General features: G+C 38.8%; 51 protein-coding genes, 5 pseudogenes and 2 riboswitches. Of the genes and pseudogenes, 28 read left to right on the top strand and 28 right to left on the bottom strand.

Annotated elements, in window-relative coordinates; all coding sequences use genetic code 11:
• The first annotated feature begins 164 nt into the window (after nt 1-164).
• The 4 genes from iolG to E0H89_RS01920 all read left to right on the top strand — a co-directional run bounded on the left by iolG (nt 165) and on the right by E0H89_RS01920 (nt 4,929).
• Complete coding sequence (gene iolG / locus E0H89_RS01935; RefSeq protein ID WP_131214124.1) at nt 165-1,190, top strand: inositol 2-dehydrogenase; 1,026 nt, start codon at nt 165-167, stop codon at nt 1,188-1,190.
• A 113-nt stretch (nt 1,191-1,303) separates the two neighbouring features.
• Nucleotides 1,304-2,575, top strand: coding sequence for an MFS transporter (locus E0H89_RS01930; RefSeq protein WP_131214122.1), 1,272 nt, complete (start codon nt 1,304-1,306; stop codon nt 2,573-2,575).
• A 31-nt stretch (nt 2,576-2,606) separates the two neighbouring features.
• The gene (locus E0H89_RS01925; protein WP_131214119.1) at nt 2,607-3,470 is read left to right on the top strand and encodes a sugar phosphate isomerase/epimerase family protein; all 864 of its coding nucleotides are present in this window, start codon (nt 2,607-2,609) and stop codon (nt 3,468-3,470) included.
• 268 nt (nt 3,471-3,738) lie between these two features.
• Nucleotides 3,739-4,929, top strand: coding sequence for an MFS transporter (locus E0H89_RS01920; protein WP_131214117.1), 1,191 nt, complete (start codon nt 3,739-3,741; stop codon nt 4,927-4,929).
• 108 nt (nt 4,930-5,037) lie between these two features.
• Here the strand turns inward: E0H89_RS01920 and E0H89_RS01915 are convergent, their stop codons facing one another.
• Both E0H89_RS01915 and E0H89_RS01910 read right to left on the bottom strand, forming a co-directional pair.
• The gene (locus tag E0H89_RS01915; RefSeq protein WP_250697814.1) at nt 5,038-6,111 is read right to left on the bottom strand and encodes a Gfo/Idh/MocA family protein; all 1,074 of its coding nucleotides are present in this window, start codon (nt 6,109-6,111) and stop codon (nt 5,038-5,040) included.
• Nucleotides 6,112-6,288: 177 nt separating this feature from the next.
• The gene (locus E0H89_RS01910) at nt 6,289-7,209 is read right to left on the bottom strand and encodes a LysR family transcriptional regulator (protein ID WP_131214114.1); all 921 of its coding nucleotides are present in this window, start codon (nt 7,207-7,209) and stop codon (nt 6,289-6,291) included.
• A 119-nt stretch (nt 7,210-7,328) separates the two neighbouring features.
• Here E0H89_RS01910 and E0H89_RS01905 point away from each other — a divergent pair, with 119 nt between their 5' ends.
• The 7 genes from E0H89_RS01905 (at nt 7,329) to E0H89_RS01875 (ending at nt 13,846) form a co-directional block, all read left to right on the top strand.
• On the top strand, nt 7,329-8,204 hold the full coding sequence (locus E0H89_RS01905) for a dioxygenase family protein (RefSeq protein WP_131214112.1): 876 nt from the start codon (nt 7,329-7,331) through the stop codon (nt 8,202-8,204).
• Entirely contained in the window at nt 8,204-8,872 is a 669-nt protein-coding gene (locus E0H89_RS01900) for a 3-oxoacid CoA-transferase subunit A (protein ID WP_131214111.1), read from the top strand. The genes E0H89_RS01905 and E0H89_RS01900 overlap by 1 nt, the downstream gene beginning before the upstream one ends.
• A gap of 24 nt (nt 8,873-8,896) precedes the next feature.
• Nucleotides 8,897-9,562 carry a 3-oxoacid CoA-transferase subunit B gene (locus E0H89_RS01895; RefSeq protein ID WP_131214109.1) on the top strand — a complete coding sequence of 222 codons (666 nt, stop codon included), beginning with the start codon at nt 8,897-8,899 and terminating at the stop codon, nt 9,560-9,562.
• A 30-nt stretch (nt 9,563-9,592) separates the two neighbouring features.
• On the top strand, nt 9,593-10,804 hold the full coding sequence (pcaF, locus tag E0H89_RS01890) for a 3-oxoadipyl-CoA thiolase (protein ID WP_131214107.1): 1,212 nt from the start codon (nt 9,593-9,595) through the stop codon (nt 10,802-10,804).
• Between the two features lie 325 nt (nt 10,805-11,129).
• On the top strand, nt 11,130-11,495 hold the full coding sequence (locus E0H89_RS01885) for a nuclear transport factor 2 family protein (RefSeq protein WP_131214105.1): 366 nt from the start codon (nt 11,130-11,132) through the stop codon (nt 11,493-11,495).
• Between the two features lie 11 nt (nt 11,496-11,506).
• Nucleotides 11,507-12,574 (top strand): maleylacetate reductase, encoded by a 1,068-nt coding sequence (locus E0H89_RS01880; protein ID WP_131214103.1) that lies wholly within the window; start codon nt 11,507-11,509, stop codon nt 12,572-12,574.
• Nucleotides 12,575-12,664: 90 nt separating this feature from the next.
• Nucleotides 12,665-13,846, top strand: a complete 1,182-nt coding sequence (locus tag E0H89_RS01875) for a maltoporin (RefSeq protein WP_131214101.1) — start codon at nt 12,665-12,667, stop codon at nt 13,844-13,846.
• A 181-nt stretch (nt 13,847-14,027) separates the two neighbouring features.
• Here E0H89_RS01875 and E0H89_RS16955 read toward each other — a convergent pair.
• The 6 genes and pseudogenes from E0H89_RS16955 to E0H89_RS01850 form a co-directional block, all read right to left on the bottom strand.
• Nucleotides 14,028-14,156: pseudogene (locus E0H89_RS16955) on the bottom strand (Fic family protein); the annotation flags it as partial.
• 123 nt (nt 14,157-14,279) lie between these two features.
• Nucleotides 14,280-14,567, bottom strand: a complete 288-nt coding sequence (locus tag E0H89_RS01870) for a hypothetical protein (protein ID WP_131214099.1) — start codon at nt 14,565-14,567, stop codon at nt 14,280-14,282.
• A pseudogene (locus E0H89_RS01865) lies at nt 14,564-16,112 on the bottom strand (PepSY-associated TM helix domain-containing protein). Before E0H89_RS01865 ends, E0H89_RS01870 begins: the two are co-directional and overlap by 4 nt.
• Before the next feature lie 3 nt (nt 16,113-16,115).
• The gene (locus E0H89_RS16625) at nt 16,116-16,394 is read right to left on the bottom strand and encodes a hypothetical protein (protein WP_131214097.1); all 279 of its coding nucleotides are present in this window, start codon (nt 16,392-16,394) and stop codon (nt 16,116-16,118) included.
• Nucleotides 16,395-16,470: 76 nt separating this feature from the next.
• Nucleotides 16,471-17,082, bottom strand: coding sequence for a DUF4198 domain-containing protein (locus tag E0H89_RS01855; protein WP_131214095.1), 612 nt, complete (start codon nt 17,080-17,082; stop codon nt 16,471-16,473).
• Between the two features lie 83 nt (nt 17,083-17,165).
• On the bottom strand, nt 17,166-19,337 hold the full coding sequence (locus E0H89_RS01850) for a TonB-dependent siderophore receptor (protein WP_165494000.1): 2,172 nt from the start codon (nt 19,335-19,337) through the stop codon (nt 17,166-17,168).
• Between the two features lie 521 nt (nt 19,338-19,858).
• On the opposite strand from E0H89_RS01850, the gene E0H89_RS01845 reads away from it, so the two are divergent.
• From E0H89_RS01845 to E0H89_RS01815, 7 genes are all read left to right on the top strand, one after another.
• Nucleotides 19,859-20,332 carry a tyrosine-type recombinase/integrase gene (locus tag E0H89_RS01845; protein ID WP_250697813.1) on the top strand — a complete coding sequence of 158 codons (474 nt, stop codon included), beginning with the start codon at nt 19,859-19,861 and terminating at the stop codon, nt 20,330-20,332.
• 168 nt (nt 20,333-20,500) lie between these two features.
• Complete coding sequence (locus tag E0H89_RS01840) at nt 20,501-20,911, top strand: cation efflux protein, CzcI-like (protein WP_131214091.1); 411 nt, start codon at nt 20,501-20,503, stop codon at nt 20,909-20,911.
• A 48-nt stretch (nt 20,912-20,959) separates the two neighbouring features.
• Nucleotides 20,960-22,282 carry a TolC family protein gene (locus E0H89_RS01835; RefSeq protein WP_131214089.1) on the top strand — a complete coding sequence of 441 codons (1,323 nt, stop codon included), beginning with the start codon at nt 20,960-20,962 and terminating at the stop codon, nt 22,280-22,282.
• Between the two features lies 1 nt (nt 22,283).
• Nucleotides 22,284-23,498: an efflux RND transporter periplasmic adaptor subunit gene (locus E0H89_RS01830; protein ID WP_131214087.1), complete on the top strand. Its 1,215-nt coding sequence runs from the start codon at nt 22,284-22,286 to the stop codon at nt 23,496-23,498.
• Nucleotides 23,488-26,646 carry an efflux RND transporter permease subunit gene (locus E0H89_RS01825; RefSeq protein WP_131214085.1) on the top strand — a complete coding sequence of 1,053 codons (3,159 nt, stop codon included), beginning with the start codon at nt 23,488-23,490 and terminating at the stop codon, nt 26,644-26,646. Before E0H89_RS01830 ends, E0H89_RS01825 begins: the two co-directional genes overlap by 11 nt.
• A 178-nt stretch (nt 26,647-26,824) precedes the next feature.
• Nucleotides 26,825-26,974, top strand: a riboswitch (cobalamin riboswitch).
• A 323-nt stretch (nt 26,975-27,297) separates the two neighbouring features.
• Complete coding sequence (locus E0H89_RS01820) at nt 27,298-28,434, top strand: 5-methyltetrahydropteroyltriglutamate--homocysteine S-methyltransferase (RefSeq protein WP_131214083.1); 1,137 nt, start codon at nt 27,298-27,300, stop codon at nt 28,432-28,434.
• A 122-nt stretch (nt 28,435-28,556) separates the two neighbouring features.
• Nucleotides 28,557-29,951 carry a methylenetetrahydrofolate reductase C-terminal domain-containing protein gene (locus tag E0H89_RS01815; RefSeq protein ID WP_131214082.1) on the top strand — a complete coding sequence of 465 codons (1,395 nt, stop codon included), beginning with the start codon at nt 28,557-28,559 and terminating at the stop codon, nt 29,949-29,951.
• On the opposite strand, the pseudogene E0H89_RS01810 reads toward E0H89_RS01815, so the two are convergent.
• Together E0H89_RS01810 and crcB are read right to left on the bottom strand one after the other, a co-directional pair.
• A pseudogene (locus E0H89_RS01810) lies at nt 29,948-30,616 on the bottom strand (epoxyqueuosine reductase QueH). The gene E0H89_RS01815 and the pseudogene E0H89_RS01810 sit on opposite strands and share 4 nt — an antisense overlap.
• A gap of 116 nt (nt 30,617-30,732) precedes the next feature.
• Nucleotides 30,733-31,092 carry a fluoride efflux transporter CrcB gene (gene crcB, locus E0H89_RS01805; protein WP_250697817.1) on the bottom strand — a complete coding sequence of 120 codons (360 nt, stop codon included), beginning with the start codon at nt 31,090-31,092 and terminating at the stop codon, nt 30,733-30,735.
• 80 nt (nt 31,093-31,172) lie between these two features.
• Nucleotides 31,173-31,239: riboswitch (Fluoride riboswitch) on the bottom strand.
• A gap of 480 nt (nt 31,240-31,719) precedes the next feature.
• Between crcB and E0H89_RS01800 the strand changes: the two genes are divergently transcribed.
• From E0H89_RS01800 to E0H89_RS01785, 4 genes are all read left to right on the top strand, one after another.
• On the top strand, nt 31,720-32,718 hold the full coding sequence (locus E0H89_RS01800; RefSeq protein ID WP_131214079.1) for a putative oxygenase MesX: 999 nt from the start codon (nt 31,720-31,722) through the stop codon (nt 32,716-32,718).
• Between the two features lie 42 nt (nt 32,719-32,760).
• Nucleotides 32,761-33,804, top strand: a complete 1,044-nt coding sequence (locus E0H89_RS01795; protein WP_131214077.1) for a methionine synthase — start codon at nt 32,761-32,763, stop codon at nt 33,802-33,804.
• Between the two features lie 102 nt (nt 33,805-33,906).
• A complete protein-coding gene (locus E0H89_RS01790) occupies nt 33,907-34,401 on the top strand; it encodes a flavin reductase (RefSeq protein WP_067724392.1) in 495 nt (164 codons plus the stop codon).
• Between the two features lie 44 nt (nt 34,402-34,445).
• Nucleotides 34,446-35,246, top strand: coding sequence for a sulfite exporter TauE/SafE family protein (locus tag E0H89_RS01785; protein WP_131214075.1), 801 nt, complete (start codon nt 34,446-34,448; stop codon nt 35,244-35,246).
• Between the two features lie 265 nt (nt 35,247-35,511).
• On the opposite strand, the pseudogene E0H89_RS16895 reads toward E0H89_RS01785, so the two are convergent.
• The 16 genes and pseudogenes from E0H89_RS16895 to E0H89_RS01705 all read right to left on the bottom strand — a co-directional run.
• Nucleotides 35,512-35,624 (bottom strand): annotated as a pseudogene (locus tag E0H89_RS16895) (Fic family protein); the annotation flags it as partial.
• 171 nt (nt 35,625-35,795) lie between these two features.
• Nucleotides 35,796-36,092, bottom strand: coding sequence for a YciI family protein (locus E0H89_RS01775; RefSeq protein WP_131214073.1), 297 nt, complete (start codon nt 36,090-36,092; stop codon nt 35,796-35,798).
• A gap of 27 nt (nt 36,093-36,119) precedes the next feature.
• A complete protein-coding gene (locus tag E0H89_RS01770) occupies nt 36,120-37,463 on the bottom strand; it encodes an OprD family outer membrane porin (protein ID WP_131214071.1) in 1,344 nt (447 codons plus the stop codon).
• Nucleotides 37,464-37,519: 56 nt separating this feature from the next.
• Nucleotides 37,520-38,422, bottom strand: a complete 903-nt coding sequence (locus tag E0H89_RS01765; protein ID WP_126037357.1) for an MBL fold metallo-hydrolase — start codon at nt 38,420-38,422, stop codon at nt 37,520-37,522.
• A gap of 36 nt (nt 38,423-38,458) precedes the next feature.
• Complete coding sequence (locus tag E0H89_RS01760) at nt 38,459-39,652, bottom strand: acetyl-CoA C-acetyltransferase (RefSeq protein WP_131214069.1); 1,194 nt, start codon at nt 39,650-39,652, stop codon at nt 38,459-38,461.
• A gap of 11 nt (nt 39,653-39,663) precedes the next feature.
• Nucleotides 39,664-40,926, bottom strand: a complete 1,263-nt coding sequence (locus tag E0H89_RS01755; protein ID WP_131214067.1) for an acetyl-CoA hydrolase/transferase family protein — start codon at nt 40,924-40,926, stop codon at nt 39,664-39,666.
• Between the two features lie 34 nt (nt 40,927-40,960).
• Nucleotides 40,961-41,239, bottom strand: coding sequence for a muconolactone Delta-isomerase (catC, locus tag E0H89_RS01750; protein ID WP_131214065.1), 279 nt, complete (start codon nt 41,237-41,239; stop codon nt 40,961-40,963).
• 32 nt (nt 41,240-41,271) lie between these two features.
• Nucleotides 41,272-41,598 (bottom strand): 4-carboxymethyl-4-methylbutenolide mutase MmlI, encoded by a 327-nt coding sequence (mmlI, locus tag E0H89_RS01745; protein WP_250697812.1) that lies wholly within the window; start codon nt 41,596-41,598, stop codon nt 41,272-41,274.
• Nucleotides 41,598-42,863, bottom strand: coding sequence for an MFS transporter (locus tag E0H89_RS01740; RefSeq protein ID WP_131214063.1), 1,266 nt, complete (start codon nt 42,861-42,863; stop codon nt 41,598-41,600). The genes mmlI and E0H89_RS01740 overlap by 1 nt, the downstream gene beginning before the upstream one ends.
• A 31-nt stretch (nt 42,864-42,894) precedes the next feature.
• Nucleotides 42,895-43,539, bottom strand: a complete 645-nt coding sequence (locus E0H89_RS01735) for a 3-oxoacid CoA-transferase subunit B (RefSeq protein ID WP_131214061.1) — start codon at nt 43,537-43,539, stop codon at nt 42,895-42,897.
• A 5-nt stretch (nt 43,540-43,544) separates the two neighbouring features.
• A complete protein-coding gene (locus tag E0H89_RS01730; protein WP_131214059.1) occupies nt 43,545-44,219 on the bottom strand; it encodes a 3-oxoacid CoA-transferase subunit A in 675 nt (224 codons plus the stop codon).
• A gap of 138 nt (nt 44,220-44,357) precedes the next feature.
• Nucleotides 44,358-45,251 carry a LysR family transcriptional regulator gene (locus E0H89_RS01725; RefSeq protein ID WP_131214057.1) on the bottom strand — a complete coding sequence of 298 codons (894 nt, stop codon included), beginning with the start codon at nt 45,249-45,251 and terminating at the stop codon, nt 44,358-44,360.
• Between the two features lie 239 nt (nt 45,252-45,490).
• Complete coding sequence (locus tag E0H89_RS01720) at nt 45,491-46,639, bottom strand: CaiB/BaiF CoA transferase family protein (RefSeq protein WP_131214055.1); 1,149 nt, start codon at nt 46,637-46,639, stop codon at nt 45,491-45,493.
• 4 nt (nt 46,640-46,643) lie between these two features.
• Nucleotides 46,644-47,486: an HTD2 family dehydratase gene (locus E0H89_RS01715; protein WP_131214052.1), complete on the bottom strand. Its 843-nt coding sequence runs from the start codon at nt 47,484-47,486 to the stop codon at nt 46,644-46,646.
• Between the two features lie 23 nt (nt 47,487-47,509).
• Nucleotides 47,510-48,310 (bottom strand): HpcH/HpaI aldolase/citrate lyase family protein, encoded by an 801-nt coding sequence (locus E0H89_RS01710; RefSeq protein WP_131214050.1) that lies wholly within the window; start codon nt 48,308-48,310, stop codon nt 47,510-47,512.
• An 18-nt stretch (nt 48,311-48,328) separates the two neighbouring features.
• Complete coding sequence (locus tag E0H89_RS01705; RefSeq protein ID WP_131214048.1) at nt 48,329-49,489, bottom strand: acyl-CoA dehydrogenase family protein; 1,161 nt, start codon at nt 49,487-49,489, stop codon at nt 48,329-48,331.
• A gap of 106 nt (nt 49,490-49,595) precedes the next feature.
• On the opposite strand from E0H89_RS01705, the gene E0H89_RS01700 reads away from it, so the two are divergent.
• The 6 genes from E0H89_RS01700 (at nt 49,596) to E0H89_RS01680 (ending at nt 55,582) form a co-directional block, all read left to right on the top strand.
• Complete coding sequence (locus E0H89_RS01700; RefSeq protein WP_131214046.1) at nt 49,596-50,531, top strand: LysR family transcriptional regulator; 936 nt, start codon at nt 49,596-49,598, stop codon at nt 50,529-50,531.
• Nucleotides 50,532-51,202: 671 nt separating this feature from the next.
• A complete protein-coding gene (locus tag E0H89_RS01695; protein ID WP_205755850.1) occupies nt 51,203-51,685 on the top strand; it encodes a VOC family protein in 483 nt (160 codons plus the stop codon).
• A gap of 850 nt (nt 51,686-52,535) precedes the next feature.
• On the top strand, nt 52,536-53,126 hold the full coding sequence (locus E0H89_RS01690; protein WP_131214042.1) for a hypothetical protein: 591 nt from the start codon (nt 52,536-52,538) through the stop codon (nt 53,124-53,126).
• 263 nt (nt 53,127-53,389) lie between these two features.
• Nucleotides 53,390-53,515 (top strand): hypothetical protein, encoded by a 126-nt coding sequence (locus E0H89_RS16815; protein WP_284702733.1) that lies wholly within the window; start codon nt 53,390-53,392, stop codon nt 53,513-53,515.
• Between the two features lie 125 nt (nt 53,516-53,640).
• The gene (locus E0H89_RS01685; protein WP_131214040.1) at nt 53,641-53,907 is read left to right on the top strand and encodes a hypothetical protein; all 267 of its coding nucleotides are present in this window, start codon (nt 53,641-53,643) and stop codon (nt 53,905-53,907) included.
• 1,441 nt (nt 53,908-55,348) lie between these two features.
• Nucleotides 55,349-55,582, top strand: a complete 234-nt coding sequence (locus E0H89_RS01680; protein ID WP_131214038.1) for a hypothetical protein — start codon at nt 55,349-55,351, stop codon at nt 55,580-55,582.
• A gap of 468 nt (nt 55,583-56,050) precedes the next feature.
• Here the strand turns inward: E0H89_RS01680 and E0H89_RS16890 are convergent.
• Both E0H89_RS16890 and E0H89_RS16885 read right to left on the bottom strand, forming a co-directional pair.
• Nucleotides 56,051-56,164 (bottom strand): annotated as a pseudogene (locus E0H89_RS16890) (tellurite resistance methyltransferase TehB); the annotation flags it as partial.
• 19 nt (nt 56,165-56,183) lie between these two features.
• The gene (locus tag E0H89_RS16885) at nt 56,184-56,282 is read right to left on the bottom strand and encodes a hypothetical protein (protein ID WP_350416974.1); all 99 of its coding nucleotides are present in this window, start codon (nt 56,280-56,282) and stop codon (nt 56,184-56,186) included.
• Between the last annotated feature and the right edge of the window lie 1,389 nt (nt 56,283-57,671).

The raw sequence follows: 57,671 nt of genomic DNA, 5'->3' as shown, positions 1-57,671 counted from the left end.
TTAATTTATTTATAAAAATGATAAGGCAGCAAGGTTGGTTAATTTCAAAAATGAAAAAGTGTTTTTAGAAATAGTTATTTTTTTTCAAAATCAGCTTGTATAACCTAGGAATCATCAAGAATAAGTAGTTTTTGAAGTTATCGTTATTAAAAGGAAGTATCTGTATGTTAAAAGTAGCAATTCTAGGTGCGGGACGCATCGCTCAAATCCATTCTAAAAGTGCATTTTTAAATACACAATGTGAACTTAAATTAATCGCTGATCCATGGAAAGAGGGCGTTGATAAACTAGCTTCAGAATTAAATTGTGAATCATGCTACGACTATTACGAAGCAATTGATCGTGACGATATCGATGCTATTGTGATTGCAACAGCTACGGATTTACACGTTGATTTAATGATGCATGCTGTGAAAAATAAAAAGCCTGTTTTATGCGAAAAGCCAATCGATTTAGATTTTCAACGTTCAATTGATGCTGTAGAAAAAATTCAACAAAATGGTGGTCAAGTCATGTTGGCGTTTAACCGACGTTTTGATGAAGATACTATTGCATTGAAAGCAGCCCTAGAAAATAATGAAATTGGAAGTGTTCGACAAGTAATCATTACAAGTCGTGATCCTGGTATGCAGCCTGTGGAATATATGAAAACTTCAGGCGGTATCTTTAAAGATATGACAATTCATGACTTTGATACAGCGCGCTTTATTTTAGGTGAAGAACCGGTTGAAATATTTGCCACAGCAAGTCGTTTGGTAGATGAAGAATTAGTTACTATTAATGATTATGATACCTGCAGTATTACTTTGAAAACGGCATCTGGTAAGCAATGCATCATTAATAACTGCCGTGAAGCGGTTTATGGATATGATCAGCGTATTGAAGTACTTGGTTCTCTAGGCTTATTAAAAACGCAAAATCATCGTCCTTCAACGCTGAAAAAATATGCTAAAGACTTTACTGGCTCCCAGCAGCCATTATTGAACTTCTTTTTAGAACGTTATACCAGTTCATATAGAAATGAGTTTGATGCGTTCATCTCTAGTTTAGTATCAAAACAAGCGTTCCCAACAAGCCTATTTGATGGCTTACAAGCTCTATATCTTGCGGTTTGTGCTATGGAATCAGTAGAAAGTGGCAAAGCTATTGCTATTAATCCAGAAGGTCCAGCAAAAAGCCTAGCTGCGTAAATTATCTATACTTATCTCAAAGAAGAGATACTTCAAATTATTTAATAGCTTAAGCAGTGTGTTCAATTACATGCTGCTTAGGAGACTATTATTCGAATATAAGGAAACTAGCAATGGATGCGAGTTTAAGTAATATTGCAGAGGCGCCTGTTAAAAGAAAGGCAATCTCCTTAAAAGCAGCATTGATTTTAGTCATTGTTTTTAATTTTATGTGGGCTTTTTCTCATACTTTACTAGATGTGCTGAATAAACATTTTCAGGATAAGTTTCACATTTCACATGGTGAGTCAGCTTTCATACAAACTGCTTATTTAAGTGCTTACTTTATATCTGCAATTCCTGTTGGCATACTTATGAAACGATATGGTTATAAAAATTCTATTATCGTTGGTTTGCTTCTCTTTGCTATAGGCTGTATGGGCTTTGTTCCAGCTACTCAGGTAGGAACATTTTCTGCTTTTTTAATAGTCATCTTTATTCTTGCATCAGGCTTAGCTTGCTTAGAAATTGTATGTAATTTATATGCAACTAAACTCGGTGATCCTAAGGATGCAACACGTCGTTTGACCTTAGCTCAGGCTTTTGGCGGTATGGGTGGAATGTGTGGTCCATTGGTCGGTGGAGCTGTGTTCTTCATCCCTGCAGGTACAATAGCAGGCTTTCATGTAGAACCTGCTACTTTGACTTATGCAGCACTTTCTATCCTCGTACTATGTGTCGTTGGATATATTTTTATGATCAAACTGCCTGATAATAATCAGCACGATCAAAATGCTATCCAAGTAAATCCTGACGATACTGTCTTTGAAAATATCCCCCTTCATAAAAATAAAAATGTTCGAAAAGCAATGTTGTCACAGTTTTGCTATAACGGTGCGCATTTTAGTATAGGTGCATTCTTTATTAACTTTGTGATTGAACATTGGCAAGGTATTACTCCAAGTAAGGGAGCTTATTTCTTATCAATCGCAATGTTCTGCTATATGACTGGCCGCTTCTTAGGCATCTTCATTATGAAATATATTGATCCAAGAAAACTGCAAATCTTTAATAGTGCTGTCTGTGTTTTAGCTTGTTTATTCGTAATGTTAGGTTATCAATATCTTTCGGTGATTGTATTGATTTGTATGTTCTTATTCAAATCAACACTATACCCAACAATTTTCTCAATGGGCGTGCGAGGTTTAGGAAAAAAATCTCAAATGGCTGCATCTCTCATGGTCACCATGTTTGTTGGTGGCGCAATTTTACCTCTTGTCATGGGTTATCTTTCAGATTTAACGAGTATTTCTACTGCATTTATTGTTCCTGCAATTTGTTATTTATTAATTTGCTGGTGTGCGATTACTCAAGATCTTACTGGATATAAATTCGCGAAATCATGAATTTCGTAACGTAAGTTTAAGGAAAAATTTTATGAACAAACCAGATTTATTAGCTGCTTATTGGACTTTAGCTGGTAACGTATACCCAGGTGCTCCAACAGAAATTAGTCCATTTACCTTACAGCAGCGAGTTGAAGCAGCTTCAAAAGCAGGGTGGAAGGGGATTGGTCTTGTTTTAAGTGATCTTCAAGCCACTCTGGAAAGTAATAGTCTAGCAACCATTCGACAGCTATTTAAAGACAATGATATTAAATATTTCGAGTTGGAAATTTTGTTAGATTGGTATTTAACTGGTGAAGACCGTAAAGTATCTGATTATGAACGATCAAAAATGATTGAACTGGGTGCAGAACTTGGAATGTGTAATTTAAAAATTGGTGCTAAGCCATTTGAAAACTCACCGAATAGTCTGGAAAACATGGCTGAGGAGTTTTCAAAGCTATGTAAAGAAGTTGCTCAAGTGAATGCGAATGTTGCATTAGAAATTATGCCATTCTCAAGATTGGCTACTTTAGAAGATGGCTTGAAAGTAGTCGATACTGGAGATTCAAACGGTGGTTTATGTTTGGATATTTGGCATTTAGCACGTGGAAATATTGATTTTGAGAAAATTAGTATGGTGCCTGCCCATTTGATTAAATCTGTTGAATTAAATGATGCAGCTGAAGAAATCCAAGGTGATTTATTCAATGATTCGACACATCATCGTAAGTTGTGTGGTCAAGGTTCGTATGATATTCCATTATTCTTAAATGAGATTAAAAAAGCAGGTTTTAACCAACCCTATTATGGTGTTGAATTAATTTCACAGGAACAACGTATTCTTACGCTCGATCAAATGGCTAAAAATGCTTATGAAACAACAATTAGTGCATTTAATTCTGTAGTAGCTTAATAGGTCTTACTCCCCCAATAGTAATGATTAAGCTATTGGGTGGGTAAAATTTTTTTTTAAAAAATCGACTCTATTATGATTATAAAATATTTAATCAAATCTCGATGGATTTAAATATTAGCTATTACATTTCTAAAAATATGACATTAGTCCATAAACAATCCAGGCTTCTATCTGTAACGAGCTGATAGTTGGTATAGGATTAACTATTGGCTTTTCTAACTTTTTTTATCCTATAAACTATAATTCAATTTTATTATTTCCTACTATGACATCTCATCCTCCCTTATCTCATTCTTATTCACTTTTTACTGTTATCTTGGCTCTAGCAATTGGTGGATTTTGTATTGGCACAACTGAATTTGTGGCAATGGGTCTGATTCAGGAAATTGCTAAAGATCTACAAGTGTCTATTCCTGATGCTGGTTATTTTATCAGTGCTTATGCCTTGGGGGTCGTAATTGGGGCACCAATTATTGCGATTACATGTGCCCAGATTCCTCGCAAAAAATTGCTACTACTCCTGATGTTATTCTACGGAATTGCTAATACTTTAACAGCTTTGGCGGATACTCCTGAAACTGTATTATTATCCCGATTTATTGCAGGACTTCCTCATGGGGCCTATTTTGGTATTGGAGCTTTAGTTGCTACTGAACTTGCTAATCCTAATCGGCGTTCCACAGCTATAGCATTAATGATGATGGGGCTTACCATAGCTACAGTCATTGGTGTTCCTTTAGCGACATGGATTGGACAACAATTTGGTTGGCGTTCTGGTTTTATATTCTCTGCCCTTATAGCTTTTTTAACCTTAATAGCAATTATATCTTTTGTACCCCATATCCCTGTTCATAAAACAGCGAGTATAAAAAATGAGTTAGCAGGACTTAAAAATATAAATATCTGGTTAACACTAGCTGTAGGTGCGATTGGCTTTGGTGGTATGTTTTCAGTCTATAGTTATATTTCTCCAATTCTAACTGAATACACTCAAACTGATATTATCGTTGTACCTTTCGCTCTTGCTATATGGGGAATCGGGATGGTAATAGGAGGACTCTTAGCTGGGCATTTTGCGGATAAGAATCTCAATAAAACTATTGTGGGAGTTCTAATCAGTTCAGCAATAACTTTCTTACTTGTTAGTTTTATGATGGATAATATCTTTACAGCGCTCATAGGCTTATTTTTGATCGGTATGACTGTAATTGGTTTAGCAAGCACACTTCAAATACGTTTGATGGAAGTTGCTGGTAATGCCCAAAGTCTAGCGGCATCCCTTAATCATTCTGCTTTTAATTTAGCCAATGCTTTAGGTGCTTATTTGGGAGGGTGGGTATTAACTCAAAATATGGGATGGCTTGCACCTATTCAAATCGGTTCTGCTCTAAGTTTAAGTGGATTATTAATTTTTATTATTGCTTTATTAGTTGAGAAAAATGGTCAAAAAAATTAATTTTTTTAATATGGATTTGATTATATTTAAATCGTTAGAAAATAAGTTTTTCATCAGTGAAATAGAAAAGCAGCTATAAATAGCTGCTTTTTTTAACATATATTTATTTTAAAGAAATACTTCAATACCATTTTTTCCAGCAGAATCAAATAATGCTGCAAGTAAAATTGAAATATTATGGGCCTGAGTCGCAGGGACTTGAGAAGGCTTTTTATTTAAATATGAATCTAGAAAAGCATTTAATTCACGGTCAAAATAAATTGGGTTTCCAATTTCTGCAATATCGGGAGAATATTCAGTTTTCTTGGTTGCCCAAATTTCAGGGAAGCTAGTTTCGTTCCATTCTGTCCAACCTTGTGTCGTACCTTCCACATTACCCGTTTGGTAGAGTTTATAAGATGAAGGTAATGAACGTGAAGACATGATGCCTTCTGTACCATAAGCTGTCATATCCCAGCTTTCTGTCCATGGAAGAACATCCCAAGACATGAAGTCAACGACGACAATTTTATCATCATAATTAAGAATGGCACCTGCAGCATCTTCACGCGATTCTTCACCTTTAAAATCTTTAAATTTGGTGATGCGGGCATTAACAGATTTAGGCATACCAAAATGGTGTAAAACTCGGTCAAATAAATGACAACCAATTACAAAGAAAGCACCACCAAGATCACCTGGTTGTCTCATATGTGCAGTTTCTGCTTCATTATGAGAGCAACCTGCATGAGCACGAATTTGTAAAACTTTACCAATTTTACCTTGCTGAATAACATCCTGCATTACATTGATTGAAGGGGCAAAACGCCAACAGTAACCAACCTGAACAAATCCATTATATTCATTAACAGCATCAACGATGCGTTGTGTATCTGCTACACCTCGACCAGCTGGTTTTTCAACTAATACAGCTTTTCCTGCTTGTAAAGCTGCAATGGTTAGATCAGCCATTTCGTAGCTTTTTGAATGAACCAGTACGATATCGATATCTGGATTACTTAAAATATCTTCCTTTGTTCTTACTTCAATATTTAGTGCATCGCAGAAGGGCTTTAGAAGTTCACTTTGGTCTGCTGCACCATAAATTTCAATATCTTGACGGCGTTGAAGTGCTTTTACTCGTCCTGATGTGTGCGGATGTGTAATTCCTAACAACGCAACTTTTAATTTATCTTTTTGCACAATAAAACTCCTGTAAAGAATTTTCCAATTTTGAATACAAGCAAGTTATCTTTTTCTAATATGTGTATAAAGAACTTTTAAGGAAATGATTATTTCAAAATTGAAATAATCATTCATGAATATTCTCTCTAGAATAATTTTAAGGAAAGGATGACTTATTTATTGGGATAATCCAATTTATTGAATAGAACTCCAATAGCGTTCGTATTCTTTATTTTTAAAATCTTCAATTAAGAAATCTATAAATAATCTATTTTTTATCGGCATAAATTGTCTACTTTGAAAAGCAATGTTGATATTAAGTTCAGGAAGTTTCCAGTCCGTTAATATTGGAATCAATCTTCCTTCCACAATGTCTTGATAAATAATGTAGAGCGGTTGAATGAGAATTCCAGCACCATTCAATGCAGCAGATCTTACGATTTGACCATCATTTGTTTCCATAATCGGATTTAATGCAAAATTTTTAATTTCATTGTTTTTAGTGAAACTTAATATCCGTGGATTGTTTGCATGGCTATAAAGTAAAATATCGTGCTCTTGGAGTTCTTCAATCGTGTTCGGTTTTCCTTTTCGCTTTATGTAATCATACGAGGCAGCTAAAATTCGATGTGTAGTGACAAGTTTTCTAATGGTTAGATTTGAATCTGGTTCGAATTCACGTGTTCTAATCGCAATATCAATATTGCTATCAATGATGTCTTGATAGCGATTTGCACCAATTAAGTTTATTTTTATTTTAGGGTAAAGTTTATTAAATTTAGGAATCAAAGGGGTGATGTGCATAATCGCAAAAGAAATTGAAGAGGTGATTGTAACGGTTCCTTCTGGTTCAACCGCAGCAGAACTAATCGAAGATTCCGCTTGATCAATTTCAGAAAGTAAATCTTTACACTTCTTATAATATTCGATTCCAATCGTTGTTAATGATAATCGACGAGTAGTACGTTCAATCAATCTTACATTGAGTCTGTTTTCTAATGAAGTAATGTGCCTTGTTGCTGCTGCATTAGATATTTCTAATTTTTCTGCTGCTTTATTAAGTGTTCCAAGCTCTGCAACAGCAACGAATAACTCCATGCTCGTTAATCTGTCCATACAATCCCTTCCTATTATTTCCTAAATGAAATAAAGATTTTCTTAACCAATATTTTATTTCAATAATTAACAGCTTAGCATGAGATTTATAGGAGTTAGATTTATTTTATGGAAAAATTATGAAAAATTTAGATGAAAGAACAATCACTCAAGCGGTTATAGAAAGAAACTCTTTTTCTTCGAATGAACGATTAAAAGATGTAATGCATTCTTTAGTACAACATCTTCATTCTTTTGCACGAGAAGTTGAGTTAACTGAAGAAGAGTGGGAAATAGGGGTGAAATTCTTAACTGATGTGGGGCAAATTTGTAGTCCAACTCGTCAAGAATTTATTCTTTTATCTGACACACTCGGGTTATCAACCTTAGTGATTGCTCAAAATCATAAAAAACCAATTGGATGTACTGAAGCAACAGTATTTGGACCATTTCATGTCCAAGATGCCCCACGTTTAGAGCTGGGCAGCAATATGAGTGAGGGTGTAAAAGGTACTTCGTGGTTTGTTAATGGTGTCATCAAGGGTATTGATGGTCAAATTATTCCTCATGCAGAGATTGAAGCCTGGCAGGCAGATGATGAGGGTTTTTACGATGTACAAAAAGAAAATATTGATAAATACCAAGGGCGAGCTATTTTCCATGCCGACAAAGATGGAAAATACCATTTTCAAACGATTGTTCCTGAAGCTTATCCAATTCCGCATGATGGGCCTGTGGGAAAAATGCTTGAAGCATTAAACCGCCATCCGTGGAGACCTGCTCACTTACATTTCATGATTTCTGCTCCAGGTTACGAGCGCTTAGTGACTCATGTATTTAAAGATGCGGGTGACTATTTAGATTCTGATGCTGTTTTCGGGGTGCGTACTTCTTTAATTGCAGAATGGGTTAAACATGAAAGTGGTATTGCTCCAAATGGCGAATACCAAAGTCATCCTTTCTACACATTAGATTTTGATTTCATTTTAAACAAACAAAAGGTTGAGGCTGCTTAATGATTAATAAAGCTGCGGCATCCCTTGAGGAAGCGCTCTCCCACATTAAAGATGGTGCCACCATCATGATTGGCGGCTTTGGTACAGCTGGTCAGCCGGCTGAACTGATTGATGGTTTAATCGAACTGGGTGTAAAAGACCTGGTGATCGTCAACAACAATGCCGGCAATGGCGACTACGGTTTGGCCAAGCTGCTTAAAACCGGTGCGGTGCGCAAAATCATCTGTTCCTTCCCGCGTCAGTCCGACTCCTATGTGTTTGATGAAATCTATCATGCCGGAAAAATTGAACTGGAACTGGTACCTCAAGGCAACCTAGCTTGTCGTATTCAGGCCGCAGGCATGGGCCTTGGTCCAATCTACACACCAACCGGTTTTGGAACTTTGCTGGCTGAAGGCAAACCGATCCTGAACTATGAAGGCAAAGACTTTGTGCTGGAAAACCCGATCAAGGCTGACTTTGCCTTGATCAAAGCTTATCAGGGCGACCGCTGGGGCAATCTGGTTTACCGTAAATCGGCCCGTAACTTTGGCCCGATTATGGCCATGGCTGCCGATGTCACCATTGCCCAGGTTTCCGAAGTGGTGGAACTGGGTGCACTCGACCCAGAGCACATCATTACCCCGGGGATTTTTGTTCAACACGTGGTTGCAGTAAAACCTGCATAGTCATTGGCATTGGAGTATTAAAAGATGAGTTATAGCAAATTAAGCCGTGACCAGATTGCTGAACGTGTGGCGCAGGACATTCCCGATGGTGCCTATGTCAACTTGGGTATTGGCTTGCCGACCAAGATTTCCAGCTATCTTCCTTCAGACAAAGACGTGTTTTTACATTCTGAAAATGGCCTGCTGGCCTTCGGTCCTCCTCCTGCTGAAGAAGATCGTGATCCAGAGCTGATTAATGCAGGCAAGGAATTTGTGACCTTGCTGGAAGGTGGTGCCTTCTTCCATCATGGTGATTCCTTCGCGATGATGCGTGGCGGTCATTTAGACATCGCGGTACTGGGTGCATTCCAGGTTGCTGAAAATGGGGATCTGGCCAACTGGCATACCGGTGCCCCTGATGCCATTCCTGCAGTGGGCGGTGCAATGGATCTGGCGGTGGGTGCAAAAAAAGTCTTTATCACCACCGATCATGTCACCAAAAAAGGCGAACCCAAGATTGTTGCAGAACTCAGCTATCCGGCAACCGGTCTGAAATGCGTGGACCGGATTTATACCGACCTGTGCGTGATTGATATGACAAGTGACGGCATGAAAGTGATTGAGAAAGTTGAAGGTTTGTCTTTTGAAGAATTGCAGTCGTTGACCGGTGCAAGGCTGATTGATGCGACGAATAGCATGATTCAAGCTTAAGTTAATACAGAATTCTGGAAGATAACTGAAATGAAAAACGCCTATATTATCGATGCCATCCGCACCCCATTTGGCCGCTATGCCGGTGGTCTTGCCCCAGTTCGTGCCGATGACCTCGGTGCCTTGCCGATTAAAGCGCTGATAGAACGTAATTCTTCAGTTAACTGGGAACGGGTTGATGACGTGATTTATGGCTGTGCCAATCAGGCCGGTGAAGATAACCGCAATGTAGGACGTATGTCAGCACTGCTTGCAGGTCTGCCTTATCAGGTGCCTGCCACCACAGTCAACCGTTTATGCGGTTCATCGCTGGATGCTGTGGCGATGGCAGCACGTGCCATTAAAGCCGGTGAAGCCGAGTTGATTATTGCCGGTGGTGTGGAATCCATGAGCCGTGCTCCCTTGGTGATGGGTAAATCGGAAGGCGCCTTTCGACGCAGCCAAAAACTTGAAGACACCACCATGGGCTGGCGTTTTATCAATCCCAAGCTGAAAGAGATGTATGGCGTCGAAACCATGCCGCAAACCGCTGAAAACGTGGCGGAACAGTTCAATATCAATCGTGAAGATCAGGATAAATTTGCCCTGGAAAGCCAGAAACGCACTGCTGCGGCACAGGCAAGAGGATTCTTCGATAAAGAAATCATTGCTGTGACCATTCCACAGCGTAAGGGTGATGCCATTGTTATTGACAAGGATGAACATCCTCGTGCCTCTACAACTGCTGAAGGTTTGGCGAAATTAAAACCGGTGGTGAAAGCCGAGGGAACGGTAACTGCGGGTAATGCTTCAGGAATCAATGATGGTGCCGCGGCCCTGCTCATCGCTTCGGATGATGCTGTTGCAAAATACGGCTTAAAACCACGTGCTAAAATTCTTGGCGCGACCGTGGTGGGTGTTGAACCTCGCATCATGGGCTTTGGCCCAGCGCCAGCGATTAAAAAGCTATTGGCACAAACCGGTTTAACCCTAGATCAAATGGATGTCATCGAGCTGAATGAAGCATTTTCTGCTCAAGCCTTGGCAGTGACCCGTGATCTGGGTTTAGAGGATGGCTCAAGCCAAGTCAATCCAAATGGTGGTGCAATTGCCATTGGTCATCCACTCGGTGCATCTGGGGCTCGTTTAGTGACTACGGCTTTGAATCAGTTAGAACAAACAGATGGTACTTATGCCTTATGTTCAATGTGTATTGGTGTGGGACAAGGGATTGCGATCATTATTAAAAGAGTAGTGAGCTAGTATTATTCCTGAGAGATTGAATTAAAAGGGATCCTTATTTAGGATCCTTTTTCAATATTCATATTCTATAAAATATAAGGCTATGCATTAATATTCGATAAAAATAAAAAAGAAAAATCTCAATAAAAAAATAATTTATAAAATAGCTTGAATAGATAAAAACATTAAAGAAATAAATATATAACATATTGATTTTAAATAACTAATTTTATTGCTGGGTATTCTTTCAATTATGAAAATATAATTTCCTAAATCGTTGTTTTTTACTCTTTTTATAAAAGATACGATGAATTTTATTTGAGTTATCTAGAGTGTAATTAATCTAATGGAAGACATTTTAATTAAAAATCTTGAAGAAGAGCGATTCAAGGCAATTGTTGAAAGCCGCTATGAGGATTTTGCAAAGCTGGCTCATCCAGAAATGACTTACACCCATACAAGTGGAATTACTGATTCTAAAGAATCATATTTAAATAAATTGTTTGGGGGGTTTTATGATTATAAATGGATCGAACACCCAATTTCTAAAATTCAAATTATTGGCGATGTTGCACTTGTATTTGGTGAAATGCATTCGGAATTAGTCGCTGGAAATATTCAAAAAAATCTAAAAAATAAATCATTAGCGATTTGGAGAAGGGAAAACAACGAGTGGCTTTTCTATGCCTATCAGCCTACACCGTTACCATAAGGAGAAGTAATATGAAAAATGAGTTTATATATGATGTACCGCAGAGCAGAGTAATTTTTGGCGCGGGTTCCCTTAAAAATTTAAAGGCTGAAATTGAAGCTTTAGGTGCTAAAAAAGCATTAATTTTATGCACACCTGAACAGGTTGCCTTGGCAGAAAAGATATCTGATCTGCTTGGTCGTTCTTCTGTGGGAATCTTTCCTAAAGCTGTTATGCATGTACCAATTGAAACAGCCAAAGAAGCAGTGACTGTTGCAAGAGAATTGGGGGCTGACTGTGCAATTGCAGTGGGTGGTGGTTCCACAACTGGGCTAGGTAAAGCAATTGCTCTTGAATATGATCTGCCAATTCTTGCCATTCCAACAACTTATGCTGGTTCAGAAATGACACCAGTATATGGAATTACGGAAAATGGGATCAAGAAGACTGGAAAAGATTCTAGAGTTTTACCAAAAACCGTTATTTATGATCCTGAACTTACTCTAAGTTTGCCATTAGATATGTCTATTACTAGTGGAATTAATGCAATCGCTCACGCGGCTGAGGGCCTATATGCTCAAAATGGTAATCCTATTATGTCTTTACTGGCCGAAGAGGGGATTAGAGCCTTAGCGGATGGGCTAAGACTCTTAAAGAAGAATGACCAAGATATTGAAGCTCGTAGTTTATGTCTATATGGAGCTTGGTTATGTGGTTATGTCCTTGGCAACGTAGGCATGGCGATTCATCATAAACTTTGTCATACATTAGGAGGAAGTTTCAATCTACCACATGCACCGACTCATACTGTCGTTCTTCCACATGCAATTGCATATAACGAGAAGGCTGTTCCTGAAGCGATGGAAAGAATTAAAAGGGCTTTAGGTGCAAAAGAAAGTACTGCTGCAAATGCTTTATTTGATCTTGTGACGGAGCTTGAAGGTCCTACATCTTTAGCAGAACTAGGCCTAACAGAATCTGGTTTGGATAAAGCAACGGAAATTGCATTATCAAATCCATACTGGAATCCTGAACCAATTGAAAAAAATGCAATTCTTCATTTATTACAGAATGCATTTGAAGGGATTCGCCCTAATTAATTTCATAATTTTTTAATTAATGAGCGAACTAATCTGACCTATTTATTTAGGTCAGTTGGATATTTTTGTCTAAAAAATGGAATTTAAAAAATGAAAAAGACGCTATGGATGTATAGTGCTGCACTTTTAATGTCATCACAGGTTGTTTCTGCAATTGAAGTAAATGGTTATTTCCGCACAGGGATAGGCGGGACTGATCATGGGGATATGCAAGAGTGTTTCAAACTGACAGGGGCACTATCAAAATACCGCTTAGGAAATGAGTGTGAACAATATGGAGAGATATTTGCGTCACAAGAGTTAGCAGAGCTTTCTGATCATTCAAAAATTAAAATTAATGGAATGGTTCAATTTTATAATGATTATGGTAAATCATTGAAATTCAGTGGAGATAATGGGTATACCAGAATGAACCAGATTTATCTGGATTGGACCAATGTCTCATTTTTAAATGGTGGCAATTTCTGGGCTGGGCGAAGATACTACAATCGAAATGATATCAATATGTCAGATTTCTTTTATTGGAATCAGAGTGGAACTGGATTCGGAATTGATAATTTTAAGTTAGATAATTTTGCCCTTAACTATGTGTTTTCTAGAAAAGATGACCTATTTCAAGAAAAATATATAAATAGACATGATTTTACAGTTAGTGACATCAAGTTAAATGATAAAAATGAATTGAATTTGGGATTATCTTATATTGATCATGAGAATGAAGGATGGGCATTCACTATCCAAAATATTACCTCAAATATTCTTAATGGTAAGAACACGATTGCATTCCAATATGGTGAAGGACCTGGAACTGGTTTAGGCTATACGGGGAATGTAAGTTTAGACCGAGAAAATACATCATTTCGTATGCTCGATGTAGTGGATTGGCAAAGCCCAAGTAAGGTACTTAATGGTCAAGCTCAAATAATTTATCAAATTAATGAATATTCAAAGCAAGAGGATACAAAATGGTTGTCGGTGGGATCAAGAACATCATACGTTGTAGATGATCATTTCAAGTTAACAGGTGAAATTGGTTATGATCAAATTAAACAAGGTAATGAGACACGCGATCTAACGAAGATTACTATTGCACCAACGTTTACCTTAAAGGGTTCGGGTTACTACGATCGTCCTGAACTAAGATTATATTATACATATGCATTCTGGAATGATGCTGAACAAAAAATGCGAGATTTAGCGAACCCAGATAGCAGCTTCTATAGCACATCCAACGGTTCTAACTTTGGCGTTCAATTAGAACATTCGTGGTAATTTTTTAAGACCCTTTAGAAAAATTGAATTTATGTGGTTTTATTAATAAGGCCACATAAATTTGATACCATTATTATGACGCCTTCGCTCTAAATTTTTAGAATTCTTGATAAGGCTTAAAGCCATTTAAAACTAGATTTTCAATCAACAGAATGTTTCTGTTTACAATAAGCTATTAATTGATTAGACAAGGAGGACAACCAATTTGCATTAATTCTAAATTCATGAGTAGACGCGGACTATAACCATTTTCATCTATAAATGGATAAATGCCAACAAAGTCAGTATGAACTTTTGCTTCATGTTCAATGGAATACAATCTATTCAGAATTCCTTATTATCTAGTTTTTATAGTAATGTAGAAATTACTGAAGCTCATTAGTTAGAGTGAGCTTCTAATAAAATTCGAAAGAATTCATTAAAAGACTAAAAATCAAATTTTCTGAAGTTTTTCTAAGTCATTTACTTTTAAAATAAAGATAAAAAGTACAGGACTTATAAAAATCCATAGAGCAACAAAGCTAATACTATTGCTGAACGTTATGCGCAGCAGGAACATCGCCAATAGAAGAAGACTTCCAGCAGCAGCTTTGGACAAGTTTGGGTATGTGGCAAGACGGGCATATCTGGATTGTTTTGTTCGAGCGATATGTTTATTGCTGACTGCATATAAGCCAAAACAGGCAAGCCAGATGAGTCCGGCAGCGGCAAGCAATATCATGATGAAGATTCCTGCTGGACAGTTTTGAGTTTTGCTTGAATTTTATTAACCGCCTTTTGCTGCATAGGGCTAATCTTTTGGTGTAAAAATAATGCTAATAAGGCAAATATCCAAAGCATGAGATCAATACGTAAAAATATCCAGTAACTAGTAAAAGAATTAACATGATGTTGGGTAAATAAATAATAAGCATCCACGAGAGGAAGTATAAAAGTAGCGGAAATCAATATTTTGAGCTGTATTTTCCATAAATGCTGCTGCGGAGTTACGCATGCCAGAATGAAACTGCCGAACCAAATGCTGAAAAAAGTATAAATTTCATAATTCAGTGCACTGGCAGGGATAGTAATCAGGCGGTTTGCATATAAATAGCCTAGCATCGCAATAGGTAGACCGATAATCATGGCTATATTCAGGCGATTCACTAAATAGTGTCCGAAATGAAATCGATTGGTTTTATTCTGTATTTGCCGTTTTAGGCTCCAAAGCAGCAGTCCGGATGCAATCATCGCACAGCCTAGTATTCCAGAGAAAAACAGGGCTAAACGAAGGGTCGGCTCAGCAAAGCGTGCCATATGCAAGCCATAAACACCCGCATTCAGGGTGGCAACTGCACTGTTATTTCGGGTATTTGTAAGTATTTCTCCCGTGGCAGCATTTAGCGTGATTTGAGCCTGAGTTCGGGTGATGGATTCATCTTTCAGCTCAGTCAGGGTAATTTGCGCCAGCTGCGTATTGGGCTGCTTGACCGTGATATTATCAAATACAGCATGGCCCCATTGCTGTTGGGCAGTGGTGATAAAATATTGAATCGGCAGCATTTCTGTTTTAAGCGGAACAGCAGGGCTGGCTGATACGTTAACCGTGCGAATTTCTTCAAAATATTGAAATGGATTATCCGGATACAGCTTTTTCATACCAGAAGGCAAAACAATATAGAAGAATATCGCCAAACCGGTAAAGGTAATGGTGAGAAAAAACGGCAAGGCAATGACCGAAGTTACATTGTGAAAATCGAGATAAGATCGTTGGCCCTTAAAGGCTCTTAAGGTAAAAAAGTCAGTCAAGATTTTTTTATGGGTAATAATCCCTGAAATCAGGGTAATGAACATGATAAATGCCAATCGTACGTCCGATGACATAAGGCAGGCCATAAAGCTGAAAATGGAAGCTATAGAAAAAATCACCGCCTTGTGTTGCTGACAGGCTTAGTTCTTTGCCTGTAGATGCATCTAGAGTCTTTCTTTCATAGCCCCCATCGGCCTTCTGCCAATATATTTTATTAACAGGTGATGCTTGATTTGCCACCCCGATATACCAGCTTTTGGCATCTGGTGCATGTTCCTGCAAATAGCTGTAGGCGGACTTAACGGCTGTTTCCTGATTGACCTGCATGCTGGCCAATTGCGGCTGCATCCACAAACTGATTTCATACCGGTAGTACGTCACCGCTCCGGTTAAAAAGATCGCGAACAGCAGCCAGCCAAAAGTTAAACCCAGCCATGAATGCAACCATGCCATAGATTGACGAACAGATTTATGCATGGGTTAACCTATGAATCGGGAAATGATAAATAACAGCAGTAAAGGGATCAGACTATACACAGACAGTTTTTTTAAACTTTGGACACAGAATATTCCAATCACAAAGCAAGCATAAAAAATCAGACCAATAAAAGCTGCCAAATACACGGATTCAGCCTTAGGCAGATAAGACTGTAAAAGGTAAGCCAGATCGAGTGCTATAAAATAGCAGCACAGATAGCCCACCCCAAAGCTCATCAATAACCGGTATACCATGGCGAATGGCTGCATTACAGAAATCATCTTTAGCCTTGAGCATGCCTTGCATGGAACTATTAAAATTTCCCTCATAGCCAATCAGTGAGGGAAATCTAAAACATTAATGAATAAAGCTTAAGCTTGTGACCAAATACTGTTTTTTGTACGCTTGCTGATTTAATTTTCCAACTTTATCGGCTTCTTTACTGATTTCAATTACATATTGGCCTTTCCACGGTGTTTCAACTTTGACTTGCCCTTGCTGATTGGTGGTGTATTTCTTTTCCCAGTACTGTGGGGAAAATACGGTCAGCTCAACACCCGATGCAGGTTTGCCCTCATAAAATACCGTGAAGGTATTGCTGTTAATTTGGGTAGGTACAATATCCAGCTCAGATTCTGCTTTAAGGTTCTGCCTGCCAGCTTTAGCATGATAAGTCAGTAATGATTCACCATAAATCAGCTCATTGCTGAGCTGAACATCTGCAGTGCCTTTGGTTGCATAGCTGAGATGGTCATGCTCTACCTTAGCCTTGAGTTTCTGTTTATCCTGAATGGCCGTAGCAGTATTAAAAGACTTCAGGGCGCTGTCTTGAGTATCTTTTAACTGGTCACTGTATTCCCCAAAAAAAGCATGAGTCTGACTATCCGTACCACGTTCCAGCCAAAGCATGTGTGCCTGAGCCGACAGGGCAGCAGACAATCCTAGCGTTAAAGCGATTATTTTTTTCATGTATGGCATCCTATATATTGATCATAATGCTGTTGATTTCCAGCCTATCTTCTAAGCTGAATAGCTCAGCTTGAATTCAAGCATTAGAACTTATAGCTCAGCATCATATTGACGTTACGCGGTTCATTAAAATTCAGCTGGTTGCTGGAAATGTTATAACTTTTCTTATCAGTTAAATTGCGGACATTCATTTGCAACGCCACTTCTGGACTGATTTGATAACGGCCCATCACATCAATCAGTGCATAACTGTCCTGTTTGATTTCTCCACCTGTCACGCTAAAGTGAGTGGCATTTTGCCAACGTAAACCTGCACCCACGGTAAGCGGTGCAAACTGCTGAGTGAAGTCATAGCTGGTAAATAGATTTGCAGTTTTATTTGGACGGTCAGGGTCAATTTTTTTACCGTCTACATCTTCTAAATTGAACTGCGAATAGCCGGCGGTGATATTCCACTGCGGTAGAATGCGCCCACTGACTTCGACTTCAAAGCCTTCACTGCTTGAACCGTCAATGGCTTTATAAACATCTTCATCACCTTGACCGAAGTTGACCTTCTCTCCAGTTTTTATGCCATAGTTATCTTGTTCAATTTTAAAGACTGCAGCACTGGCATTTAAGCGTTCATCCAAGAAGCTGCCTTTAATACCCAACTCGTAGTTGTTGCCTTCAACAGGGTCTAGATATTGGCCATTTTTATCTTTTTTAGCCTGAGGCTGGAAAATGCTGGTATAGCTGGCATATGTAGACAACTGAGGAGTGAGTTCATAGACCAGACCGGCATAGGGAATAAACTGGTGATCAAACTGCTGGGTATAGTTTTGGGTATAAAGTCCGTAGCCACTTTTTTCATAATCCGTCAGTCTTGCGCCAAGGATCAATTTTAGTGGTTCAGCAATACTCCAACGTGTCACACCATAAAATGAGTTTTGCTTGATGTTTTGACGTTCATACAGTGTTCTATCGCCCCAATTGGGTTGTGCACCATCTGTGAAATCCCAGTTAAACAGATTTGAGACCTTAACATCACACCATGGATTTGTGGCTTTGTCGGAACATTCTACAGGGGTATAGTCAGAACTGAAGTCCTGATTCGAGTATTGATAGCCTAGGGCAAAGTCATGCTTTTTATCCAATAAATTAAAGTCACCAGAGAGTTGCAGCGATGCTGTATCTTGAGTGGTATTGGTAAAATATTGTCCAAATCCGGCACTTACACCAGAACCATTGACTGGATCAGGTGCACCGCTTAAATACATAAGTTTGGAATGCCCATCACGGTCGCCATATTCATAACTGGCTTTTAATTCCCAATCATTTTCAAACCTATGTCGAAGACTGGCAAAAATATTGGTGTAATCCGTTTCCCAACGTGCCCAGTCAGGAGCAATCGTGGTAGAACGAGACCAGGGAATTAATGCACCGTTGCTAAAAACGGCTGGCAATCCACCCCAAGTGGGTGAATGCGTATCATCCTGCTGGTAGCTGATACCTGCTGTCAGCAAGGTGCGATCTGAAATATCATATTCAGCAGTCAATAAACCGGTAAAAATGTCTTTATTAAGTTTATTTCTAAAACTGTCACCTTCTTCATAGCTCAGTACCGCACGTCCACGCAGTGATCCATCCTCAGTAAGGGCATTTGCAACATCGCCCATCACATGATACTGATTCCATGAACCGCCTGAAACTTCTAAATTTGCTGTAGGTTCAGTGCTATTGGCTGTTTTACGGATCATGTTAATGGCAGCAGATGGATTGCCTGGACCTGTCAGCAGACCAGTCGCACCGCGAACCACTTCCACACGGTCAACAAGGTCTGTTGAACTGAAAATTTCGCCTTGACTCCATTGCGTACTATATGGCGTAGCTATCCCATCTATTTGATAGTTATCCACCTGAAAGCCGCGTGAATAAATATTGCCACGGTTACTTTCACTTTTTTGAACAATAATACCTGTCGTATTTTCAGCAACCTCAGTAACATTTTTTAATTGTTGATCTTCGATACGCTGACGAGTGACTACCGATACCGATTGAGGGGTCTCTTTTACACTGATATTTAAGGGCAGGGCAGTTTTAGCTGTTGATTTCGTATACCCGGTATCAGTTTTTTCTGTAGTTAAAATAATGGTGGGGAGTTGTTGAATTCCAGTGCCAACCTTTTCATTGGCCGTAATTGATTGAGATACCAATATAGCGAGAACAGAATAGCTTAGGAGATTAACTTTATAAGAAATAGGAGAGTTGGACATTGTTGTAAAGTACATATAAATAATAAGCGACATCTTAATGATAATCATTATTATTAGCAATTGTTTTTTTGGGTTTTTATATCCATAATTTTTGAAATATTAAGCCTGAATTTAAAAGATTGATACAAACAACAGAACTACTAAAAAGATGTGTTATATCCTCTTAGTTTTTATATGGTATATACTGGTATCACTAATGTACTGTTTCAAATTTTGAATTCTGATTTGAATAAGATTTTAAGTAATTCAATAAATTAGATTTGGGTCAAAATTGGGTCAATGAATATTCATATTTGTAAAATTTTGTTTAAAATTAACTGTTTGGGTTTTGAGTTCAATTGACGCCACCCACCAAATTCTTAAATTTATATGTTGTTACATTACGATATATGAATTAAAAAGCCTTAAACATCAGTGTTTAGGGCTTTTTTTATGCCTGTATATAACTTTGTATGAATGAGTACATAGCTTGTTGCTGTGTATAGTGTGAGTTAGTGAAAAGCCACCATACAAGAAAGATTATGAAGCGAGCTGATGTAAATAAATTCCCAATGAGAGATACAATACTTAGTTCATTGGAGCCTGAAGAAAAAGAATATCGGGTGAATGATGGGGATAATTTGCATTTCGTAGTTCATCATAAAGGCAATAAGCGATGGGAACTAAGATATAAAAAACCTAGCACTGGTAAATGGTCGTGGTTGGGTTTAGGTACTTATCCTGAAGTTGGTGGGAGATGGGCAAGACAAAAGGCTGATGAAGCACGTAAGTTAATTTCGCAAGGTATTGATCCAGTCGTACAGAAAGCTGAAGAAAGATTGGTAACGTTGGAGCAAGGAGCTTATACATTCAAGCAACTCGCTGAAGAGTTTTATCTGACAAAAACTTGGACGCCTGATACCAAGGCTAGAAACGTTGGGGCAATCAATAATCACGTTATACCTGTTATGGGAAATCGTGATTATCGAATAATAACTAAACAAGAATGGCATTGAATAGCCACCGAGTATGTAGTTGCCTTTTATTTAAATAAAATGACTAACTAGAAGAATTTAAAAAACTCTAAAAATTTCCTTAAGCTGACTATTTTTTATTAGCAAACTATTGACCTTAGTCTTACTCCAAGCCTTATAATCAATTCAAATATTAATTTTGATGCAATTATGCGTTCAGTAAAATGGATTACAGTATTGGTGACCCTGTTCACGTTCCAAAGCCTGTGGAACGTGGCGGCAGCCTTTTGTGTCCATGAAGAGCAGGCGCAGGTGTTGCAAACTTATCATTTTGGTCATCACCAAAATACCTTATGTGCCAGCGATAGTCGTCAACACAATCATAATGGACAGTCAGAAAACATAAAAACAGTCAGTAGCGATTTAGAAATCGGTGAAGATCATCAAGATCATCTACCGTCGATGACGCACTTGATTGTGCAAAATGAAAAAATCAGCCTGTTAACTCTACCTTCAGATGATAAAACTATTCCACATTTCTATTGGAATAACAGTTATCAGCCACCTGATCTGTTTCAACAAAGCCCACCTCCCGAATTTTCCCCGCTCATGGTGGGGTAGCCTAAAACATTCCCACCACTTTTATTATTTAAATAAGTGGGAAAAATCATGTCTTTACAATCAATGGCATTCTTGTGTCATAGTTTGCTTGCCTGTGTGTGTACAGCAGCTATGCAATACAGCCATGCTGAAAACGTTACCAGCTTTGAATCCGCTTTAGCAAAAGTACAAAGTTACCAGACTCAAGATCAGCTGTGGCAACAAGGCCAGCAGATTTCTGAATTGAATATCCAGCAAAGCCGGTTATGGCAGAATCCAAGTATAAGCATAGAGCAATCTGGCTTTGGCTCGGATCAAGAACAGGAATTCAATGTCGGTATTCGTCAATCACTAGATCTATTTGGTCAGCGTAAGCTGAATCAGATAATTGCCAATACCTCGGATCAACAAATCCAATTGCAACAGCAATTATGGAAGGCGCAAAGCCAACTGATTGTTAGATTTGCATGGTCGCAATTTGCACTTGCTGAGGTTGAACAGTCTGCTTATTCATCACAATTAAAAACAAGTAAAGCCAATCTGGACAGTGCGCAGAAACGCTATCAGGCCGGCAGTATTGCACTGGTTGATTTTGAGCGCGCTCAAATTGAAGCGCTAGAATTCCAACGACTTTATCAGCAAGCGATGCTGAATCAACAATCCGCTGGTCGTCAGCTGTCTCATTTGTGGGGAGAAACGTCTTCACACCTTCAATTGAATAAAACCGCTATTCCTTGGCCAGAGCAAAGTCATCAAACTGTACAACGTTATATCGCTGAAGGGTGGCTAGAAAAACTGTATGCCTTGAATATTCAGCAATCGGATCATCAAATTGAAAATCTAAGAATACAGGCACGTCCCAATCCCACTTTAAATGTAGGCATGAAACGTAGCAAAACTCCCAATGAAAGTAACGATACGACTTTGGCAATGGGCGTGGATATTCCCCTGAATATTTTTAACCGCCAGCAATATGCGATCCCGATGGTCCAGCAACAGCAAATACTGCTGAACCAACAGCAGCAGCGTGAGCTGAAGCAACAAATACTCGATATTGCCAACAGCATGCATCAGCTCAAAGGTTTACGTAGCCAGTTCGATGCCACCACAGCACAACTTACATTGGCGACCAAAGTTCAGAGCCGTACTTTACAAGGTTTTCAGGCAGGAAAACTGGCAATTACCGACGTTCAGCAAGCAACCACTCAACTGCAGAATCTTCGATTGGGTCAATTACAAATTCTACGTCAGGCTTGGCAAACGGCCCTCACAGCTGAAGCACTCAGTATTGGCACAAGTTATGAAGAAATTAGCCGTTCGGATGCCTATATACAACTGAATAAAAAGGTAGTCGAAGCATCACAAAACTTAATCAATGGGGGAGCACGATAAAATGAAAGCCAAGCAAAACGGAAAATTATCTCAGTCTCTCATGATCACGATTTTGATTATTATCACGATCTTGGTCAGTGTCACTATTTGGTTAAGTTCCAAAACAAATGAATCTGAGGGACATGGCCATGATGAGGGAAATGCTGAACATTCTGATGAAGAAAGTTCTGAAGAAGGCGAAATACAACTGACCAGCCAACAAATGGTTGAACAAGGTTTAAAAGTTGCTGTTGCATCCACAGGATTGGTTGAAAAGCTCACGACCCTGCCAGGTAAATTGGTGGTGAATACCGATCAACAAGCGCATATCTCCCCTAACTTTAGTGGTCATGTTGAGCAGGTCAATGTGGCTTTAGGACAGAGCGTGCAAAAAGGGCAAACGCTGGCTGTACTGATCGTTCCTGAACTGATCGACCAACAGGCAACCTTGCGTATGGCACAGGCGAATCTGGATTTTGCCCGTCAAGATTACCAGCGCGAACAGCAACTCTGGTCACAGGGAATTTCTGCCAAACAGGATTACCAGCGTGCAGAAAATGCCTACCGTCAAGCACAGATTACTGTCCAGTCCTCACAAGCACGTTTAAATGCATTAGGGGCGAGCGGCAATAACAATGGACGCTTTTTGATTCGAGCGCCGATCTCCGGGGTGATCAGTCAAAAAGATATTGTGGTTGGTGAAAATGTACAATTGGCTGATCAAATCTTTGTTATTGAGCAGCTGAAAGATTTATGGCTTGAGTTTAATTTGCCGAATCAATTCTCAGGTCAACTGCAAGCCGGACAAAAAATTGACTTTAAAGTGAATGATTCAGAACAAGCCTATAGAGCTATTGTACAAAACTTAACCTCTCAAGCAGATATACAAACAGGGCGTCTGGTGGTGCGTGCAAAACTCGATGCGCAAGCGGCTGAGTTGCGTCCTAATGTGTTGGTGAGGGTGTTGATTTCGGAAGCTCCTACAAAATCAGCCCTACGGATTCAAAAGTCTGCGCTGCAAAGTATTGAAGGTGAAGACAGTATTTTCATCATAGATTCAGAACAAAAAGGCCAAGTCCGTTTGAAAGCACAGAAAGTGCAACTGGGGCAGGCTTCAAGTGATGGACAATGGCTTGAAGTGATTTCTGGGCTGACCGAAGGGCAGAAGTATATCGCTCAAGGCAGTTTCTTGCTCAAATCTGAATTAGAAAAAGACGAGGCAGGCCATGAGCATTAATTCTGATCTGCCGAAACCAGAAGGTTTATTCGAAAGAATCATTCATTTTTCCATACAAAATGCGATTTGGGTGATGCTCTTTGTCTGTACCTGGATTGCGGTCGGGGTGTATAGCTATCAGAAACTTCCAATTGATGCTGTACCCGACATTACCAATACTCAAGTCCAGATTAATACTCAAGCCAATGGTTTCACTGCGCTTGAGGTCGAACAGCGGATTACCTATCCTATTGAAAATGCCATGGCAGGCATTCCGAATCTGGAGCTTACCCGTTCCATATCCCGTTACGGACTCTCTCAAGTCACCATCGTCTTTAAAGATGGCACTGATATTTATTGGGCCCGTCAGCAGATTAACCAACGGGTACAGGAGGTGCAATCTGAGTTGCCTGCTCAAATCGCACCGACGATGTCTCCAGTTTCTACGGGTCTGGGTGAAATTTATCAATGGGTACTGAGGGCAGATCCAAATGTAAAAAAGCCTGATGGAACTGCATACACGGCGATGGATTTGCGTGAGATTCAGGACTGGATTGTACGTCCTCAATTGCAGCGTGTTGAGGGGATCGCAGAGGTCAACAGTATTGGCGGTTTTGAAAAAACCTATGTGGTGTCTCCTGATTTAAACCGGATGCAGCAACTGAATATCTCATTAGAACAACTGCAACAGGCTTTAGCACAAAATAATGAGAACCGAGGTGCAGGTTATATTGAAGCCAATGGTCAGCAACTGACGGTACGTATACCGGGTACATTCAATGGTCTTTCTGATATTGAGAACACCATGCTGGGTAGCCCAAATGGCAGCCCAATTCGGGTTGGTGATATTGCGCAAGTCTCTATTGGGCATGATTTAAGAACCGGTGGCGCAACCTATAACGGTAAAGAAACCGTTTTAGGTATTGCCATGATGGCGATGGGTGGAAATAGCCGGACTGTTTCTAAAGCTGTGGATGCCAAGCTTCAAGATATTCAGAATAGTTTGCCTAAAGGGGTGGTGATTGAAACGGTGTACGACCGTACCACCTTGGTTGAGAAGGCGATTAAAACCGTTCAGAAAAACTTGGTAGAGGGAGCAATTCTGGTCATCATCATTCTGTTCCTGTTTTTAGGGAATATCCGTGCTGCCTTGATTACTGTCTGTGTCATTCCACTCTCTATGCTGTTTACCTTAACCGGGATGGCACAGAAAAATATCAGTGCAAATCTGATGAGTTTAGGTGCACTCGATTTCGGCATTATTGTCGATGGTGCTGTGGTGATTGTCGAAAACTGTATTCGGCGTTTAGCCCATGCACAGCAACTGTTAAAACGACCTCTCACACAAAATGAGCGCTTTAAGGAAGTTTTTCTGGCTGCCCGGCAAGCACGTCGTCCCCTCATTTTTGGTCAGCTTATTATTTTGGTGGTATATTTACCGATTTTTGCTTTAAGTGGCGTAGAAGCAAAACTATTTCATCCGATGGCTTTAACCGTTGTTCTCGCACTGGTGGCAGCTATTATTTTATCGATCACCTTTGTGCCTGCTGCGGTTGCTTTATGGGTTAAAGGGGAGATCAAAGAAACGGAAAGCCGCTGGATGATCTGGCTCAAAACCCGATATCAGCAGATACTGGATATGGCTTATCAATACAAGGCGGTGGTTTTAACTTTTGCCGCTTGTCTCCTGGTCATCACCGGTCTGCTCAGCACGAAAATTGGTAGTGAGTTTGCACCCCAGCTGAGTGAGGGTGATTTTGCGGTACAGCAATTACGCTCGCCAAGCACAGGACTAGAAGAATCATTACGTATGCAGGAAAATACCGAAAAGCTTTTACTGAAAAACTTTCCCGAAATTAAAGCTGTATTTGCCCGTACCGGGACTGCTGAAGTGGCGACAGATGTGATGCCACCGAATATTTCCGATGGTTATATCATGCTGAAACCAGGTGAGGAATGGCCAGATTCAAAAGAAAGTCTGGATGCACTTCGAACCCGAATGGAAGCTTATCTTGCGACAATTCCCGGCAATAATAGTGAGTTTTCTCAGCCTATTGAGCTACGTTTTAATGAACTGATTTCAGGGGTACGTAGTGATGTGGGAGTGAAGGTTTTTGGTGATGACATGCAGGTTCTGAATACTGAGGCTGCAAAAATCGCGAAAATCATTCAGCAAGTCGCAGGTAGCAGTGCGGTGAAAGTTGAACAAACTTCGGGTCTGCCTTTACTCAATGTAGAGATTGATAAAGCTTTAGCTGCCCAATATGGCTTGAGCGTGAAATCTATTCAGGATGTGGTGGCTGTAAGTATTGGTGGACAAAGCGTAGGAGAGATTCTAGAAGGCGATCGTCGTTTTGATTTTATTATTCGTTTGAGTGAGCAAAATCGAAGTGTTGCATCTGTTTCCCAGTTACCGATCCAGCTTCCAAATGGCGGCAGTATTTTATTGTCTGATGTCGCACAAGTTTCTACCATTGAAGGCATTAATCAAGTCAGCCGAGAAAATGGTAAGCGCCGAGTTGTGGTCACAACGAATGTTGAAGGGCGTGATTTAGGCTCTTTTGTATCTGATGTGCAGACACAGCTCAAAGCATACAATTTACCAAGTGGCTATTGGATTGAATATGGCGGTCAGTTTGAAAATTTGGCTTCAGCCAAAGCACGGATGCAAATCGTGATTCCACTGGCTTTAATTACCATCTTTATTTTACTGATGGCGGTCTTTCACAATGTTAAAGAAAGTCTGCTGGTCTTTACCGGGGTACCCTTTGCCTTGACCGGTGGTGTGGTATTTCTTTGGCTAAGGGATATACCATTATCGATGTCAGCTGGGATTGGTTTTATTGCCTTATCTGGTGTTGCAGTCCTCAATGGACTGGTGATGTTGACCTTCATTAAAGAATTAAGGGATAAATATCCAGTGCATGAAGCCGTGTGGCAGGGGGCTATTTTGCGATTAAGACCAGTGTTGATGACAGCTTGCGTGGCTTCACTGGGCTTTGTACCGATGGCGCTGGCAACCGGAACAGGCGCTGAGGTTCAACGGCCACTGGCAACCGTAGTGATTGGTGGGATTCTTTCATCTACCTTGCTGACTTTAGTGCTTTTACCAGTACTGTATCGCTGGATGAACAGTCATCAACAACACTCCAAATCAGAAACAAAATAATGCTCAAAAAATGAAGTAAATAGACACATGATGATCTTGAAAAGGATTGTTTTGTGTCTGTCTGAACAAAGAATGTCGAATAAGTGAATCACCTCAGCATGAGTGGAGTTGTTTTGGAGTATCTGAGAGGGGAGGAGAAATCATCATAAACTGTTTGACTTAGCAAAAACTTAACCTTAGGCTTTGCATCGCTTCAGGTGCTTCCTTAGAGAAGTGAAACTGGGAAGTTAGTGCACATTTGTGCAAGCTAACACTGCCCCCGCAACGGTGAATAGGGTATAACTCAATATCCTTAAGTCCGGAGACCGGCCTAAAGCAGACCAAAATAATGCGGTGGGCGTTAATAGGGGATGTCTTAATTTGATTTGATCTTTTTCAATTTACTTTTGCGCGCCTATATCGCTCCAGCATCATCCATTTCGATATCTCACGGGGCGTGTGTTCAGGTAAATTATGCTCATTTTTAAACCATTTTATTTTTATTCCTTTTTTTGCCTATCTCCTTCAGCTGATTGATCTGTTGAAATCTAATTCCTGACAGAAATATTTTATTGACTCAACGTCCTCGGTTGACCAAGTGATGTTCTGCCTCCCTCTATTTAAATAAATGCTGATCCATTCATGGCATTTATACGACAATGAATTAAAACAATGACCACAAGCAATACCACTCAAGCTGCTAAAACTCAGTATGCAGGCAATAAAGCAGAACATATCGGCAGCTTCTTAAGAGCGCTAAAATTAAAGAAGGCACGTTATGATTTTGCGGATCGGGTCATTTATGAAGAAACTTTGCGACAGGTTGAAAATGCAGAAATTGATAATCTGGTCGATATCCAGCTCGATCTCGATTGTTCAGTGATGACAGATGGTGATTTTCGCCGTGCCTGGTGGCATTTTGATTTCCTGGAACAGCTCGATGGAATTGAAGGCCATAAAATACGGGATGGCTTAAAATATAAAGATGTCATCAGTAAACCCTATGATGTTCGGGTTACTGACAAGATTTTCTTTAATGCAGATCACAACTGTTTAGCGCACTATCGCTATTTGCACCAAGCGATTGAAGGTTTTGCCACAGCCAAATATTGTCTGCCTAGTCCGAATATGATGCTGTATCCGTATCTGCGTAATAACCGTTATTATGCGGGTGACTTAGATGCCTATATCCAAGATTTGGGTCTATGTTTTCGAGAAGCAATAACTGCACTTTATGATCAGGGCTGCCGCTATATCCAGATCAATGACCAGTTTTTGGCATATCTGTGTGATGAACGCTATCGTACGCAGGAGCTTGAGCAGGGGATGAATCCGGTAGAACTGGCTGGCTGCTGTGTCAAAGCATTAAATATGGCCTTAGACAATAAGCCTGCTGATCTGTTTGTTGCCTTGCATATCGAACGTGGAAACTTTAGTTCGAGCTGGCTGTATCAGGGTGACTATGACTTTATTGCAGATCATGTTTTAAACGAACTTCAAAATATCGATCGCTATTTCCTGGAATTTGATACTGAGCGAGCGGGTGGTTTTGAACCTCTAGCCAAACTGCAGAGCGCGCAAGCAGAAGTGTTCTTAGGTTTGATCTCAACCAAAACTGAAAGGGTGGAAACCAGATCCGAGATCATAACTCGTATTCAAACTGCTTCTAACTTCCTGCCATTAGAGCGGTTAGGCCTGTGTCTTCAGAGTGGTTTTGCTTCGATGGAAGAAGGCAACAAGGTGTCCTACGATACCCAGTGGAAGAAAATCAAACTGATGAATGAAGTCGCGAAAGAGGTTTGGGGATAATTACCACTTAGGAGGCATCACTTCTGTCACCACTATTTACGGGTAGTGACAGGTAGTATTTCAATCTTTCTGGCCTATAATTCAGCTTGATTTCTTTTTAATCCTTTAGATCTCCTTTGTCTATGTCTCAATTATCTTCCTGTTTTCAGAACAACCAGTTTTGTATCCTGGTGGAATACCTTACTTCACTGAATGAGATTTTCCCTGTGAAAACTGAATTTGCCAGATATCCTGCAGTGATGACATTGGCAGACCGTGTCCATTCAGATCATGATGTGACACCGCTTGCAGCGAGCGAGCAGTACCCTGATTCAGTCGACAAGATTTTACATTTTGCCGGAAAAGGGCGGGATATTCAGGATATTGAGTTATTTCTACAACAAGCCAAGGCAGCGAAGATCAAAAATCTTTTATTGCTGACAGGCGACAAGCTCAAAGAACATTGTGATGGAAAAGACGGAGCAGAGCGTAGCCGATACCTGGAGTCAGTCAATGCTGTTATGGCGGCCAAACAATTTGGCGGATTTTGCATTGGGGTTGCATTTAACCCGTTTAAATATGCCGAAGCTGAGCGTGACGCACAATACTTAAAACTGCACAAGAAGCTTAAGGCAGGTGCGGATTTTATTATCACGCAATTGGGTTACAACATGGATGCTTTAAAACAAGCCAAGATCTTTTTAAATCATCATCAGTACACACAAAAAATTTTAGCATGTGTCATGCCCCTCAGTTTGGCGCGTGCCAATTTTATGGTGAAACATCAGGTCGCCGGCATCGTCATCACACCGCATATGCTGCAGGTGCTAACAGATGAAAAACAGACAGGACTGAACGAGCGGGTGTATTTGCGCTGTGCTTTACAGATGCTGATGTGCAAGCATCTTGGTTTTGCTGGCATTCATCTATCTGCCTGTCACAAGCCTGAAGAGCAGATGCTACTCGAAAGCTATATCGAGCAATATCGGCATCTAACTTTAGATGAACTTGAATCACTCTGGAATTCCCTCTGGCAAGTAAAGACTGGCAAAGAGTTTGTACCGGAATTGCCTTATTATTCCTGTCAACCGACATCCAGCCAGATCATTAAATATCAGCAACTGCATTTCATGCATGAGGTATTATTTGAATCCAAAATTGCTAAGGGTGTTGGACGTTTTATTTTTAGAGCCGCATGGTGGGAAAATACACCTGCAGCAAAAGCATTACTAAAGACTGAATATATCAGTAAGCACGGGGTAGTGGGCTGTGAAAGTTGTGGGCAATGTCGTTTGGGTGATACCTTATATATCTGCCCGGAAACCTGTCCGAAGGGTTTAGCCAATGGACCATGTGGCGGAACGACTTTGGATCGCTGTGAATTTGGTGATCGGGAATGCATTCACTCAGTTAAAGCCAGACTCGCCAAAGCGGTTGAACAAACCGAAGTCTTAAAAGAAAAACTGATTCCAACGGTGCCGATTGAGGTACGCGGAACCAGTTCTTGGAAAAATTGGTATGCAGCGACAGAAGCTTAAGTCTCATCTTTCATCGCATTGCAATAGAACTTCACGCCGTGTTTAATTCGATCACGGCCATTACTCATACGCCAACGGTTGGTATCGCGTAGTGAATAAACACAGCTACAATATTCCTGTTGGTAAAACTCTTATTGCTTACTAATCTCGAGCATACGAACAGCGCTACCATTTTTACGCCAGTTGTAATCCCAATAAGTAATACCTTCATAATGCGATGCAGAGCGATTGCCACAGTCATTAAGCTGCTGCATGTTTTTCCAACGGGAAATATTCAGTGAACTACTCATCAGGTTAAAGCCATGTTCTGCAACGTAAAGAGCTGTTCGTTCAAAGCGCATATCGAAACACATAGTGCAGCGAATGCCTTTTTCAGGTTCATTTTCCATGCCTTTGGCCCGTTCAAACCAATTATCTTTGTCATAGTCGCAGTCAATAAACGGAATATTGTGCTTCTCTGCAAAGCGAATATTTTCTTCCTTACGAATTTCATATTCTTTGACAGGGTGAATATTCGGATTATAGAAAAAGATCGAAAAGTCGATACCTGATTCGATCAGGGTTTCCATCACTTCACCTGAGCATGGGGCACAGCAGGAGTGAAGCAAAAGTTTTTCATGACCTTCTGAGAGAGTCAGTTTTTGACGTTCAAGTTTATTCGACATAATTATAGGGTTTAAATCTAAACCCTATATTTTAGTGATTTAAGCACGTCATGAAGCTTCGATATGCTGATATTTTCTAATACCAAGATGAGAAAAATTCAATTAGTCTTTTGCTTTTAGTGATTCGTCGCGAATTGATAAGTCAGCATTCCCAAAACCGTAAAGATCAACGAACCCACAACATGAATCGCAATGCTGGAAATGGCATATTCAAATTTTAATGCTTGTAATAACTCAACCACTTCTACAGAAAAGGTAGAGAATGTGGTCAATGCACCACAAAATCCAGTCACTAAAAACAGCTTATAGTTTGGAGTGATTGAACTGTTAGAGAAAAATGAAACTGCAAGTCCGATAATAAAAGCACCGACCAAGTTGACAATGACAGTACCAAAGGGAATATGTTCAAACACACTGTTAAATTTTAAACTGATTCCCCAACGTAACCAGGCACCGAGTACAGAGCCAAGAGCAATTCAGAGAAGAGATAAATACATGGTAAAAGCGCTCCAAATAAAAAATAGAACGCAAACCTACGCACTCTACCTGGAAAGAGAGTTACGTAGGCATCATCAGCCAGAATGGCGGTTTGTAGAAGGAGGAATACCATCTCCTTATATGCGCGCTATTTTATACTCGTGAATGGCATCGTCAAGTGATTCGTAATATTCGGGACTACAACCTCAGTTATTCAACAGGTAACTTGAGAGTAGTACCTTTTGCAACTGAATAAGCTTCTACATGGCCAGAAATATTGGCCTGATCATTAATATAATGCGTATGAAAATACTCATTTGGGTGAGTCACCACACTTTCACATTTTGGATCACTGTATAACCAATCAATTGTCCTCGAGCATCTGGTTGATTGAAAATACAGTTTATTTAATTAACTTTAAACCTTGTTTTTTAAGAGATAATTTTATTATTGGTGAGATCCTTTTGTAGTCAATACAAAGAGACTTATTTATAAAAACCAGCTTTAAAGTGAATTTTACTCATCTTTTATTGAATTTATATCGTTTTACTCATGTTTAAATTCACGCTTTAATTGCCTCATACAGAAATTTAGCTTTTATTTAAAAAAATTTAGGGTACATCTCCATGAGTACAGCATTTCAATGTTCAATTAAACGTATTCGTTTTGATGAGAACTACGAGCCAGCAAACAATACACGTTTGACGACTAACTTTGCTAATTTGGCACGTGGTGAAAGCCGCCAAGAAAATCTTCGTCGCACTTTAGCAATGATCAATAACCGTTTTAATAGCTTGGCAACGGTCGACAATCCAAAAGGTGATCGTTATTCACTTGAAATCGATATCATCTCTGCGGAAATTGATATCGAAGGCAAGGGTCAAACTTTCCCATTCATTGAAACCTTAAAAAGTACCATTATCGATCATCATACTAATGAACGTATTGAAGGCATGATTGGCAACAGCTTTTCATCTTATGTGCGTGATTATGACTTTAGTGTGGTATTGCCATCACTTGGTTGCAAGTTCAATGAAAAGCCTGAAGACTTTGGTGATCTACACGGTAAGTTGTATCAACATCTTGTAAATTCAGAGGTCTTTAAAGCTGAATTTAACAAACAGCCTGTGATTTGTTTAAGTGTTTCAACGACTAAAACTTATTACCGCACTGCCAATGTTCACCCGATATTAGGTGTGGAATACACCAATGAAGACTATTCACGTACCGATGAATACTTCGCAAAAATGGGCTTAAGCGTTCGTTACTTCAAGCCTGAAAATGGCAATGCACCTTTAGCATTCTACTGTGCAGGTGACTTATTACGTGATTACACAGATTTCGAATTGATCAGCGCGATCAGCACCATGGAAAGCTTCCAAAGAATCTATCGTCCTGAAATTTATAATACCAATTCACCTGCAGGTGTGGTGTATCAGCCAAGCTTGAGCTATGGGGATTATTCATTGACTCGTATTGTCTATGACCGTGTTGAACGTGGTGAATTGGCTGTGAAACAAGGTAAATGGACAGAAGAAAACTTCATCAAACCATATAAAGACATCCTTGATGAATGGGCTGCTAACTTCACTGTAGCCAATGCTCAGCAAAATCAAGCTGCCTAATACACCAAATAGATTCACGAAATTTTATAAAGAAGATTAAACATGGCACTTGTACAACCAAAAATGTTACTCCCAACCTCAACTGCTGGCAGCTTACCGAAACCTTCTTGGCTCGCTGAACCTGAAAAACTTTGGTCAGCTTGGAAACTTGAAGGCGAAGAGTTGCTTGAAGCGAAACGTGATGCCTTAAAGTTGTCTCTACATGAGCAACGTCAAGCAGGGATCGATATCGTAAGTGATGGTGAACAAACCCGTCAGCACTTCGTGACGACCTTCATCGAGCATCTTGAAGGTGTGGACTTTGAAAAGCGTGAAACCATGCGTATCCGTAACCGTTATGATGCCAGCGTGCCATCAGTGGTGGGTGAAGTTTCGCGTAAACAATCTGTGTTCGTAGAGGATGCGAAATTCTTGCGTAGCCAAACCAATCAACCGATCAAATGGGCGTTACCTGGTCCGATGACTATGATTGACACGCTTTATGATGGTCATTATAAGAGCCGTGAAAAATTGGCGTGGGAATTTGCCAAAATTTTGAACCAAGAAGCGCTTGAGTTAGAGGCGGCAGGAGTGGATATTATTCAGTTTGATGAACCTGCCTTTAACGTGTTCTTTGATGAAGTGAATGATTGGGGCGTGGCGACTTTAGAACGTGCGCTTGAAGGGCTGAAATGTGAAACTGCGGTACACATTTGCTACGGTTATGGCATTAAAGCCAATACCGATTGGAAAAAGACTTTAGGCAATGAATGGCGTCAATATGAGCAAGCATTCCCTAAGCTGCAACAATCTAAGTTAGATATCATCTCTCTTGAGTGTCAAAATTCACGTGTACCGATGGATCTGATTGAACTGATTCGTGGCAAAAAAGTCATGGTTGGGGCGATTGATGTGGCGACCAACCAAATCGAAACCCCTGAAGAAGTCGCAAATACACTGCGCAAAGCGTTGCAATTTGTTGATGCGGACAAGCTTTATCCATCAACCAACTGTGGTATGACACCTTTATCTCGTCAAGTCGCTCGCGGCAAACTCGAAGCATTAAGCGCAGGTGCTGCCATTGTTCGTCAAGAACTGACCGCTTAATTCTAAACTGTCTCAATAAGGGCAGGGTGGATGATATATCAAATCATCCATTTCCCTGACTTGAGTAAGAGACAAAGCATATACACATTTGAGATAGAAGAGATGATTGAAGCAACCGACTTTAGAAATGCAATGTCCTTGTTAACGACTGCTGTGAATGTAATTACAACACAAGGTACAGCAGGAATGCATGGTTTTACGGCATCTGCTGTATGTAGTGTGACCGATACACCGCCGACATTACTGGTTTGCATGAATCAATCATCTCGCTCACATGCGCATTTTATTGAAAATAAAGTGCTTTCAGTAAATGTACTCAGCACACAGCATGAGCAGATCTCAAATGTATTTGCCTCAAGCAAATTTAATTCTGAAGATCGTTTCAAACTTGGTGATTGGACCACACTCGAAACAGGATCACCTGTGTTAGAAGATGCTCTGGTGAGTTTTGATTGTCAGATTGAAGAAATTCAAAACGTCGGCACACACAGCATTTTCTTATGCCGTGTCGTAGCAATTAAGCAAAGTCAGCAAGAAGAAAGCTTGGTTTATTTTAACCGTGCTTATCACCAAATCGGTCAACTCGAACTCGCTTAATTACTCCTTGCTTCAATACTCCATTCTTTAAAAGTCAGTATATCGTGGAACTTATTATTTTTTTAATCATCGGAGCACTTGCTGGATTTGCCGCAGGTCTCTTCGGTGTCGGTGGTGGCACCATTATCGTCCCACTCTTGTTTATCGTCTTTACCCAAATGGATTACAGTTCTGATGTCATCATGCATTTGGCATTAGGGACCTCATTAGCGACCATCGTTGTCACATCGATTAGCTCATTGATGGCACACCATAAAAATGGTGCGGTGATGTGGCCGGTATTTAAAAACCTGGCGCCACCGATGGCGATCGGCTGTTTTGCCGGAGCAGCCATTGCAGGATGGCTTTCAGGAATACATCTTCAACTCATTGTTGGTTTATTCTTGATTTGGGTAGCATATACCATGTTTACTGGTGCTAAAAAGGCAGTCGATCCAACAAAATCTTTGCCTTCAACAGGTAAACAAATTGCTGCAGGTTCTGTGATTGGTGTGGCTTCAGCCATTTTTGGGATTGGCGGTGGTAGTGTTACTGTGCCATATCTCACCCGTTATGGTGTGGTGATGCAAAAGGCGGTCGGAACATCGGCTGCATGTGGTCTACCGATTGCCATTGCAGGTGCTTTGGGCTTTATGATTTTTGGGATGAAAGCACATGCGGCTGTTCCCAATAGTATAGGCTATGTACATACTTATGCATTCTTAGGCATCAGCCTCATGAGTTTCTTTACAGCAAAGTTAGGTGCAAAAGCAGCGCATGCGCTATCACCGCAAATGCTGAAAAAATGTTTCTCAGTATTATTAGTCATTGTGGGGTGTTTTTTCCTTTTCAAAGGTTTGATCTGAAATCAACTAATTCTCTCTTGATATTGAATAGCCTGCTCAATGTAGGCTTTTAACTGTAGATCTTATTGAATCCCTATCGGGGTAATTATATTTAGCTTAAATGGTAATCCCGCTAAAAATAAGAGGATCTAAAAGGAGAATTTGGTACAGCTATATACCCATACATCTAGCACTAGAGATCAAGCTATCACTCAAGCTGATCTAAATAAAATACCTAATACAACTTGATAGGGTTTAAACCCTTCTAGTACAGAGTCGGAAACCAACTGAATAAAAGCCATCGTACAATAAGGTCTTCTTGTAAGTCTTTTACAATTGCAAGAGATGGCGGGCGATGCTGCTCTAACTTATTTTTAAATTATCAATGATTTCAAACAGGACCATATTGCTTAAGTAGATTCCACTTAAAAATTTATTTGTACGGTTGTTTTTATGGCAACTTTTTTAAATTTAATGATATAAATACAGTAATTATAATTTTAAAAGTCAGTATTAAGGTAGAGCGAATGAGGGGCAGGCTTAGGGCCTGCCCTGATTATCTGTCTCTATTCACAGACAAAATTTGCCATCAAAATAGGCTTTCCTCCAACCGTCTATTTTGATTTTTTGAAATAAGCCACCAATGAAAAAAGGATCTTGTTCAATAAATTTTTGAGCAGCTTCTCGTGTATCTACATCAATGATATAGACTCCACCTCCTAAGTCTTGACCATGATCATCCAATTTTGCACCACAGGATAAAAGTAACTTAAGGTTTTGATTTAAATAATCTAAATGTTCTTGTCGTAATTTTTTTCTAAGAGGCTGGTGATCTATTTTGTCCCACGTTTCTATAACATAAGGCATTTTGATTTTCTCACAGATAAAGTTTTATTAGAATGAAAATGGATATTCAAGAATTAAACGGAATTCATCAATATTCCCATATCTATAGCCTGTAGTTGACCTATGAGTGGCTTGACGAAGACGAACATCAAGATCTTTTGCAAAGCCTTGCTTAACTTTGTAGCGTAATTCGATATCTCTTTCCCAATGTTTATTCTCAATATTTTGATCGTAAATATGACGTTTGGTATACAGTTTGTTGTCACTGCCCGTATTATCCATATCCCAGCCATATAGATAGCGCGTCATAAAAGAAAGACCTTCGATTCCATAAGGTGAGAAGTCAATTTCATATTTCACTTGAGCTGATTTTTCTTTGGCTTCTGTAAATGTTGCAAACTGTACACTATTAGGAATAGTGGCAATCCCGCCGTTATTTCTAAAGCCGATCCAGTCAAAAGGTTCATCACCTAAAACTTGTTGATAAGCTAAACTGAAATTATGGTTGGATAGTTTATAGCTGCCTGTCAAGGAAACCAGACCAGTACTGATATTTCCGCCCGTGGCATCACCGGTATCTCGGTTCATGTAGTTATTGGTTTGTAGATTGAAACCTGATTGGGCATCAATTTGATGTTTATATTTTGCCCCTACATAATATTGCATCCAGACATTTTCTAATTCAGACACATACAGCGATGTTTCAATATTATTGAGTTTATATGTTCCACCTAAATAGCTGACAGAATCAGCCTGAATTCCATTGTTATAATCCGTATTGAAATAGTTGAGACGGTCAGTTGAATCAACAGGACTCATTTGAGTGAAATAACCAAAATCTAAATTGAGATGATCAAAGCTATTATCTTTTATCGATAAACCCGTCGACATAGAGGGAAGTAGGCGAGAATAGTTAGTACCAACAATCGGATTATTCGGAAATTGATTCCCGAGCAAAGCTTCGGTTTTATTATATTTTGTCCGTAAGGCACCACCAAATTCAGCAGTCGCTGATTTTGGTTTGCCATTTGAGTCCACTTCTAAGTTATTTGTACCGGTTCGATATCCATCACTATCGAGTTTTAAAGCAACCAGGGCATAGCCATTCAAGCCAAATTGGATGGCCGTATCTGTCCAGCCTGTTTCCATATTGGCAATAAAACCTTGGGCCCATTCTTCGCGGTAACCTTTACGTTCAGATACAGGTAATTGAGCATTCTGACCCGCAGAGTTGTATTCACCTTTACGAAAGTCACGATTGAAATAATAGTTTTTTGCGAGCACATTAAATTTTGTGTCATCAATAAAATCAGCATTGGCCGTGTTGATGCTGGTTATGGATAGGCAAAGCGTCCCCATAACCAGTAAATTTTTATTTACTGGTTTTTTCATTTTTAAAAATCCTTTTAGGTATTACAAACTATTATCTAGAAAGCTGAAGCGGTGAATTAAACGCGAGCCCATGTGTCTGAAGGTTCAAAGATAAATCCATTATCTTGTTTACGAATATAACCACAGTAGGGATCACCAAAATGTACAGGCAAGAGTAAAGCTTCTCGGCTCACGGCACGCTCTAAACATTCAAGTCGAGTTTTTCGCGCGATATCCGGCCAGATGCAATAGCCTGAATTGATTTCGGGGCGAACAATTTGGAGCGGACTATGGAATACGTCGCCACAAAAAATCGCTTCTTCTCCTTGGGAGCTGACACGGAAAGTGACTTGTCCGGGGCTGTGACCGGGTGCAGGTTCAACCACTAAACAATCGGCAATTTCAGTATGAGGCTGAATAAATTCAACCAAGCCTTCGTTATAGACAGGCATCACGCTATCAAAGAAAGAGTCGCCAAAAACATCAATCACGCCGGGTTCTTTATTTTTACCCTGATGACAGAAATCAAAGTCCTCTTTAGGTAAATAATACTTGGCATTCGGGAAAGTCGGTGTCCAGCGGTTGTCTTTCCAGATGGTATTCCAGCCAACATGATCAGAATGTAAATGGGTAATCACCACATGAGTTACTTTTTCAGGAGGTGCGCCAGCAGCAGTCATCCATTCAGTAATCAAATTATTCAGCATATGCATACGCGGAATTTCTGGGCGCTGTTTGAAATTACCAACACCAGTATCAATCACAATAATATTATTGCCCGCATGAACCACCCAAAATTGAATGCTGACAATGAGGCGATTCATTTGTGGAATCCAATGATGCGGTGCCAGCATATCTTTATGCTCTTCTAACAGACTCTGATCTGCTGTCGGAAATAAAAATTTTGGATCATGGCTCGGGCCAGCATATTCATGGATACGGGTTACTTTTACTTCACCAATCATTCTTGATTCAATCATGAGTCACTCCTTAACAAATATTCTTTAATTTAATACTTAAACACGTTCAAATAGGGCAGCTAACCCTTGTCCACCCCCAATACACATTGTTTCTAAACCGTAACGTGCATTACGGCGTTTCATCTCATGTACTAAAGATGTCATAATGCGAAGTCCTGTGGCGCCAATAGGATGACCCAGAGAAATTCCTGAACCGTTCACATTAATATTAGAAGTATCGCTAATATTTAAACCTTTGATCACTGCTAAAGCTTGAGCTGCAAAGGCTTCATTGATTTCAATCAGATCAATTTCTTCAAGGGACATATCTAGTTTTTTAAGTAGTTTATTCACCGCAGGCACAGGACCAATACCCATTCGACTTGGATCACAACCTGCTGCGCTCCAGCCTGTAATTTTGGCAATCGGTTGTAAATGATGCTTTTCTAAATACTCACGGCTGACAATTAGGCAACCTGCTGCAGCATCATTCTGTTGGCTTGAATTGCCTGCTGTGGTGACGCCATTTGGCAATAGGGTTTTCAGTTTGGCTAGACTTTCAAGAGTACTATTTGCACGAATACCTTCATCAAAAGCGATGGTTTTGATTTCTTTTTTAGATTTCACTTCAAGCGGAATCACTTCATCTTTAAATTTACCTGTATCCCAGGCTTGCTGTGCTTTTTGATGACTTTGTAGCGCAAAAGCATCACATTCTTCACGACCAATATTATAGTCTCGGGACAGATTGTCAGCAGTTTCAGGCATACCTGAAATTACACCAAAACGTTCAACTGGTTGAGATCTTTCACGCCCACGTTCCAATCGGTCAAACATGGTCACATTCCCTGCACGACTTCCCCAGCGCATATTGGTGGAGTAATATTCAATATTACTCATGCTTTCCACACCCACCACCATAATCGCTTCAGCATTTCCGGATTGAATGGTCATGGCTGCATTAATAAGTGCTTGCAAACCTGAGCCACAACGACGATCTAATGTATAGCCGGGTACTTCAATTGGAAGTCCTGCGGCCAAAGCCGCGTAGCGTCCAATACAGGGCGCCTCACTGGATGAATAAGACTGGGCAATAATGACTTCATCTAAGGTGTGGGTATCTAAGCCGGTTTTCTCTACGATGGATTGAATCACTTTGACAGCGAGGTCGACCGCAGTTAAAGAGGCAAGTGCGCCACCAAATTTACCAATCGGGGTACGTAGCGGACTGACGATATAAGCGTCTTTCATTTCAATTCCTTTTAAACTAGTTTTAGATCGATGGCTTGCTGCTCAAGTTCTGCTTGAAAATCAGGGGCTGCAATGGATATCATTTTTTCAACACGCTGCGACAGGCTTAAACCACGTAAGTCTGCAATGCCATATTCAGTCACAATCAGCCCGGCATCACTGCGCGGTGTAGACACGGGGCCTTGTAGCTTGCTTACGATACGACTAAAACTTTTTCCAGAAGCAGGCAGGGCAATAATTGAAACGCCCCCATGAGACTGATTGGCGGCACGAATAAAGTCCAAAGCTCCACCTACAGCGCCCACATAAGTTTTATTGGCAATCTCAGCATTTACCTGACCTGTTAAATCAACTTCAATTGCCGAGTTGATCGCAATAAACTGTTGAATGGCAGCAAGAGTCGCAGCATGATGGGTATATTCGGTTGAACGCAGTTCAATGCCTGAATTTTGATGAACAAATTGATGTAGTTTAGAAGAACCCACAATTAAACCTGTGATGGTTTTTCCAGGATCAATACTTTTTTTCTGATTGGTAATCACCCCTTTTTGCATCAATTCGGCAACACCATCACCAATAATGCCGGAATGAATACCTAAATGCTGATGTTGATCCAAAGCCTGCATAATGGCCTCGGGAATAGAGCCGATTCCAAGTTGTAAAGTTGAATGATCGGGGATGCAAGAGGCAACATTTTGAGCAATTTTTTGAGTGGTTGCTGAATAATCAGCACTGTGTTGTGCTTCGATTTTCCGGTCGGTATACACCATCACATCAAAATCAGCCTCAGTTAAATATTGATCCGAATACACCCAAGGTGCTTGCCGATTGACTTCCGCAATCACAATTCGAGCATGTCGAAGGGCAGATTTTAAATAATCTTGTGCCAAGCTATAACTATATTGTCCTTGAGCATTTGCTGCTGAAACCTGAATCAATACAACATCTAGTTTAAGCTGTTGATTTTCGATTAAACGGGGAAGTTGTGAATAATGCACAGGCACAATATCTAAAACCTGATGTTGTGCAAGGGTTCGATTATATCCTGCACCACAATAGCTCAGATATTCGATGTGTTCGGAGTATTCAGGTAGGCAAGTAGGAAACTGGCTAATGCCTAAAAAAACTTTAAATTTCCCAATTTTTTTACGATTTTGAATTAAATTTTGAGTAAGCGTGATGGGTTCAGCTTGAGCCTGGCCCCATACCACGCGATCACCATGTCGAACATAGCTGGATAAATCAAGCTGAGAAATATCGTATATCTTTTCCATGATGACCATCCTTGATCTTAAAAGGTATTCAGCGTTAGTGAATTGAAGAGGGGTGTTGAGATAATGCCGTCACTTTAATCTCCATATAGGGAAATAAAGGCAAACTCATTAATAAGTCATGTAATTCATTATTGCTTTCCACATCAAAAATACTGATATTGGAATATTTACCTGTAACACGCCATAAATGTGGCCATTTTCCTGCTTTCTGTAACTCAATAGCGCGTTCTTTTTCAGCGCGTTTAATTGCATCCATTTTTGTAGGATCGCTATCTAGAGGAATCTTTACAGTCATTTCTACGCAAAAAAGCATTTTGATTGTCCTTAATATTTGAATTAAAAATTTTATATAACGTCTTTGGTTATAAATGGCTTCAACTTACCAATGAAAGTCTTGCCATGTTCAAACCAGTTTTTACGAACTTCAGAATCCATATAAGTTTGCATTTGTTGTTCATTTTCGAACCAGCATTCTCCAATAGCATCGACACCCGGCACATCAAAGAATGGAACATGAAGATCTGTCGGTTCTGAGGCAATTAAACGCACTTCATATTTATGTAAGCCAGGAATACCTTCTGACATTTCAAAGTGGCGTAAACATTCGGCATCAAACTGTTCTTTGCTCATATGTTCTGGTTTGCTGAGTAAGTAAAGAATACGAATCATCATCAAGCTTCCTGTTTCTTATAGAGAGAAGGTGTAGGTGTAAGCTCTTCTTTATTAACTTTAATTAACAAGATTGAAATAGTGGCTAAGGCATAGGCGGTTAAGCAAAACAAACCGATCGAGGGAGCAAGACCTAATGATTCAGCAAGAATACCCACACCAACGACTGATAGAGCACCAAATGATTTTCCGACATTGTAGGAAAAGCCCATACCTGTGGTACGAATATGGGTCGGGAATAAGTCTGTCAAAAATGGGCCGAGGGCTGCAAACATACCGATTGCAGAGAAACCGACAAAGAAGCCCAGTGCTAAGGTGATGTATTGATTCATTGCAATCAACATATACACCACGGTTACAATCCAGCTCAAAATAGACATACCAATCAGAGTTTGTTTACGACCCCATTTATCAGCCAGATAAGCTGTAAACATAAAGCCTGCAAATGCTCCTGCAGCCATAATTAAAATCGTAACAATTTTAGAGCTTGGACTCAGTCCACGCTCATTCATCAGGGTCGGAATCCAAATAAGAATGGCATAGCATGCTGCTTGTAAACCTATAACGAGTAAACTTGCAAAAATGGTTGAACGTAAATATTCTTTTTTGAAAATAGAACTAAAAGATGCTTTCTCAATATTTTCTTTATTTTTAGCCACATCATTTACGAATTCGACCGATTCTTTCACATTACGGCGAATATAAATCACAATTAAAGCGGGAATGACACCAGTCCAAAAAACCACACGCCAAGACCATTCGGGTGGCAGCATCGTAATAAGTATTGTGGCTACAATCACCGATCCTGCCCAACCTAAAGCCATTCCTGACTGGACAAAGCCGACAGCCTTATTTTTATGTTTTGCAGAAACAGCTTCGGCCATGAGTGCCGCGCCAACTGCCCATTCACCACCAAAACCAAGGCCTTGTAGGGTTCTTGCGACTAAAAGCTGTTCATAATTTTGTGCAAATCCTGCCAGTACGCCGAAAAATGTAAACCATAAAATGGTAAACATCAGGATTTTTACACGACCATAACGGTCGGCCAAAATACCTGCGATCCATCCGCCAATGGCGGTAACAATCAGGGCAACCGTACCAATCAGGCCAACCTGAGTTTGAGTAAGGGCCCAAGTCGCCATAATGACGGGTAATAAAAAACTAAAAATTTGCATGTCATAAGAGTCAAGTGCCCAACCTGCATAACATGCCCAAAATGTCTTTTTCTGGTTAGAATCCGATTCCTTGTACCAATTCAACATTCCCATTTACATCTCCTTTGTAAAATCGATTTATGATTTATTTCATTCTTGAAAAATCGAGTGGTATATCGGTAATACTTTGAACATACTCAGCGGTATGAGGGGCTACAATATCAATTACAAACACTTGTCCATTGTCAAAGTCAAAGGTAGCAATCTCTGTATATACACGATTCACACAAGCCAGCCCTGTTAATGGATAACTGCACTTCTCTAAAATTTTGCTATGACCTTGTTTGGTTAAATGTTCCATCATGACGTAAACATTTTGTGCACCTGAAGCAAGATCCATTGCCCCGCCTACTGCAGGAATGGCATCTGGATGTCCTGTATGCCAGTTGGCTAGATCACCATTAGCTGAAATTTGGAATGCACCCAGAATGCAGTAATCCAGATGTCCACCGCGCATCATTCCAAAAGAATCTGCATGATGAAAAAAGGCCCCTCCTTTTTTTAAATCAATGGCTTCTTTTCCTGCATTGATTAAATCCCAGTTTTCTTCACCGGCTTCTGCTTGAGTCCATTGACCCAACACACCATTTTCACTTTGTAGAATTACTTCTTTATCAGCGAAATAGTCCGCAACTAGGGTCGGTAAACCGATGCCTAAATTGACATATGACCCTTCAGGAATATCGTGAGCCACACGTTGAGCAAGATTATTTTTTTGTTGGATATCCATAATGCTTACGCTCCATGCCCATTTTTTAGGGTGACACGATCGACAAAAATTCCAGGAGTAATAATAATTTCCGGATCTAAATCACCAAGTTCACAGATTTGATCTACGGCGACTAAAGTGGTTTTTGCAGCCATAGCCATGACAGGCGCAAAATTACGTGCAGTTTTGTTGTAAATGAGATTGCCCCAACGATCACCTGTCTTGGCATAAATCAGGCTGTAATCTACGGCTAAAGCTTTCTCAAAGACGTAGCCTTGACCATCTATTTGTTTGGTTTCTTTATTTTCTGAAAGTAAGGTGCCATAAGCTGTACGTGTATAAAAACCACCAATACCACAACCAGCAGCTCTTAAACGTTCTGCAAGCGTACCTTGGGGCACAACTTCAAGTTCAATTTCATTATTGCGATACAAGTCTTCAAAAACATAGGCATCTTTTTGACGAGGGAATGAGCAAATTAGTTTTTTGACACGTTTGGCTTTGAGTAGTGCTGCAAGACCTTGATCACCATTTCCAGCATTATTGCTCACAATAGTTAAATCTTTGGCACCTTGGTCAATGAGTGCATCGATAAGTTCATTAGGCATGCCTGAACCACCAAAACCTCCAATTGCAATCATTGAGCCATCTTGAATGTCTTTGACAATATCCTTTGCCGAATTGAAAATTTTATTGATCATTTTACTGTCCTGTAACATTCGTTCTTTTCATGTTCTCTGGTAGTAAAGTTACATAGCTTGATGTTTTGCACAATTTTGAAATTTGAAAGTGGCGTTAACCTGGGGCTAACGCTATGGCAAGGCAGATTGACTGGATTATTAATGAATATGAGACTTTAAACATTCAATAAAGTCTTTAGTGAATTGACTGATTTCATTAAAGTTTATAGCGCATATTTTAAAGCCGCGATGGGCCCATTTTTCATCAATTTCTCTATGCTCGATATTCGGGTGAATATGTTGTAAACGTCTAAAAGTGGCCAAAGGAATAATGGCAATACCTGCACCTGCGGCAACCATTTGACAAATTGAGTCATAGCTTGAAACTTGCACTCGAATATTGATTTTTTTATCTAATTGTTGAGATAACTTATGTAAAAAAATTTGAATTGCGCTGCCTTCATGCAAAGTTACAACTGAATATTGAATTGCATCTAATAATGTCACATTGGTGTGTTCTAGAATGGGGTGGGTTTTGGGTGCAATTAAAATCAGTTGAGAAGAAATTAAAGGTATAGTCTGTAAATTCTTCGTATCAATATTCCCAGAAATAATTCCAAGATCGGCACGTTTATCTGCGACAAGATTGACGATATCTTCACTCAGCATTTCTTTAAGGTTTACATCCACATGAGGATGAGTAATTAAATACTCTGATAGGGCGGTGGGTATGTATTCAGTGATGGCCGTTGTGTTGGCAGCAATAGATAATTTCCCTGGGATCAGATCATTAAACTGAGCCAGTTCACCTTTCAGACATTCAATCTCATGATAAATCGATTTAGCATATTTTAAATAGATCATCCCAATTTCAGTCAGTTCAACACCTTGAGAAGAACGGTCTAAAATTTTTAAGCCTAAGACATGTTCTAAGTTTTTAATTCGATTACTAGCAGCGGGAGTAGATAAGAAAGATTTTTCTGCAGCCCGTGTCAAATTTTTGGTCTCTGCTATATTTAAAATTAACCGAAAGTCATTTAGATCAAAGTTCACAGGCTTACTCTATTAAATTTAAAAAACATAGTCTGAGTTTAAAAATTATAGTCCTTTAGTTTGGCTCTTATATAGGTTGATCAACCACCAGTTTGGTAAATTATTTATACATCTTGATAATGTATAAATAATTTAAACTTTACTGGGCATCATCTATTTTTTTAAACTGAAGAGACTATTAGACAATAGTTATGTGAAAAGAAAGATTTTGGAATTGTAATTAATTTTTACTTTTAGCTTCAAAAACCTAACTCTTTGAGAATGCTTTCAGTATGTTCACCCAGTGCGGGTACTTTCGTAAGCTGAAAATCGTCAGAATGACTTGATCCAACAGGTTTTAATGTTGGAATTTTACCCACTGGCGTGTCAACCTCAGTCCAACGTTGCCTTGCTTTTAATTGTGGATGATTCCAGACATCGGCTAATGTATTGACATTCGCATTGGCAATTTTTGCCTGTTCAAGCCTTAAAATGATTTCATTTTGGCTATAGTGTGAGAAAGTCTGAAGTATAATATCTGTTAATAATTCACGATTTTTAATTCGATTTGAATTATTGATAAAATATTTGGAGTGAGCTAATTCAGGCCTTTCCAACACCAATTCGCAAAAAGAGGCCCATTCACGATCATTTTGTACAGCAAATAATACTTGTTTATTATCGCCAGTAGAAAAGGGGCCGTATGGAAAAATGGTTGCATGAGCCGCACCAGATTTTTGAGGTTCAGGTTGGTCATCTGAAGCGTAATAAAGAGGGAAGCCCATCCACTCAGTCATACATTCAAGCATTGAGATATCAATACGTTTGCCCAATCCCGTTTTTTGTCTTTCCAGCAAAGCCGCCAAGATATTGCTATACGCATACATTCCTGCTGAGATATCGGCAATAGAACATCCTGCTTTGACATTTTCCTGTTCTGTGCCAGTAATCGATAAAAAGCCAGACTCACTTTGAATGAGTAAGTCATAGGCTTTTTTATCACGATATGGACCCGGATGTTCTGGGTCATCACCATAGCCTGAAATATCACAGATAATGAGTTGTGGAAAAGATGAATGAAGTTGCTCGAAAGAAAGTCCTAAACGAGATGCTGCGCCTGGTGCTAAATTTTGAATAAGAATGTCAGCTTTACTTAACAGGCTTTTTAATACCGGTTGGGCCTCGGTAGATTTTAAATCCAGTGCCAAGCTTTCTTTAGAGCGATTTGTCCAAACAAAATGAGAAGACATTCCTTTGACCCGTTCATCATAATAACGTGCAAAATCACCACCTTCAGGCCGTTCAATCTTGATGACACGCGCACCTAGATCAGCTAACTGACGTGTACAAAATGGTGCCGAAATTGCATGTTCCAAAGCAACGACAGTAATACCTTCTAGTGGTTTCATCTCATTATTCCTGAAATGTTAATTTTGCTTTCATAGCAATGTGTCCATCACTATGTTCAATCCATAATTCTGCAGTTTGCTCTTGTACATCGCCACAGATATAAAACTCATTAAAATCGAACACAGGTTTTACCGCACGAAATTCAAATTTTTTAATGATTTTATCTGGATATTTATCTTGTAGCGTTTGCATTAATAGAGTTGCTAGGAGTGGGCCATGCACCACTAGACCAGGATATCCTTCTACCTGCATGGCATATGGACGGTCATAATGAATCTTATGTCCATTAAAGGTCAGAGCCGAATAACGAAATAATGCAGTTGTATCCACTGAATGTTGCTGTTTAAAACTGTAATTTCGGCGAGTGCTTTCAACAGGAGTTGTTGTCGCACTAACATTGTTAGTAATAATAGTTTCTGGTTTATAAACAATATCCTGTTGCTCTTTAATGACTAACTCATCATTAGCATAAATAAAATGATTCACTGTTACAAAATAAAGCTCACCATTTTTTCCATGTTTGAATTGGATATCGGATATTTCAGAAACTCGACGTAATTCTTGCCCCACCAAAATAGGTTGAATAAATTCAAGACGACTGCCTGCCCACATCCGTCTAGGAAATGGAATAGGAGGTAAAAAATCTCCCTTCTTAGGATGACCGTCTGCAGCAATTTCAGATTGATTGACGACCGGTAAAAAATTCGCCCAATGAAACAGATGGGGCATTTCATTTACTGGCTGATCTTTTTTATTAAATAATGCTTGAAGCATGTGTATTGAGCGTTCTTCACAATGATCTTGTGAAATTTGTTTATTTCCAATCCATTCTGCAAAGTTTTGCATAACTGTCTTATCCTTATCTTTGCTTAATACGCTTGTTTTAAGATCTTTTCTGCTTTTGAAATAATGGGTTTATCAATCATTTTTCCATTTAAGCTAATCGTTTGCCCATCCGCTGCTTTTACAGCCTCAAGAACCTGTTGTGCCCATTGAATTTCTTCAGGGCTAGAATTAAATGTTTGATTGACGATTTTGACCTGAGTGGGGTGAATGCATAACTTTCCTTGGAAACCTAGTTTTTTAGCTTGTAGGGTTTCAGTCATGACTAATTCAGTATTGCCAAAATCAGCAGTGACGCCATCAATAGGATTGGCAATACCCGCAAGTTTAGAGGCCAAAGTAATTTTATTACGGAAGTACATCAACTCTAAAAAGTCACCAGACATATCCATTTCAAGTTGAAAGTCTATAGAGCCAAACATCAAGGCACGAACAGCTGGGAACTGGGCAATTTCCTCTACATGCGCCATGCCATAAGGCGTTTCAATAATAGGATAAATATCAATAGTACGAATGTGCTGAATCGCTTCAAACTCTTGTCGTTGTTCAGCTTTGGGTAAAACAATCGCAATCACATTTGAAAATTGAGCGAGTTGAATATCGTCCGCAAACCATTCGGTCTGAAAAGCATTAACTCGAATCATGACTTTTTCAGTGGGGTGGTCCAATAACCATTGCTTGAGTAATGCGCGTGATTCGAGTTTATGTTCAGTTGGAATCGCATCTTCTAAGTCAATAATCACTGCGTCACTACCGCTATTGAGCGCTTTGGTATAGCGCTCAGGACGGTTAGCAGGAACAAATAAAAATGAACGGGGCGTCTGCATTTTATTTTTCCTCAGAACTTAGAAAGAACGTGGTAAATCAAGTAAATGTTCAGCTACGTAACTTAGAATTAAGTTAGTTGAAATTGGTGCTACTTGATACAAGCGTGTTTCACGGAATTTACGTTCGATGTCATATTCATTGGCAAAACCAAAACCGCCATGGAATTGTAAGCAATGGTTCGCTGCCTCCCAGCTTGCTTTTGCAGCCAATAGTTTTGCCATATTGGCTTCAGCACCACAGGCTTGACCCTTGTCAAAAAGTTCACAAGCACGGAAACGCATCAGATTGGCAGCTTCAATCTCAATGAAGGATTCAGCAAGAGGAAACTGCACTCCCTGATTTTGGCCAATTGGACGACCAAAGACCACACGATCTTTGACATACTTTGTCGCACGATCCATAAACCAATAACCATCACCAATACATTCTGCCGCAATCAGTGTACGTTCTGCATTTAAACCATCTAAAATGTATTTAAAGCCTTTTCCTTCTTCACCAATTAAGTTTTCTTCAGGAATTTCCAGGTTCTCAAAAAATAATTCGTTAGTTTCATGATTCACCATATTAGGAATAGGCTGTACGACCATACCTGATTTCATCGCTTCTTTAATATCCACCATGAAAATAGACATCCCTTCAGATTTCTTTTTCACTTCGGCTAAAGGCGTCGTACGTGCAAGAAGAATCATCCAGTCACTATGCTGTACACGTGAGATCCAAACTTTTTGACCATTAATCACATAACGGTCACCTTTTTTGACTGCGGTCGTACGAATTTTTGTGGTGTCTGTTCCTGTTGTTGGTTCAGTGACAGCCATAGATTGTAGACGCCATTCACCAGAAGCAATTTTAGGTAAATAAAATTCTTTTTGTGCTTGAGAACCATTACGTAACAGGGTGCTCATGTTATACATTTGACCGTGACAGGCACCTGAATTACCACCGCTACGATTAATTTCTTCCATAACGACAGACGCTTCTGCCAAACCCAGTCCAGAACCGCCAAATTCTTCAGGAATCATTGCTGCCAGCCAGCCAGCATTGGTTAACGCATTGACGAACTCTTCAGGATAAGCTTTTTTTTCGTCAATTTTACGATGATATTCATCTGGAAATTGTGCGCACAAGGCACGAACAGCTTCACGAATTTCTGGGTAGTTATTAAAAGTACTTTTCACTTAAATATCCTTCTTTTGATCTCTTCTTGTTTTTGATCATATATTGTTATGGATTGGAAGTTAAAATAGTATATTTTGATGGAAGACATGCTAGAAAATTATCGAAATGGACATTAAACAATTACGTACTTTTATTACTATTTTAGAAGTTGAAAATTTAACCAAGGCTGCAGCTATGCTTAACATTGTGCAGCCTGCAGTGTCTCGGCAAATTCAAATGCTTGAAGACGAATTAGGGGTAAAACTATTTAACCGTTCTCGTCATGGTATGGCGCTGACGGATGAGGGTAAAGTTCTTGAGCCTTATGCTAGAAGGATTCTGGAAGACATTGAAACTGCCAAATTGGAGTTAACTGCAAACAAAGGGATAATTCGAGGGAAAGTTCATATCGGTGTATTGTCGAGTATTAGTGAATTACTTTCTACTTTGATTATGAATTTGATCAAGGAAAAGTATCCTGAGGTACAAGTGAAAATATCAGTGGGATATTCTGGGCATTTAAAAGAGTGGTTAGAGATGGGAGATATTGATCTAGCCTTGATGTACGACGCTACACCTTCGAAGTTAATTGATCTGACTCCGCTGGTAAAAGAGCCTCTATTTTTAATAGGGTCAGCTCAATCCACACTTCAGCATAATGAAGTTCTTGAACTTAAAAAAATAGAGAAATTTCCATTAATTTTACCTTTTCATCCTCACCGCTTACGCTCCCTGATTGAGCAGGCTTATAAGCAAAATGGATCTCACTTAAATATCTATGCTGAAACTAATGATTTGAATATACAAAAACAGCTTGTTACCCAGGGCTTTGGTTATACAATATTACCCTTAGTTTCTGTAATAAATGAGTTTAGAGCAGGATTAATTAAAGTTACTCCAATTGTAGATCCCGCATTTTCTCGGGTGATTACTTTAGCCATGCATTCTACAAGAAATATTCCCAAACATATTCGGATCATTTCACGTGAAATTGTGGAGTGTGTTGAGCAATCTATTGAGCAGAAAAAATGGCCAAAAGCTGAATGGATATATAAAAGTTAGTATATGATTTTTATTGATATAATTAAAAAAATAAGGTGTTTTAAAAAAGATTTTAAAGGGATAGGGAGATGGAATTGATATCTGGCTTTCAGATGCTGCTGAAACTATTTCAAATTGAATTAATAAGTTAAATTTCCATTTAAAAAAGGGAGAATACACTCTTATTATTGGGAAAATGACCAATAGATTGAGTGTTATTTGGCTTAACGGTTTATTGATAGTTGTAAGTAGTTTATATAAATCTGATCACTGGGTTGGATAGTTTTAGATACGGGCTTGTTCGTTTTATCAGTATATTAGCGAATAACTTCTTGTGACGGAATTTGCAGCAAAGCCCGGCTCATGATTCTATTTAGAATGAAATCGGTACTTTTAGGTATATCAGATTGGCATACCCAAATGAATTGTTTAAAAAATTATCAACATATGGTTGATTAGGCTTTATTTTCATTAGATTTCTTTATAAAACATTTATTAAGTATCAAAAAATGGCTAGTTTTAATTACTCAGATATATATTTAGATCAATAAAAATACAATTATAAAATAGGTTTATTGGATTTTTTAGTTAAATATGGAAAAGGTGTCGTATAACTTAGTTAGACCGATATGTAAGCCACATTGCAGTCATGCAAAATAGCGTAGATCGAGTCTCAATGAAGAGGTGAAATGATGAACATTGCAAAGAATACGATCTGCCTTTGGTATGAAAATGACGCTGAGGGCGCTGCGCGATTTTACGCCGAGACATTTCCGGATTCATCGGTCGGCGCAGTGCACCGCGCACCTGGAAATTATCCATCGGGAACGGAAGGAGATGTATTGACGGTCGAATTCACCGTGCTGGGTGTTGCGTGCGTTGGACTTAATGGTGGACCTGCGTTCAAGCACAACGAAGCGTTCTCTTTTCAGGTTGCGACTGAAGACCAGAATGAAACGGATCGCTACTGGAATGCGATCGTTGGCAATGGTGGCGAGGAGAGTGAATGCGGTTGGTGCAAGGATAAGTGGGGTATCTCTTGGCAGATTACGCCGATCGCCCTAACAAAGGCATATACCAGTTCTGATCGTACAGCCGCCAAACGGGCTTTCGATGCAATGATGACGATGAGGAAAATCGATATTTCTGCTATAGAAGCGGCAGTTCGTGGTTGAAATAATGGATAATTTATTCAAGTCGAGATTGCATTGTCGTATCACTTGATTCAAACCTTTGATTTCTTCTCTTAAACGCTATCTTTAGGTAAAGTTTAAACGATCACCCGATTCTACCAAACGCTCCTCCCATAGGTTTCTAATCGCTAAAATATCTTCTAAATTAATAGGTTGTGATCGGAGTTTAATTGATGAAATCGAAAAAACTCTAGGAATATAAAAAACTTTTAAAGTCAGGATTTAGAGGGTTTTTTATAATTTCCCATAATAGAATTTAACTAAATATAAAAGTTTGTAGCATGTATTTTCATTGGAATTATTGAATTAAATACCTTTTTTCGAGATCAATAATTTATTAAATTGTTATCATATTTAATTGAATATTAAATAATTTTTTCGATATACAGTTTTTTAGGTATGTAATTTATTATGTCCTAATAGTTTTATTTGTTATGGAATCTGAGCATTGTGGTACATCAGGTTGAAGTAAGCATAAAATATGATTAAAAGTAGTTAATTGATAAGAATAGCTATGCTTGATTCTGTTTTTTAGCTCTCTGATAAATAGGCTATGTAACTTTTAGGCGTTAAGAATGCAATTTTCTATTCGGAGAATATGCAGGAATATTACGACACGCGTTATAACATGATCGTTATTGTCACTGATTCCCATAGACACGGTCACCACTTTAATAGTCTGGAATAAAACTAGTCTTTAAAAAATGGTCTGTATAACAGCATTAAGCCATCGGCTTTAGAATACCGCTCACAAGCGGTTGAGGTGTCGATTGTTGGACTTGATCTTGGGATATAACCAAGTATTTTACTTATGATTCAAGGAGAACATGCCATGAATTTTCCCCAAGTATTACTTATCGCCGGATGGGTTGCGCTATCTGCATCCGCCGCTTTAGCAGCTGACCAACCCATAGCGGTTAAAGCTGGTTCAGAACAAGCTTCCTCTACAGCAGACAAGAATGCCATCGCCAGTGCAATGAGTGCTGCGCCAAAAAAAGTAGCAGCAGCGGCCACTATTGTGGCTATAGGTGCGAATGGCAAAATGCGCATCTTGCGTAAAGGCAATAATGGTTTTACCTGTATGCCGGATAATCCGACCACTCCCGGTCCAGACCCGATGTGTATGGATAAGGCAGCTTTGGAGTGGGCAGAAGCCTGGATGAGTCACAAACCCCCTACAGTGGGTAAAATCGGCTTCATGTATATGCTGGCAGGTGGCACGGATGCCAGTAACGTGGATCCCTATGCCAAGAAACCCACCGCGGGGAATCACTGGGTCAAAACTGGCCCTCATGTCATGATCGTTGGTGCAGGATCCCGCTTCTATGAGATGTACCCCAATCATGCTCAACCAGACACTGCTGTTCCCTACGTAATGTGGCATGGAACTCCTTATCAGCACTTAATGATCCCTGTGAAATAATAGTGAAAATAAGGAGACAAATAATTTATTTATGATCAAACTTTTAACTTCAGGAGTTGAGTTTAAAGAATTTTCCGGCTCGTAAAAAAATTAACCCTGTAAATTTGGATTAATTCCCTATTATACTTTTGAAAAGTATAAGTAAAATTTAAAACTTAGAAGCTCATCGAAAAGTGGGCTTTTACATTTGTGTTATAAAAATTAAACGGTGTAACTGAGTAATTATTATATTATTGATTTTTCAATCAATATAAGGATAAACAATGAAATTACTAGTAATAGTAGGATTAGTAGCAGTAGTGGGTTTAACTGCATGTCAAAAACGGGATACTGATACTTCACAGCAAGATAAAACCACTTCACCTCACTCAATGGATAAAGACAAGTAAAATAAAAATTATGATTAAATCGGTTTTAATAGAGGGCAGTGTCTAGATTAACATTTCTTCAACAAACCGCTTATAATAAGTCGGGCATATTAATCCTCAATTATTTACTTCTATAGATAATAAAAATGGATAAAAACGTTAATTTTCATTTGTTAGAACAAGTCTACAATTTTCTTGTCGTACGACCAGGATTTAAAGTAAAAAAAAATCAGGAACAATTGTTAGATTTTTTTACTGAAATTCATCAAGATCATGAATCCGGGATTAAATTTGACTCGCCTTCTAACGTTATTATTATGTTTGGCAGTCGTAAAATAGTAAATATTGATTTATCACCTCCATTAAGAAACAAAACTGATTTTTTAGAATGGGTATATAAACAATTAAATTAATACGCATCATCAAGAACTAGTGGCGTAGGAAAGCTAGTATGTCCCTTTTTAGGAAGGTTAACGAACAGAATTTGCATATAAACAGTACAATGAATAATGTGATTTTTTCTCAGTATTTTTATTATAGTTATGCCAGTAAACAAAGACAGAATAGTTAATTATAAAAAATATCTAGTCATTGTTCTTCAAATGGACAGTATAAAATTTTTACTTAAATCAAAAGCATGAAGGGACTTGATTTTTATCATACTTAAGCGAGTTTGGTTATCTATAGAAGGTATCGCGTTTTGTAGAGTCAGCCAACTTTCAGCAATTCCTCTGTATAAAACCACCAGATAAGTAAGTTTATATTGTCTCTAGTTTTACCATCAGCTGATAAAAGGAGAGAATATTTAAAGGTAGATATTTTTTAAAGAGCTAACCATAAATACATCGACAGTTTTAGATAAGAAATGAGGTCTTGGATATTTGAAAAATAACTTTTATTTTTTTGCAAATAATTATGAAGAGTAGATTGGTTATTAGCATTATTTAATCAGTGTTACTGAATGAATTAAATGAAATTTAAGCCTAATGCCGTACAAGCAATAAGGTAAATTCACTTAAAAAGAAGGGTGTTTTATTTTTTTAAATTCGCGAACAAAATTAAAAGTTTTCCGTCATTGATACTTTGTATGAAATGAATGTAAAAAACCTAAAATAACTATTGTAAATAAATCTTAATTTTTGATAAATAATAATTATTTTTTTAAGCGGAAGGTTTCTGATAAGGCTATCATTCTATGAATGCATATTTATACAGATTTTAAGAGAAAAAATCGAATAAAATAAAATTATTGATCATTGAGACGGAATCCTCCTTGTCTGATCTCATTAATAATAATTAAACATCACTATATAGCAAACGAAGCTCAAGCCTTTGATTTAGCTTTTCTGTAATTTAAACATTTATTATTCACAAATAAAAAACAACCTAAAGCAAACGATTAAAAACAGTTTGTCTATATTCTTTATACTTTGTTAATAAGGTTTTAGTGATATCTTCTAGTTATTCAAACAAAGAAATAAATAGAATAATATATAAAACAATTATTTAAATCCGCTTAATCGGCTCTATTAAGCGGATTTTTATTGCTGGGATACCTTTTCTGCAGGAGAAAGAAATACGTTTATTTATTAAAAAAGGCAGAGATATTAAATTAATTGAATCATTACTTAATCGTATTTTACCTGCCGCCCTTGCTTAGACGTGTATAGAAATAATAGTCTTATAAAGCAGAATCATGGAATCTATTATAATTAGAACCAACAAATCAGATATTGAGTTTCAAAGATATGCATGTATTCTGATTAGATAATCATTAAGTGGATAGAAGGGTTCTAAAAACATCAAACTGATCGTTTTCTGCATCTTGTTATAAGTTATAAACGGAGGTATAAAATGAAATTATCACAACAAGTAAAACAAGCATTTTTCGATTACATAGATCAAAACTATAAAGTACCAAATTATCTGTTAATAAGTTCAAGTACCTATAAATTATTGCTTGAAGAACATAGTGATTTTATTACCACTACTCCAATGGATACGGGCATTGTAGATATGAAATTTCTAGGGTGTGAAATTGGAGTCTCTCCAAATGATACCTCTTCATTTGAGTGGCAAAAACAATAATTTTATTTCATTTATCGAGGATTTAAATATTTGATAATTATCAGAATATTTAAATTTAGTTGTAATTAATTGTTGATAATATCCTTATTTGTATGTATAAAAAACAATTAAAAGCAGGGAGTGAGCGCAATAGAAATGTTTGTGACTTTATTTTCAACTTTAATGCTTATAGTTGTTATATATGGCTTAGGACAAATGGCCAATTAATATATAGATTGAATTAAAGCCACCTTCGGGTGGTTTTTGATTCTTAAATTTCTTGTTTTGTTAGACTTTCTAGACAGAGTGGTTTTACATAATTGACAACTATAACGATAGTTAACCTATGATTCATTTAGTGCAGGCTTATTTAAAAATCTATCTTTAATTAAGTTTTTGTCCTAATAGTGCGAAAATGCTGCTTGATAGGATTTCCATTTTAATCAGCATTAGAAGCTCTCCGGTATTTTTATTGTATTTTAGAAGAGTCTAGTCCTGATAATAATCACTAAACTCACTTGGTTTAAATGTAAATGGGAAACTAGGCTGAGCAGAATAATCTTCTATATTCATCTCACAAGCAATTAGATTGAAGTCCGGTGGTTTGGTTACACTTGCTGAATCATTTTTTTTGGGCTGATTCTAGAAACATCATTATGACTGTACAGCAAATGAAATCATATCGGTCATTGATGTTAATATTTTGATTCAAATCACGAATGAGTAGATAAATGCTGCTGATTTTTTAGCCTGAATAATGTTATTTAAATTCTGAATGGTATCTCTATTAATGTCTCAGGCTTCCACATCAAAGCTAGGCTGATTTAAAAGTAGAGAATTTCATCCCGAATCACAGCCTGCATCCAGTGCTTTTCCGGCATGAAGATGAGAGAGGGTAGCTAAAATTTTTGAATGAGTGGGCAACATTTAATATTTATTTAAGAAATAACTTTCAGGCTCACGGTAAAAATTTAACTGCCAGTGAAGGCTTGGACTGATAGATACAATTCTGTGCCGTGCTCGTGGGTCAATCACGAGGACGTTAATTGGGTAGCAGAGAAAACATGTTTTGATAGTATTTCTGCCACTTTATTTAAAATTGAAAAATTTAATTGGTCTTTTTAATACCCTTAGTTTGCCTATATCTCTACTTTTATATTGTGTGGTTTTCTAAAAACTTAAAGAGCTAAAGTGTGCATTCAAAGAAGAAGTGGCTTGTAGCAAATAAGTCGTTGCATAAAATCTTTTAGTAGCTATATGGCTCATTAGTATTCGCCTAATTTTGCAAATGATTTTGATAATGAAAAAATTGATTACAGTAAACCCTATTTTAATTTTTCTCATCCTATGATCTTAGATATTCATTTTAAAGATTACTTTTGGCTTAATATGATTTTAATAATTTGAAAAGAAGACGCATGGATATAACATTAAGATAAATATAAAAATCGACTTTTAGGAATAAGAATAAGTTCGATTGTCAGGGAAGGTAGTAGCTTTCATAGCGGAAAAAAGTTTTAGAAAAGCATATAGGGGTTACTTGGAAATGAATGAATGGCTTTATACAAAGCCGGTACATAGATAAAAATGACAGCTGTAATTCTTTTATTTTTTAGTTGGCTAGAATAAACGAGATAAATCAGCCTATTCCTTATTACAGTTTTCTAGGCAAATTACTCTTAGAGAATCTGCGTCAAATTTAGAAAAGTTAAAATACAGATTAGCGAGGCAGATTAAGGTGGTAAACATAATAATATAGATGCTGAACCCATAATAAAATCAGTTCAAAAAAATTATTTAAGTAGATTGTTTATACATACGATTAAAAAAATAAGTAAAAATACGATTTTTTAGCAAATTAGCCCAAAAAATAAACACTCACAACGAATGCGTGAAATAAGGGGTTGCGCCCCTCGAGAAACTGTATAGAATACGCAGCATCCCGACGCGATACAGCAAACGAACTGAGCTGATTTGGTTAAGTTGTTTATTTTATTGCGTTGAAACTTGTCTCTGACGAAGAGCAAGATAGATCATTAAGAGATTATGAAGAACAACTTGTGTGGATTTTTACCGGTTGATTGATCGAAATTATTTTCATTGATTGATG

Origin of the sequence: Acinetobacter sp. ANC 3781 (assembly GCF_004331285.1) — a bacterium.
Taxonomy (GTDB): domain Bacteria; phylum Pseudomonadota; class Gammaproteobacteria; order Pseudomonadales; family Moraxellaceae; genus Acinetobacter.
Note: the sequence above shows the minus strand (reverse complement) of the source record. Positions and strands in the feature narration are given on the sequence as shown.

Bases quoted from the DNA above. Each gene is read 5' to 3' on its own strand.
- E0H89_RS16815 (WP_284702733.1), top strand. From the start codon at position 53,390: ATGAAATTACTAGTAATAGTAGGATTAGTAGCAGTAGTGGGTTTAACT.
- E0H89_RS01830 (WP_131214087.1), top strand. From the start codon at position 22,284: ATGAAAGCCAAGCAAAACGGAAAATTATCTCAGTCTCTCATGATCACG.
- E0H89_RS01740 (WP_131214063.1), bottom strand. From the start codon at position 42,863: ATGGGAATGTTGAATTGGTACAAGGAATCGGATTCTAACCAGAAAAAG.
- E0H89_RS01885 (WP_131214105.1), top strand. From the start codon at position 11,130: ATGGAAGACATTTTAATTAAAAATCTTGAAGAAGAGCGATTCAAGGCA.
- E0H89_RS01720 (WP_131214055.1), bottom strand. From the start codon at position 46,639: ATGAAACCACTAGAAGGTATTACTGTCGTTGCTTTGGAACATGCAATT.
- E0H89_RS01840 (WP_131214091.1), top strand. From the start codon at position 20,501: ATGCGTTCAGTAAAATGGATTACAGTATTGGTGACCCTGTTCACGTTC.
- E0H89_RS01880 (WP_131214103.1), top strand. From the start codon at position 11,507: ATGAAAAATGAGTTTATATATGATGTACCGCAGAGCAGAGTAATTTTT.
- E0H89_RS01760 (WP_131214069.1), bottom strand. From the start codon at position 39,652: ATGAAAGACGCTTATATCGTCAGTCCGCTACGTACCCCGATTGGTAAA.
- E0H89_RS01695 (WP_205755850.1), top strand. From the start codon at position 51,203: ATGAACATTGCAAAGAATACGATCTGCCTTTGGTATGAAAATGACGCT.
- E0H89_RS01815 (WP_131214082.1), top strand. From the start codon at position 28,557: ATGTCTCAATTATCTTCCTGTTTTCAGAACAACCAGTTTTGTATCCTG.
- pcaF (WP_131214107.1), top strand. From the start codon at position 9,593: ATGAAAAACGCCTATATTATCGATGCCATCCGCACCCCATTTGGCCGC.
- E0H89_RS01910 (WP_131214114.1), bottom strand. From the start codon at position 7,209: ATGGACAGATTAACGAGCATGGAGTTATTCGTTGCTGTTGCAGAGCTT.
- mmlI (WP_250697812.1), bottom strand. From the start codon at position 41,598: ATGATGATTCGTATTCTTTACTTACTCAGCAAACCAGAACATATGAGC.
- E0H89_RS01850 (WP_165494000.1), bottom strand. From the start codon at position 19,337: ATGTCCAACTCTCCTATTTCTTATAAAGTTAATCTCCTAAGCTATTCT.
- E0H89_RS01765 (WP_126037357.1), bottom strand. From the start codon at position 38,422: ATGATTGAATCAAGAATGATTGGTGAAGTAAAAGTAACCCGTATCCAT.
- E0H89_RS01685 (WP_131214040.1), top strand. From the start codon at position 53,641: ATGGATAAAAACGTTAATTTTCATTTGTTAGAACAAGTCTACAATTTT.
- catC (WP_131214065.1), bottom strand. From the start codon at position 41,239: ATGCTTTTTTGCGTAGAAATGACTGTAAAGATTCCTCTAGATAGCGAT.
- E0H89_RS01770 (WP_131214071.1), bottom strand. From the start codon at position 37,463: ATGAAAAAACCAGTAAATAAAAATTTACTGGTTATGGGGACGCTTTGC.
- E0H89_RS01715 (WP_131214052.1), bottom strand. From the start codon at position 47,486: ATGCAAAACTTTGCAGAATGGATTGGAAATAAACAAATTTCACAAGAT.
- E0H89_RS01755 (WP_131214067.1), bottom strand. From the start codon at position 40,926: ATGGAAAAGATATACGATATTTCTCAGCTTGATTTATCCAGCTATGTT.
- E0H89_RS01845 (WP_250697813.1), top strand. From the start codon at position 19,859: ATGAAGCGAGCTGATGTAAATAAATTCCCAATGAGAGATACAATACTT.
- E0H89_RS01820 (WP_131214083.1), top strand. From the start codon at position 27,298: ATGACCACAAGCAATACCACTCAAGCTGCTAAAACTCAGTATGCAGGC.
- E0H89_RS01680 (WP_131214038.1), top strand. From the start codon at position 55,349: ATGAAATTATCACAACAAGTAAAACAAGCATTTTTCGATTACATAGAT.
- E0H89_RS01920 (WP_131214117.1), top strand. From the start codon at position 3,739: ATGACATCTCATCCTCCCTTATCTCATTCTTATTCACTTTTTACTGTT.
- E0H89_RS01790 (WP_067724392.1), top strand. From the start codon at position 33,907: ATGATTGAAGCAACCGACTTTAGAAATGCAATGTCCTTGTTAACGACT.
- E0H89_RS01875 (WP_131214101.1), top strand. From the start codon at position 12,665: ATGAAAAAGACGCTATGGATGTATAGTGCTGCACTTTTAATGTCATCA.
- E0H89_RS01710 (WP_131214050.1), bottom strand. From the start codon at position 48,310: ATGCAGACGCCCCGTTCATTTTTATTTGTTCCTGCTAACCGTCCTGAG.
- E0H89_RS01800 (WP_131214079.1), top strand. From the start codon at position 31,720: ATGAGTACAGCATTTCAATGTTCAATTAAACGTATTCGTTTTGATGAG.
- E0H89_RS01870 (WP_131214099.1), bottom strand. From the start codon at position 14,567: ATGATATTGCTTGCCGCTGCCGGACTCATCTGGCTTGCCTGTTTTGGC.
- E0H89_RS16625 (WP_131214097.1), bottom strand. From the start codon at position 16,394: ATGATTTCTGTAATGCAGCCATTCGCCATGGTATACCGGTTATTGATG.
- E0H89_RS01895 (WP_131214109.1), top strand. From the start codon at position 8,897: ATGAGTTATAGCAAATTAAGCCGTGACCAGATTGCTGAACGTGTGGCG.
- E0H89_RS01835 (WP_131214089.1), top strand. From the start codon at position 20,960: ATGTCTTTACAATCAATGGCATTCTTGTGTCATAGTTTGCTTGCCTGT.
- E0H89_RS01735 (WP_131214061.1), bottom strand. From the start codon at position 43,539: ATGGATATCCAACAAAAAAATAATCTTGCTCAACGTGTGGCTCACGAT.
- E0H89_RS01855 (WP_131214095.1), bottom strand. From the start codon at position 17,082: ATGAAAAAAATAATCGCTTTAACGCTAGGATTGTCTGCTGCCCTGTCG.
- E0H89_RS01775 (WP_131214073.1), bottom strand. From the start codon at position 36,092: ATGCCTTATGTTATAGAAACGTGGGACAAAATAGATCACCAGCCTCTT.
- E0H89_RS01905 (WP_131214112.1), top strand. From the start codon at position 7,329: ATGAAAAATTTAGATGAAAGAACAATCACTCAAGCGGTTATAGAAAGA.
- E0H89_RS01925 (WP_131214119.1), top strand. From the start codon at position 2,607: ATGAACAAACCAGATTTATTAGCTGCTTATTGGACTTTAGCTGGTAAC.
- E0H89_RS01825 (WP_131214085.1), top strand. From the start codon at position 23,488: ATGAGCATTAATTCTGATCTGCCGAAACCAGAAGGTTTATTCGAAAGA.
- E0H89_RS01900 (WP_131214111.1), top strand. From the start codon at position 8,204: ATGATTAATAAAGCTGCGGCATCCCTTGAGGAAGCGCTCTCCCACATT.
- E0H89_RS01795 (WP_131214077.1), top strand. From the start codon at position 32,761: ATGGCACTTGTACAACCAAAAATGTTACTCCCAACCTCAACTGCTGGC.
- E0H89_RS01700 (WP_131214046.1), top strand. From the start codon at position 49,596: ATGGACATTAAACAATTACGTACTTTTATTACTATTTTAGAAGTTGAA.
- E0H89_RS01930 (WP_131214122.1), top strand. From the start codon at position 1,304: ATGGATGCGAGTTTAAGTAATATTGCAGAGGCGCCTGTTAAAAGAAAG.
- iolG (WP_131214124.1), top strand. From the start codon at position 165: ATGTTAAAAGTAGCAATTCTAGGTGCGGGACGCATCGCTCAAATCCAT.
- E0H89_RS01690 (WP_131214042.1), top strand. From the start codon at position 52,536: ATGAATTTTCCCCAAGTATTACTTATCGCCGGATGGGTTGCGCTATCT.
- E0H89_RS01730 (WP_131214059.1), bottom strand. From the start codon at position 44,219: ATGATCAATAAAATTTTCAATTCGGCAAAGGATATTGTCAAAGACATT.